General features: G+C 66.9%; 37 protein-coding genes. 34 read left to right on the plus strand and 3 right to left on the minus strand.

The genetic code is table 11. The annotated features are described in order from the left end of the window. Window positions 1-622 precede the first annotated feature (622 nt). The 18 genes from Rhe02_RS39010 to Rhe02_RS39095 all read left to right on the plus strand — a co-directional run bounded on the left by Rhe02_RS39010 (window position 623) and on the right by Rhe02_RS39095 (window position 18,089). A complete protein-coding gene (locus Rhe02_RS39010) occupies window positions 623-1,843 on the plus strand; it encodes an MFS transporter (RefSeq protein WP_203913523.1) in 1,221 nt (406 codons plus the stop codon). Next, window positions 1,782-2,651 carry a glycosyltransferase gene (locus Rhe02_RS39015; protein ID WP_203913524.1) on the plus strand — a complete coding sequence of 290 codons (870 nt, stop codon included), beginning with the start codon at window positions 1,782-1,784 and terminating at the stop codon, window positions 2,649-2,651. The genes Rhe02_RS39010 and Rhe02_RS39015 overlap by 62 nt, the downstream gene beginning before the upstream one ends. Window positions 2,652-2,982: 331 nt before the next feature. Next, window positions 2,983-4,239, plus strand: coding sequence for a nucleotide sugar dehydrogenase (locus Rhe02_RS39020; protein WP_239124331.1), 1,257 nt, complete (start codon window positions 2,983-2,985; stop codon window positions 4,237-4,239). Window positions 4,240-4,275: 36 nt separating this feature from the next. Beyond that, window positions 4,276-4,989, plus strand: a complete 714-nt coding sequence (locus tag Rhe02_RS39025) for a PIG-L deacetylase family protein (RefSeq protein WP_203913526.1) — start codon at window positions 4,276-4,278, stop codon at window positions 4,987-4,989. Between the two features lie 24 nt (window positions 4,990-5,013). Continuing rightward, window positions 5,014-6,000 carry an NAD-dependent epimerase/dehydratase family protein gene (locus Rhe02_RS39030; RefSeq protein WP_203913527.1) on the plus strand — a complete coding sequence of 329 codons (987 nt, stop codon included), beginning with the start codon at window positions 5,014-5,016 and terminating at the stop codon, window positions 5,998-6,000. Between the two features lie 166 nt (window positions 6,001-6,166). Beyond that, the gene (locus Rhe02_RS39035) at window positions 6,167-6,862 is read left to right on the plus strand and encodes a CGNR zinc finger domain-containing protein (protein WP_203913528.1); all 696 of its coding nucleotides are present in this window, start codon (window positions 6,167-6,169) and stop codon (window positions 6,860-6,862) included. 138 nt (window positions 6,863-7,000) lie between these two features. Continuing rightward, on the plus strand, window positions 7,001-7,684 hold the full coding sequence (locus tag Rhe02_RS39040; protein WP_203913529.1) for a 2OG-Fe dioxygenase family protein: 684 nt from the start codon (window positions 7,001-7,003) through the stop codon (window positions 7,682-7,684). 18 nt (window positions 7,685-7,702) lie between these two features. After that, window positions 7,703-7,888, plus strand: a complete 186-nt coding sequence (locus tag Rhe02_RS39045; RefSeq protein WP_203913530.1) for a lysine biosynthesis protein LysW — start codon at window positions 7,703-7,705, stop codon at window positions 7,886-7,888. Between the two features lies 1 nt (window position 7,889). Then, window positions 7,890-8,765 carry an ATP-grasp domain-containing protein gene (locus tag Rhe02_RS39050; protein WP_203913554.1) on the plus strand — a complete coding sequence of 292 codons (876 nt, stop codon included), beginning with the start codon at window positions 7,890-7,892 and terminating at the stop codon, window positions 8,763-8,765. Then, window positions 8,762-9,790, plus strand: coding sequence for an N-acetyl-gamma-glutamyl-phosphate reductase (gene argC / locus Rhe02_RS39055; RefSeq protein ID WP_203913531.1), 1,029 nt, complete (start codon window positions 8,762-8,764; stop codon window positions 9,788-9,790). Before Rhe02_RS39050 ends, argC begins: the two co-directional genes overlap by 4 nt. Beyond that, window positions 9,781-11,628: a M20/M25/M40 family metallo-hydrolase gene (locus Rhe02_RS39060; protein WP_239124332.1), complete on the plus strand. Its 1,848-nt coding sequence runs from the start codon at window positions 9,781-9,783 to the stop codon at window positions 11,626-11,628. The genes argC and Rhe02_RS39060 overlap by 10 nt, the downstream gene beginning before the upstream one ends. Further along, window positions 11,628-12,404 carry a thiamine pyrophosphate-binding protein gene (locus Rhe02_RS39065; RefSeq protein ID WP_203913532.1) on the plus strand — a complete coding sequence of 259 codons (777 nt, stop codon included), beginning with the start codon at window positions 11,628-11,630 and terminating at the stop codon, window positions 12,402-12,404. The genes Rhe02_RS39060 and Rhe02_RS39065 overlap by 1 nt, the downstream gene beginning before the upstream one ends. Beyond that, window positions 12,401-13,285, plus strand: coding sequence for a transketolase family protein (locus Rhe02_RS39070; protein ID WP_239124333.1), 885 nt, complete (start codon window positions 12,401-12,403; stop codon window positions 13,283-13,285). The genes Rhe02_RS39065 and Rhe02_RS39070 overlap by 4 nt, the downstream gene beginning before the upstream one ends. A gap of 12 nt (window positions 13,286-13,297) precedes the next feature. Next, the gene (locus Rhe02_RS39075; protein WP_239124334.1) at window positions 13,298-14,182 is read left to right on the plus strand and encodes a family 3 encapsulin nanocompartment shell protein; all 885 of its coding nucleotides are present in this window, start codon (window positions 13,298-13,300) and stop codon (window positions 14,180-14,182) included. Continuing rightward, complete coding sequence (locus tag Rhe02_RS39080) at window positions 14,179-15,096, plus strand: sulfotransferase (RefSeq protein ID WP_203913533.1); 918 nt, start codon at window positions 14,179-14,181, stop codon at window positions 15,094-15,096. The genes Rhe02_RS39075 and Rhe02_RS39080 overlap by 4 nt, the downstream gene beginning before the upstream one ends. Beyond that, window positions 15,081-15,872, plus strand: coding sequence for an SDR family oxidoreductase (locus Rhe02_RS39085; RefSeq protein WP_203913534.1), 792 nt, complete (start codon window positions 15,081-15,083; stop codon window positions 15,870-15,872). The genes Rhe02_RS39080 and Rhe02_RS39085 overlap by 16 nt, the downstream gene beginning before the upstream one ends. Before the next feature lie 58 nt (window positions 15,873-15,930). After that, a complete protein-coding gene (gene cysD / locus Rhe02_RS39090; protein ID WP_203913535.1) occupies window positions 15,931-16,845 on the plus strand; it encodes a sulfate adenylyltransferase subunit CysD in 915 nt (304 codons plus the stop codon). Window positions 16,846-16,847: 2 nt separating this feature from the next. Next, a complete protein-coding gene (locus Rhe02_RS39095; protein ID WP_203913536.1) occupies window positions 16,848-18,089 on the plus strand; it encodes a sulfate adenylyltransferase subunit 1 in 1,242 nt (413 codons plus the stop codon). On the opposite strand, the gene Rhe02_RS39100 is transcribed toward Rhe02_RS39095, so the two are convergent. Beyond that, window positions 18,082-20,712, minus strand: a complete 2,631-nt coding sequence (locus Rhe02_RS39100; protein WP_239124336.1) for a LuxR C-terminal-related transcriptional regulator — start codon at window positions 20,710-20,712, stop codon at window positions 18,082-18,084. The two genes, Rhe02_RS39095 and Rhe02_RS39100, sit on opposite strands and share 8 nt — an antisense overlap. 197 nt (window positions 20,713-20,909) lie before the next feature. On the opposite strand from Rhe02_RS39100, the gene Rhe02_RS39105 reads away from it, so the two are divergent. The 9 genes from Rhe02_RS39105 to Rhe02_RS39145 all read left to right on the plus strand — a co-directional run bounded on the left by Rhe02_RS39105 (window position 20,910) and on the right by Rhe02_RS39145 (window position 33,506). Further along, window positions 20,910-22,109, plus strand: a complete 1,200-nt coding sequence (locus tag Rhe02_RS39105; RefSeq protein WP_203913538.1) for a glycosyltransferase — start codon at window positions 20,910-20,912, stop codon at window positions 22,107-22,109. Window positions 22,110-22,123: 14 nt separating this feature from the next. Continuing rightward, entirely contained in the window at window positions 22,124-23,725 is a 1,602-nt protein-coding gene (locus Rhe02_RS39110; protein ID WP_203913539.1) for an AMP-binding protein, read from the plus strand. Then, the gene (locus tag Rhe02_RS39115; protein WP_203913540.1) at window positions 23,725-24,873 is read left to right on the plus strand and encodes an acyl-CoA dehydrogenase family protein; all 1,149 of its coding nucleotides are present in this window, start codon (window positions 23,725-23,727) and stop codon (window positions 24,871-24,873) included. The genes Rhe02_RS39110 and Rhe02_RS39115 overlap by 1 nt, the downstream gene beginning before the upstream one ends. Then, window positions 24,870-26,423 carry an aldehyde dehydrogenase family protein gene (locus Rhe02_RS39120; RefSeq protein ID WP_203913541.1) on the plus strand — a complete coding sequence of 518 codons (1,554 nt, stop codon included), beginning with the start codon at window positions 24,870-24,872 and terminating at the stop codon, window positions 26,421-26,423. Before Rhe02_RS39115 ends, Rhe02_RS39120 begins: the two co-directional genes overlap by 4 nt. Beyond that, on the plus strand, window positions 26,420-26,776 hold the full coding sequence (locus Rhe02_RS39125; RefSeq protein ID WP_203913542.1) for a type II toxin-antitoxin system RatA family toxin: 357 nt from the start codon (window positions 26,420-26,422) through the stop codon (window positions 26,774-26,776). The genes Rhe02_RS39120 and Rhe02_RS39125 overlap by 4 nt, the downstream gene beginning before the upstream one ends. A 582-nt stretch (window positions 26,777-27,358) precedes the next feature. Further along, complete coding sequence (locus Rhe02_RS39130) at window positions 27,359-30,295, plus strand: AfsR/SARP family transcriptional regulator (protein WP_203913543.1); 2,937 nt, start codon at window positions 27,359-27,361, stop codon at window positions 30,293-30,295. Between the two features lie 105 nt (window positions 30,296-30,400). Then, window positions 30,401-31,375, plus strand: a complete 975-nt coding sequence (locus tag Rhe02_RS39135) for a GDP-mannose 4,6-dehydratase (RefSeq protein ID WP_203913544.1) — start codon at window positions 30,401-30,403, stop codon at window positions 31,373-31,375. 5 nt (window positions 31,376-31,380) lie between these two features. Then, window positions 31,381-32,724 (plus strand): UDP-glucose dehydrogenase family protein, encoded by a 1,344-nt coding sequence (locus Rhe02_RS39140; protein WP_373320771.1) that lies wholly within the window; start codon window positions 31,381-31,383, stop codon window positions 32,722-32,724. A 113-nt stretch (window positions 32,725-32,837) separates the two neighbouring features. After that, complete coding sequence (locus Rhe02_RS39145) at window positions 32,838-33,506, plus strand: GntR family transcriptional regulator (protein ID WP_275412678.1); 669 nt, start codon at window positions 32,838-32,840, stop codon at window positions 33,504-33,506. Here Rhe02_RS39145 and Rhe02_RS39150 read toward each other — a convergent pair. Next, window positions 33,477-34,466, minus strand: coding sequence for an aldo/keto reductase (locus Rhe02_RS39150; protein WP_203913546.1), 990 nt, complete (start codon window positions 34,464-34,466; stop codon window positions 33,477-33,479). The two genes, Rhe02_RS39145 and Rhe02_RS39150, sit on opposite strands and share 30 nt — an antisense overlap. Continuing rightward, entirely contained in the window at window positions 34,466-35,170 is a 705-nt protein-coding gene (locus Rhe02_RS39155; protein ID WP_203913547.1) for a FadR/GntR family transcriptional regulator, read from the minus strand. Before Rhe02_RS39155 ends, Rhe02_RS39150 begins: the two co-directional genes overlap by 1 nt. A 256-nt stretch (window positions 35,171-35,426) precedes the next feature. On the opposite strand from Rhe02_RS39155, the gene Rhe02_RS39160 reads away from it, so the two are divergent. The 7 genes from Rhe02_RS39160 to Rhe02_RS39190 all read left to right on the plus strand — a co-directional run bounded on the left by Rhe02_RS39160 (window position 35,427) and on the right by Rhe02_RS39190 (window position 43,503). Next, window positions 35,427-36,713 carry an enolase C-terminal domain-like protein gene (locus tag Rhe02_RS39160; protein ID WP_203913548.1) on the plus strand — a complete coding sequence of 429 codons (1,287 nt, stop codon included), beginning with the start codon at window positions 35,427-35,429 and terminating at the stop codon, window positions 36,711-36,713. A gap of 60 nt (window positions 36,714-36,773) precedes the next feature. Next, on the plus strand, window positions 36,774-38,309 hold the full coding sequence (locus tag Rhe02_RS39165; RefSeq protein WP_239124335.1) for a sugar ABC transporter ATP-binding protein: 1,536 nt from the start codon (window positions 36,774-36,776) through the stop codon (window positions 38,307-38,309). Beyond that, on the plus strand, window positions 38,306-39,286 hold the full coding sequence (locus Rhe02_RS39170; protein WP_203913549.1) for an ABC transporter permease: 981 nt from the start codon (window positions 38,306-38,308) through the stop codon (window positions 39,284-39,286). The genes Rhe02_RS39165 and Rhe02_RS39170 overlap by 4 nt, the downstream gene beginning before the upstream one ends. 75 nt (window positions 39,287-39,361) lie before the next feature. Beyond that, the gene (locus Rhe02_RS39175) at window positions 39,362-40,333 is read left to right on the plus strand and encodes an ABC transporter substrate-binding protein (RefSeq protein ID WP_203913550.1); all 972 of its coding nucleotides are present in this window, start codon (window positions 39,362-39,364) and stop codon (window positions 40,331-40,333) included. Window positions 40,334-40,392: 59 nt separating this feature from the next. Further along, on the plus strand, window positions 40,393-41,703 hold the full coding sequence (locus tag Rhe02_RS39180) for an ABC transporter substrate-binding protein (RefSeq protein WP_203913551.1): 1,311 nt from the start codon (window positions 40,393-40,395) through the stop codon (window positions 41,701-41,703). After that, window positions 41,703-42,638 (plus strand): carbohydrate ABC transporter permease, encoded by a 936-nt coding sequence (locus Rhe02_RS39185; RefSeq protein WP_203913552.1) that lies wholly within the window; start codon window positions 41,703-41,705, stop codon window positions 42,636-42,638. Before Rhe02_RS39180 ends, Rhe02_RS39185 begins: the two co-directional genes overlap by 1 nt. Window positions 42,639-42,642: 4 nt before the next feature. Then, entirely contained in the window at window positions 42,643-43,503 is an 861-nt protein-coding gene (locus Rhe02_RS39190; RefSeq protein WP_203913553.1) for a carbohydrate ABC transporter permease, read from the plus strand. The last annotated feature ends 977 nt before the right edge of the window (window positions 43,504-44,480 follow it).

The following is a 44,480-nucleotide window of genomic DNA, read 5'->3' on the forward strand; positions in this document are numbered from 1 at the left end:
CGAGGCTACCCACACCCACCGACAATTCCAGATGCGTGGATCTTGCAGCCGGGAGGGCGTGGCAGGGGAGGCAATCGGATCACGGCGGCAGCCGGGCAGCGGTCGGCGATGAGGCCTGGATAGCAAGGGGCGCGACGAGGAGCGGGCCGAGGTGCGGCAGTGTGAGGCGGGCGTGGGAGGTGCAGGTCCTGGCGTGGCAGGCGGAGCCGCCGGGGGGTGGCCATGCACGGAGGTGGCGTTGCCGCCGGGAGATACGGCGAGGGACCACTTCGGACCGGCGCAATGGTGGTGGGGGATAACAAGAACTGACTGGGTCTTGTCGGTGTGGAGAGGGTGCTAGAAGGGTAGAAGGCGGCAGGGGAGAGTCCGACCGGGACGGCCGCGGCAAGATCTGTTCAGCAAAGTGCATGTTGGTGGTAGCCAAACTGCGCGATCAAGCAGGATCAGTCTGAAAATAGACTACACTGATGGATAAATGCTACCACCAAACTTCATATAGACGGTTGCATGATGTTGGGCACGGTGATTGAGTAATGGCATTGAGCTGGTCGAGTATCGAATTCCATCACACTTGGGTGACGGCCGCTTGCTACACATTGTCCAGGACTGGAGGAGGTAGTCGATGAACCCTCAACGACGCGCGACCTATGCCCTCATCGCGCTGTCTGTCGCGACTTTTTGCTACGTGACCACCGAAGTCCTTCCCATTGGGCTGCTTACCCTCATCGCACCGGACCTGGGGCGTTCGCAGTCGGTGACGGGTCTGCTGGTGACCGGGTATGCGCTGGTGGTCATGATTTTCGCGGTGCCATTGACCAGGGTTACCCGGCGGGTGCCGCGGCGGCCGCTGCTCACGGCGGCGCTGGCTTTGTTCGCGGTGACGACGACGATTTCGGCGCTGGCCACCTCTTACGAGGTGTTGCTCGCGGCGCGGCTGTTGTCGGCGGCGATCAACGGCGTTTTCTGGGCGGTGGTTTTCCCGACGGCGATTTCGATGTTCCCGTCGAACGTGCGGGGGCGGGTCGTGGCGAGGCTGTCGATCGGCAACGCGCTCGGTCCGGTCGTTGGCGTGCCGCTGTGCACGTGGCTGGGTGGGGTCGCCGGGTGGCGGTCAGCTTTCGCCTCGATGGCCCTGCTCGCCCTGGTCACGTGCATCGCGGTGGCGGTGCTCCTGCCGAACATCAAAATGCAGGAGAGTGACGGCGACACCGGGGCCATGCCCGACCGGCATCGATTCGTGGTGCTGCTCATCGCGACCATACTGGCGGTCACCGGTGCCATGGGTGCGTTTACCTACATGACTGTCTTCCTGCTCGACGTCAGCGGGTTTGTGGCGGCCTCGCTCGGCCTGTTGCTCTTTGTGCAGGGCTCTTTCGGCGTGGTGGGCACGTGGGGGGTGGGCCGAGTGCTGGACAGGTTCCCGCTCGGCGTGGTGCTCGGGCTGCTCGGGCTGAATGCCTTCGCGATGCTTGGCCTCTACGCGGTGGGCGCGAGCAAGGTGTTGACGATCCCGTTGCTCGCCATCGCGGGCATGTCGTTCAGCTCGCTGATCGCCGGGATCCAGCATCGCATCATGCTGGTCGCCCCGTCGACCACCGACATGGCGTCGGCCGGTCTGAGCGTGGCGTTCAATTTCGGTCTCGCCACCGGTTCGTTCATCGGCGCGGGCCTGCTGGCGTGGGCCGGCGTGCGGGTCATCCCGTTGTTCGGCGGGCTGCTGATAGCTGCGGCGCTCGCGTTGCTGATCTGTGACGAAATGATCCTAAAGAGAAGGAGAAGCAATGAAACTCTCCGTAGTGATCCCGACCTACAACCGCTCGGACATCTTGCGACTCACGCTTGAGTCCCTTGTCCACCAGGACCTGGATCATGACGACTACGAGGTGCTGGTGATCGACGACGGATCATCCGACGACACCGCGGAAGTGGTGAAGGAATACATGGACCGGATGAACCTGCGTTACTTCTTCCAGGAGGACGAGGGTTATCGGGCCGCGGGGGCGCGCAACGTCGGGATAGCCAATGTCAAGGCCGACATCACGGTCTTCATGGATTCGGGGGTGCTGGCCCACTCCGGATGCCTGCGCGCCCACCTTGCCAGTCACGAAGCCACGGACGGCCCCGCCGCTGTGATCGGGTATGTCTACGGCTACAGCCTCAACAACGAGAACGCCAAAGAGGTTGCGGAGTCCACCGATCTGAGCGATGTGGACGGGACCATCGAGTTGTGGCGCAAGGAAGGTCTGTACGGCGACATCCGCGAGGAGTTCTTCGAACGCGAAGGCGACGACTGCGCGACCGCGCCCGCACCCTGGCTGATGTATTGGACGTTCAACGCTTCCATCCCCACCGAGGTGCTTCGGCGAGCCGGCGGTTTCGATGACGCTTTCCGGGCATGGGGCGGCGAGGATGTCGACCTCGGCTACCGGCTGCACCGCGAAGGCGCCCGCATGTTCCTCAACCGCGAAGCGATGTGCTTGCACTGGCCGCACCCGCGGGACTGGGACGAGCTGCACGGCGACGCCGTCGCCAACTACCAATACATGGCGCGTAAATACGACACACCGATCACCCGGCTGCTCGGGGTCGTCCCGACCATCAACTTCTTTGTCATCAACGATGTCATCCGGGGCCGCCAGCTGACCCACTGACCGCGCAACGATTGACCACAGGCCCGAAGCGGTTTTCCGCCTCGGGCCTGAACCGTGTGTGGGCTCAGACCTATTAGGACACATGAGTATCGCAATGAGCGGTTCCATGAATCGTATTGAGTAGCGCGCACGATCGAGGACAGGTACCGCAGCCGGAGTACGTTGCTTTTTGTGAACGGATAGAGGAATTAGGTCGGGTCGAGATGAGGCGATCATGAGACAAGAATCGAATACTTCGGTACTGAATGCTCCTCAGCCGCATCGGTTGGTCGATCGGGAAAGCGTGATCGCTGCTTCCGTGTTGAATGGATCGACGGGGGAGAGGGTTCGCGTGTATGACGTGGCAGTGGTGGGGCTCGGCTATGTTGGCCTGCCGCTGGCGAAAGAGGCGGTGGGGGTGGGGCTTCGGGCGGTCGGAGTGGACATCGACCCCACCCGGGTCGAGATGCTCAACGGCGGGGATTCCTATGTGGACGACATTTCCAAGGACGATCTCGGGGAGATGCTCGCCGCCGGCTTTCGGGCCACCACGGATCCGGAGGCGCTTTCCCAGAGCGCAGCCATTGTCATTTGTGTACCGACTCCACTCAACGACGATTACGGTCCGGACCTGTCGGCCGTGCGAAGCGCGGCCCGCATGGTGGCCGGCTACCTGACGCCGGGCACACTGGTCGCGCTGGAGTCGACGACGTACCCGGGAACGACCGAGGACGTGGTGCGGCCGATCCTGGAGGAGTCGGGTCTCATCGCGGGACGTGACTTCAGCCTGGTGTACTCGCCCGAGCGCATCGATCCGGGCAACCACCAATTTGGATTGAAGAACACGCCGAAGGTCATTGGCGGCCTGACCGAGCGCTGCCGTGACCACGCCACCACCTTCTACGGGCAGTTCGTTTCGACGGTGGTGCCCACCACGGGGCCGCGCGAAGCCGAGATGGCCAAGCTGCTGGAAAACACCTACCGCAACGTGAACATAGCCCTCGTGAACGAGATGGCCATCTTCTGCGACGAGCTGGGCATCGATCTGTGGGAGACCATCGAGGCGGCCGCCACCAAGCCGTTCGGGTTCCACAAGTTCCTGCCCGGCCCGGGGGTGGGCGGGCACTGCATTCCGGTGGACCCCTCCTATCTGTCTTATACGGTCCGCAAATTGGGCTACGCCTTCCGGCTGGCCGAGACCGCACAGGAGATCAATGGGCGGATGCCGAAGTACGTCGTCAGCCGTCTGCAGCGGGCCCTCAATCGGGAGGGCAAGTCGGTCAAGGGCGCCCGAGTGATGCTGCTGGGGGTGACCTACAAGCCGGACATCGCCGACGATCGGGAGACCCCTGCTCTCCCGCTGGCCCGGGAGCTGCTCAAGCTCGGCGCCGAGTTGTGTTTCGCCGATCCCCACGTTCCGGTGTGGACGGTCGACGAGGTGGCCATCACCCCGATCGAGGCTCCGCTGCACGCGGTGGCCGACTGCGACGCGGTCGTGCTGCTTCAGGGGCACACCGCCTTCGACCTGGAGGCCATCGCCCAACGGTCCCGGCTGGTGCTCGACACCCGCGGCCTGCTAGGGCGGCACAAGAACGTCGAGCGCCTCTGACACGCTTGAAAACGACTCACGGAAATGGGCAACACGATGACGTTCACCTGGTCGCAGCAGCGAATTCTGGTTCTTTCGCCGCATCCCGATGACGAGATTCTCGGCTGCGGCGGGCTTCTCCACAAGGCGAAGGCCGCCGGCGCTGAGGTCTTCATCCAGTTCCTCACGGTCGGGCACACCACCGACCGCTCCTCGTGCCTGAGTTCCTCGCCGGAGGAACGGCACATCGAAATCAAGCAGGTCGCCGAATACCAGCAATGGGACGGCTGGCACATCGCCTTTCCCGGCGACGAATACCATCTGCGGCTCGATCTGATTCCGCGGGTTGAGCTTTCCAACATGGTGGAGCAGGAAAGCCCGCTGTCCATCGCCAAGCTGCGGCCCACGGTGGTGATCGCCCCGCACCGCACCAGTTACAACCAGGACCACCAGGCGGTGGCCGAGGCGGCGCACACGGCGATGCGGCCGTCCAACGCCCGGCTGCGCCACCACCCCGAGCTCGTGCTCTCCTACGAGGAGGCGGCCGACCAATGGCGATACGATGCGGCGCCCATGCCCAACCTGCTGGTCGAGCTCGCCGAGGAGGACCTCGACAGCAAACTCGGGGCACTGCAGCTTTACGCCACCCAGATCCACGAACATCCGCACACCCGCTCGGAGCAGACCCTGCGCAGCCTTGCCGTGTTGCGTGGCATGCAGGGCGGCTTCGCACTGGCCGAGGCCTATCACATCATGCGATGTGCGGCCTGATCCGGTACTACCGAAAGGGAGCCCATGAAGATTCTTGTCACCGGGGGCGCCGGGTTCATCGGCTCCCACCTATGTGAATTCCTGGTCGGCAAAGGCCATGAGGTAACCGCGCTTGACGACTTCACGACCGGCTCGGCGGCCAACCTCGCCGGCTGTCTGGACTCTGGCAACCTGCGCCTGGTGGAGGGCTCGATCCTCGACCCGGCCGCGGTGAGCGAGGGGGTCAGGGGCAAGGACGCGGTCTTCCATCTGGCCGCGGCGGTCGGCGTCCAGACCATCATCAACAGTCCCCTGCATTCGCTGCGGGTCAACCTTCAGGGCACCGAGAACGTCGTCGAAGCGGCGGTGCAGCACGGGGTTCCGTTCGCCATCGCGTCGACGAGCGAGGTGTATGGCAAGAACGACGCCGACGGGCTGCACGAGGACGCCGACCGGATCCTCGGTTCGCCTTTGCTGAGCCGATGGTCCTACGCGGCGGCTAAAGGCCTCGACGAGCTGATGGCACACATTCGTGGCACGGAGACGGGGACACCGTGCGTGAGCTATCGGCTTTTCAACGTTGTCGGGCCGCGGCAGACCGGCCGGTACGGCATGGTCCTGCCCCGGTTCGTCAAGCAGGCGCTGCGCGGCGAACCCATCACCGTGTACGGGGATGGTAACCAGCGCCGGTGTTTCGGATCGGTGTACGACGTGGTGCCCGCCATGGTGGCGCTGCTGACGACCCCGGCGGCGTTCGGAAAGGCGGTGAACCTCGGCGGCCGGGAGGAGATCTCCATCCGGGGGCTGGCGGAGAAGGTCAGACAGATCACCGGATCGGGCAGCGACATCCGTTTGGTGCCATACGACGAGGCTTACGGCGCGGGTTTCGAGGACATGCGCCGGCGGATGCCGGACCTGTCGCTGGCCCGCGAGCTCATCGGATATCAGGCCCGCTACGGCCTTGATGACATCGTGCGATCGGTTGCCGACGCACATCAGGACAGGCATCGGATAACGCAGGCGGCCGTTTGATTCAGGTGGTGCCACCACCGTCCGCCGCAATGCCGGCGCCAGCGTGCCCCGTTCCGGCCAACCCCCGTGGCCAAACGGTCTTGGCCGCTGGCGCCGCTTCGCATGCCTTCCAAAGAGGTTGACGTCGTGCAACCTTCATTGAAGGTTTAGGTGGTAGCATGGGCGGATGCAACTCGACGTCTGCCAGCTGCCGATGGTCGGTGGGCACCCCGCGCTCGATCTGGTCAACACCCTCGAAAGAGGCGAGCCGGTCGAGGGCGAGCCGCCGCCCTACGACTTCATGTGTGACACCTCCGCGTTGCTGCGCTGGACGGCCCTGGCGGGCCTGATCAGCGACGCGGAGGTCAACCGTGTTCGTCGGGTCTGGCGCGACGACCCCGCGGTGGCACACGCGGGGCTGGCCGCGGTGCGAGACATTCGCGAAGGGCTGCACCTCGTGCTGCTCGCCGCGATCTCGGCCGCGGACGGTGAGGAGCCGGGTGCCCCGGGCGACCCGGCTGCCGGCGACCCGATCGCGGCCGGAGCCGCGCTGGTGGAGCTGCACGAGCGGTGGTCCGGGGCAGTCGCCCGTGCCGCTCTGGTGCTCGACAAGGGCGATCCGCCGCGGGTGCGGCTCGCCTACGGCACCGTGGCGGCAATGCTGGTTCCGGACAGGATCGCTGAAGCCGCAATCGATGTGCTGCGCGCGGCCGACCTGACCCGGGTGCGCCGCTGTCCGATGCTCGAAGGCGGCTGCGGATGGCTGTTCCTCGACCAGAGCCGCAACGGATCCCGCCGCTGGTGCCGCATGGCCGACTGCGGCAGCACGGTCAAGGCGCGCCGCCTCACCGAGCGCCGCCGCGCCGCACGCGGCAACCACTGAGAGGGCAACCGCTGCGCAATAGGTGCGTATAGCGAAGGCATTGAGTAATGCGCGGCCAGACACCGGAGTACCTCCTCGCTTGTAGCTTCATGCAAGGGCGAGAAGGGAGGTACGGCAATGCGCATAGAGAATGCAATCTTGCCGCGTCCGGAGGATGTCGCGGAAAAGGGCTGGAGCTACGGGCAACTACCGGTATCGACGAATACTGATTGGCAGGAATTCGCGAATGCCTGGGACGATCTGCCGATCGACCCGTATGTCAAACCAGGCCACCGCACATCTCGATATCGTCGGCTGGGACATCTGCTGGCGCGCGGTGACGGTTCGCTGGAACGCCTGCCAAATAAGGCGTTCGTCCAAGACAAGGACGTGAATCGGGTTTACGGCGGCCAGGTTCGGGTGTTCGAGCCGATCCTGGGAAAAACGTATGACAATGCATGCTTCCAGGCCACCATCGCGTTCGACCTCAACCTGATCCGGCAGCTGGAACCCGGCCAAGCCGATTGGCTGATCACCGTCCACGCGATTCGTGTGCTGGCCACCGGTGACACCACTTCGGCACCGGCGCCGGAGGGGCGGCACAGCGACGGCCACGACTACGTGATCATGCATCTCATCGGCCGGGAGAATTGTGCCGGCGGCCTTAGCCGGCTGTTCGGCAAGGGCGAAAGCGAACCATCGCTGGAACACACCCTGTTGCTGCCGATGGAATCCCTGGTGGTCAACGACCAAACGATGGAACACGAGGTTACCCCGATCAGCCCGGACGATGCGACGACCGCGATCCGGGACATGATGATTGTCGATTTCGAGCGGGCTTGAGAAATCCGGAGGACTCCCATGGCGAATGTGACGACGGCACCCGTCTGCCTTGAATGTGATACCGACATCCTCGTGCCGACCGAGACCGAACTGGGCGACATCCTGTCCTGCCGCGGCTGCGGGCAGGAGCACGAGGTCACCGAGGTGACCCCGAACATTCAGCTCGATCGCGCACCCGAGATCGAGGAGGACTGGGGTGAATGAGATGACCGAGGTGCTGGTCTCGGTCACCATGGTGCGTCCGGAGGAGCGATTGCTCCTGCGGGCGCTCCAGGCGACCGGGCTCACGGCGCGGACGGTGACGCCCAGGCACACCGCGGCCTTCCTCAACGACACCGCGCCGCGACCGCGATTTGTGTTGCTGCGCAACGTTTCCCACCGCGAGCTGGCCACCATGTCGGACCGCTTCGAACAGGCCGGCATCGAGACGCTCAACACGCCGGGGGCGGTGCGCCTGTGCCTGAACAAGGACCTGCAGGCGATCGCGTTCAAGCGGGCAGGCGTCGCGCATCCGGTGACCCACATCGCGTTCTCCGTCGAGCAGGTCCGCGAGTACGTGGCGCTGCTCGGCGGGGACGCGGTGCTCAAGCCGATCAGCGGATCGTGGGGACGCGGCGTGGTGCGCGTCGCCGATGAGGCCCAGCTCGACGCGTGGGCCGGTGGCCGGGAGGCACTGGACCCGCTGGGCAAAGGATTCCCGGTGGTGGTGCAGCAGTATGTGCCCAAGCCCGGGTTCAACGAGCGCGTTCACGTGGTCGGCTACCGGCCGGTGGTGGCGTACAGGCAGATCAGTCCGGGATTGGTGACCAACACTCATCAGGGCGGCCGGGTGGAACCCATCCCGGTGTCGGACATATCGCGCGAGCTGTGCAAGCGCGTCGTCGACTGTTTCGGTCCCGGGTTCTACGGCATCGATCTGGTGGAGTCGGTGGAGACCGGCGAGAAGTTCGTGCTGGAGGTCAACACCAATCCCGAATTCGCCCGGTCCTCGGAGATCCATGGCGTCGACATCGCGGGGCACGTTGCCGCGTACGTGCGGGATCGGGTGCTCGCGACGATAGCGAGCGAGGTCCCGGTATGACTGAGCGGATCACCGTGGCCGTCCTGGGCGGCAGCGGGTTCATCGGGGCCGAGCTGATCCGGCTGCTGGCCGGGCACCCGCAGGTGGAGCTGAAGTTCATCTCCTCCGCGCGGCACGCCGGCCAGCGCGTCGGGCAGGTGGTGCCAGGGCTGCGCAACTCGGCCGCGGGCGAGCGCCGAATGCGCTCGATCGACGAGCTGTCCAAAGTGGATGTGGCGGTGGCGTGTCTGCCCAACGGGACGCTGCCGGGCATCCTGGAAGAGGTGTCGGGCAAGGCCGATCTGGTGGTCAACGTGGCCGGGGATTTCCGGCTGCGCGAGCCCGGCGAGGTGGCCAAGCACTATCCCGAGTCGGCCGGCGGCTGGCGGCATCCGATCCCTTACTGGGTTCCGGAGTTCTGTGGCAAGCCGATCGAGCCGGTGCTGAACCTGCCCGGCTGCATGGCGGCGGCGACTCTCTACGCGCTGTATCCGCTGTTCCGCGACGGTCTGGCCGCGCCGCAAGTGGTGGTGGACGCCAAGACCGGATCCAGCGGTAGCGGGAGCGGCAGCGTCGAGCATCCCGCGGTGCGCGAGGGAAACGTGCGCGTACACAAGCTGCACGGGCACCGGCACGCGCCCGAGGTGCGCCAGGCGCTCACCGACCTGACCGGGCACACACCCGACCTCCAGTTCTCCACGTTCAGCCTGCCCGTCGCGCGGGGTGTCATGGTCGCCGCGTATGGGCGGCTCCTGCCCGGCGCCGAAGATGGCGATGTGCGGCGGGCTTACGCGAAGGCTTATGCGGACACACCTTTCGTCCGGGTGGCCAACGGGCGTACCCCGATGTCGATGCCGATGCTCAAGACGGTGGTGGGTTCCAACGTCGCCGAGGTCGGCGTCGCTGTCGACGAAGACCGGTGGGTCGCGGTGTCCACACTGGACAACCTCATCAAGGGTGGCGCGGGTCAGGCGGTACAGGCCCTCAACCGCGTCTACGGCTTGGACGAACGACTTGGACTTGCGGAGGCAAGCGGATGGCCGTGATGAATAACGCCGGTCTGGCGAGCGTCTCCCCCTATTCGCCGCTGTATGTGGTGAAGGTGGGCAGTGCGAGCCTGCGCTATCCGGCGGTCTACGACGAACTAGCCGTTCTGCGGCATAGCGGTGCCCGGATTCTTCTGGTCACCGGCGGCGCGGCCGACATCGCCGACCACTACGCGAGCATCGACCGTCCAATGCGGACATTACAGCTGACAAGTGGCGACGAGGTCAGGTATTGCCCGCCCGAAGAGATGCCGCACATCGTGGCGGCGTATGAGCGGCTGACCCTGACGCGGGTGAGCGACGAGCTTGGGCAGCGTGGCCTGACCGTCTACGCGGCGACCGCGAGCACCGAATCTTTGGTGACCGGTACGCCGAACCGCCCGCTGCGGGTTGTCGAGGACGGCCGGCAGCGGCTGGTGCGCGATCACCGGGCCGGGGTGGTGAGCCAGGTGGCGGTGTCGCGTCTGGACAAGCTGCTGTCGGTCTTCGACGTGGTGTGCGTGTCGCCGCCGGTCGCCGCCGACGACGAAGGTGCGCCACTGAACGTGGACGCCGACGTGCTCGCCGCCGAAATCGCTCGCGCCCTGGACGCCGACCACCTGCGCCTGGTGACCGGGACGCCGGGATTGCTGGCCGATCCGCAAGATCGGCGCAGCACCCTGCCGCACGTGCGCCTAGGCGACGGCATGGCCTACGCCCGGGGGCGGATGCGGCAGAAGGTGCGCGCCGCCGAGCTGGCCCTGGCCGGGACGGGCGACGTGGCCATCACCGGGCCGCATACCGTCAACACGTATGGGGGCACCCGTTTCTGGCGGGCGCCCGCGCCGGAGCCGGACCTCGATCTGCTCGCCCGGATGGTGGAGATCTCCTCGGTGTCCGGCAATGAACGCGAACTCGCGCTGTTTCTGCTGGAATGGCTCACCGGCCGGGGCGTGTCGGCGAGCGTCGATGCGGCCGGCAACCTGGTGGCCACTCGCGGCTGCGGCCCGCGCACGTTGCTGCTGCTCGGCCACATGGACACTGTCCCGTACAGGTGGCCGGTGGCTTGGGAAGGCGACGTGCTCACCGGGCGCGGCTGCGTGGACGCCAAGGCGAGTCTGGCGGTCTTCCTGGAAACGTTGGTGGAGATGGACATCCCCGACGGTGTGACGGTACGGGTCGTCGGCACGGTCGAGGAGGAACGCACCGCGGCCGGGGCGCTCTGTGCCCGCGACCTGTACCGGGCGGACGCGGTCATCGTCGGGGAACCAAGCGGATCCGGCGCGCTCACCATCGGGTACCACGGAGTCTGCAAAGCGCGGATCCGGGTGGTGCAGTCGGCCGGGCACACAGCGGGCCTTGGCAGGCGCACGGCCGCAAGCCAGCTGGTCGACACCATCACCGAGGTACAGACCCAGATCGGCAAATGCAGCCCGGAAGCCCTGTTCGCGGTCATCGATCTGGACGCGGGCGGCTCGGGAGCGACCCAGACCGCGTCCGCGGTGCTCGACGTGCGGGTGCCGCCGGAGGTCGATGTGGACGAACTGCTCCTCGCCTTCGGCGACGCCGAGCTGCTGCTGGCCACCCCCGCGGTCAGCACGCCGCGGACCGACCCGCTGGTGAGGGCGTTCACCCGGGCTCTGCGCGCGGTCACCGGCGGGGCGCCGCGGCTGCTGGCCAAGAAGGGCAGCAGTGACATGAACACGCTCGCCACCACCTGGCGAGGGGTGCCGATGGTGGCCTACGGGCCGGGTGACGCCAAGCTCGACCACACTCCGGACGAGCGGATCTCGGCCGGTGAATATCGGCAGGCGAAAGCCGTGCTGGCCGCAGCTGTACGGGATTGGTGTGTGCACTGATGAACGAGACAGATCTGCTGCACGACCAGGCGGCACAGGCCCGCCGCCTGGTCGTCGACATGGCCGCCAGCGAGGTCGGCTGTCACCTCGGCGGGAGCCTGTCCGTGCTGGACATCCTGGTCGCTGCCTACGCGGTGGCCAGGTCCCGGCCGGGCACCGAGGTGGTGCTGAGCAAAGGGCACGCCGCCGCCGCGCTTTACGCGGTGCTGCATGTCAACGGGGTCATCGCGGAGAACCCGGCGCCGCTCTATGGGCGCGCCGGTTCGCCTTACACCGGTCACCCCAGCCCCAAAGTCCCCGGCGTGCGGTTCCCCACCGGAAGTCTCGGCCACGGTCTGGCCTATGCGGTCGGATGGGCTCTTTCGCGGCGGCTGCTCGGGCAGCCCGGTGGCGCCATCGCCGTGGTCGGCGACGGCGAGCTGCAGGAAGGCCTGGTCTGGGAAGCGCTTCAGGTCGCCCAGGCGAAGCGCATCGGCGGGCTGACCGTGGTGGTGGACTGCAACGGTGGCCAGAACGACGGCTACGTCGCGGACATCTCCCCGCTGACCGATCTGCCCGCGCGGCTGGCCGCCTTCGGGTTCGAAGTGTCCGAAGTGGATGGACATGACATCGAAAAGCTGATGATGGCCATCGTTCCCGGCGACCAGCCGAAGGCCGTGCTGGCCACCACCGTCAAGGGCAAGGGCGTGCCGGCCACCGAGGGCAAGGCCGCCTCCCACTACGTGAAGGTGAGCCCGGCCCGGGCCAAACAGTGGAAGGCGGCGATCCAATCATGATTTCGGCACGAGAGGCATATCGGGCCGAGCTGACCGAGCTGGCCGCCGCCGATCCGCGGATCGTGTGTCTGGAGGCCGATCTCGGCGGCGCCTCGCACCCCTTCCGGGACAGCATTCCGGACCGATTCCTCAACCTGGGCATCGCCGAGGCGTCCGCTGTGGACATCGCCGTCGGCTTGGCCTCCGCCGGGCTGCGCCCATTTGTCAGCACCTTCGCCACCTTCGCCACGTTCCGGGCGGCGGAAAGCGTCAAGCTCGGGCTCGGCTACCTTGGTGCGCCGGTGGTCTTGGTCTGCCCCTACGGCGGGGTGTCCGGCGCCTGGTTCGGGCCCACCCACCACTGCCTGGAGGACCTGGCCGTGGTGCAGAGCCTGCCGGGCTTGCGGATTGCCGTCCCGGCCGGGGAAGCCGAGACCCGCGAGGTGATCCGGACAGCGGCCACCGGTGACCGGCCGTGCTACGTAAGGCTGGCCCGCAACGACGTTTTCGACATCCCGTTCACCCCGGCCGGCCGTGGAGAGGTCAGCTGGCTCAACCCGCTCGGCGGCGACACGTGTCTGGTGTCCATCGGTGAGAAGCCGACCGAATTGTGCGCCGCAGCAACGAAACAGCGACCCGAGCTGGGCCACGCCCACCTGTGCTGGGTCGACGCCGAAAGCCTCGCCGAGGTCCTGCCGCAGCTGACCGGCGTGCGCCGGCTGGTCGTGGTGGAGGAGCATCGCGCGGCCGGCAGCGTCGCTGCCACGCTGGCGCTGATGCTGCCCTTGCAAGAAGTGCGCGGTGTCAACGCCGGCACCGACTGGCCGTCCGAGGGCGGCAGCCACGACGAAACGCTGGCCGCGCTGGGACTGACCGTATCCGCGGTTCTCCAAGCCGTCTAAGGAGAGATGCAAATGGCTACAACCATGCAACCGACCGCCAGCGCGCTGGAAGTCACCCGGCAGACGCTGGCCGACCCCACCCTCACCCGGCGCAGCCCCGGCGAGGAGTTCGCCTGGGCGGTCGCCCAATACCGGGAAAGCCCGGACGTCGTCGTGCCGATCCGGGCACACCTGACCGCCGCCTTCCCGTTGTTTGCGACCCGGCCTCGGTACACGGTCCGGCACCTGTTGAAGGTGGCCTCCGTGTCCGATCGCACGCTCGCCTTCGTCCGGGAGGCGCCGAAGTCCGACTACGGTGTGGCCGGGACGACTTACGCCACTACGCCGGAGTCGGGCTTCGTACCCAGCGTGGAGTTCGCGGAGCTGACCGAGCTGAGCATCGCGGTGCCGGTTCCGGCCGACCTGCGCCACGACCCCGCCCTTCTGGCCGCGTTTGTCGATTATCGGGTACTGGTCCGCCTCGGCGTGGTGGAGAACCAGGCCCTGCTGCACGGAACGGCCGACCGCCGGATCGAAGGGCTGCTGAACCTGCCCGAGATCCGCCGGGAGCCGGCCAGCTTCGACAACCTGGGTGAGGCGCTGACCGAGGCGGCGGGCGCGGTCGAGGAGACCGGCGGCTCGTGCGACGGCATCGTCATGCATCCCACCCTCTACTGGCGATTGGTCCAGGGCGGTCACCTAGGGCGGCTGGCCGAAGCGGGCATCAAGGTGGCCCGGACCCGAATGATGCCCCGCGGGCAGGCTCTGCTCGGCGACTTCCGGGCCGCGGTCACCCTGCTCGACCCGAGCGTGTCGTCGCTGGCCCTCACCGGCGACGTCATCGAGGCCCGCACCTCCGTCGGCCTGGCTGTCCATCTGCCACAGCACTTCCTTCTGCTGGGAGGCGATCGCCAGTGAAGGTCATCTACATCACCGGGTGGCTTCGCAGCGGCAGCACCATTCTCGGCAACGTGCTCAATGAGCTGCCAGGCGTGCTGCACGCGGGCGAGGTGCACTACCTGTGGAAGAACGGCGTGCTTCGGCACGGCACCAACTCGCTGTGCGGCTGCGGTGAGCAGGTGCGCCAATGCCCGCTATGGTCGTCGGTGGTGTCCACTCTGGACACGCCGGATCTGGGCCGGCTCGCCACTCAGATGATGACGTGGCAGCGACGTGCCCTGCGCACCCGGCACACCCGGGCCCGGCTGGCGCACACGCCCGACGAGGTGCGTGCCGCCGTGGATCGGACGGTCGCGCTCTACCGCGCGCTCGCCGAGCGCGGCGCTGAGCGGGCGATCGTGGACAGCTCCAAATATCCGGCGGAGGCGGCGGCCCTGCTCCAACGCTCCGATGTGGACTTGCGGGTGGTGCACATCGTTCGCGATCCGCGCGCCACCGCCTACTCCTACCTTCGGGCCAAGCGGTACATCGATCCGATGAGCCCGGCGGCGAGCACCTCGAACTGGGTCGGCTTCAACGTGGCCTCAGAACTGGTGGGCAACGCCGCCAATGGGCGATACCTGCGGGTGCGCCACGAGGATCTGACCCGGGAGCCGAAACGGATAGTCGCCGAGGTTCTGCGCTTCGCCGGGCTCGACGACGAGTCGCCGGTCGGCGACGACGGCAAGGTGACGCTGGGCGTCAACCACACCGTCACCGGCAACCCGGACAGGCTGAGCCAGGGCGTGGTGGCGATCCGGCCCGACGAGCGCTGGCGCACCGAGTTGCCGCTTGGGCATTCCGCGGTGAGCACGGCTCTCGCGCTGCCCCTGCTGCGCCGCTACCGGTACCCGCTGCTGGCGAGGGGAGAGCCGTCATGGACCTCGGTCTGACCGGCCGGGTGTGTCTGGTCGCGGGCGCGTCCAGCGGGCTGGGCCTAGCGGTCGCGCGTGCGCTGGCCGCCGAAGGGGCGCACGTCTCGATGGCGGCCCGCGACCCGGACAGGCTGGCCCGCGCGCGTCAGGAAGTCGACCGCGCGGGCCCCGGGCGGGTGCTGAGCTCCACCGTGGACGTCACCGATGAGGCGGCGGTGCGGCGCTGGGTCGACCAAACCGTCGCCGAATTCGGTGCGCTGCACGTGGTGGTCACCAACTCGCCCGGCGTCCCGCACGGCATGGCCGACACTTTCGCCGTGGACGATTACCGCCGCGCCTTCGACGGCTCCACGCTGCCCCACGTCGCCATCACCCTGGCTGCCCTGCCCCATCTGCGGCGGGCCGGCTGGGGAAGGATACTGATGATCACTTCGGAGGCGGTGCGCCAGCCGTTGCCGGGCACCGCCATGTCCGCGGTGGCCAGGCTCGGCGTGCTCGGCTTCGCCAAGGGCGTCATGCACACCCTGGGCGCAAGCGGTGTCACGGTGAACGTGCTCGCCCCGGGCGTGCATCAGACGCCCGCGTTCGAAGGTTTCGTCGCGGCACGGTCCACCGCTTCGGGCGTGGATCCGCAGACAGCGCTTAAAGAAATCGCCGCCGAGGTACCGCTGGGCCAGATCGGCCAGCCCGAGGACTTCGGCGCGCTCGCAGCCTTCCTCGCCAGCCGCCACGCAAACTTCGTCACCGGCACCGTGCTTTTGGTCGACGGCGGCAACACTCGGGGGATCACATGAGCGCACGCTTGCGGGAGCGAATCATGAGATTGGGATTCGCTCATGCGGACCGTCAGGCATGGCCGACGAAGGAGGCTATGGCATGAGCATCGAAGTTTTGGAAGCTGAGGCCATCCACATCATGCGGGAGGTGGCGGCGGAGTTCCAGCGGCCGGTGCTGCTGTTCTCCGGCGGCAAGGACTCGATCGTCCTGCTTCGCCTGGCGCAGAAGGCTTTCCGGCCGGCCCCGATCCCCTTCCCGTTGATGCATGTGGACACCGGACACAACTTTCCCGAGGTGTTGCAGTACCGGGACAAGCGGGTCGCCGAGCTGGGGCTGAGGCTGATCGTCGCGTCCGTCCAGGACTCGATCGACACCGGCCGGGTGGCCGAGGAGACCGGACCGCGGGCTAGCCGCAACCGGCTGCAGACCACCACGCTGCTGGACGCCATCGACAAGAACGGCTTCGATGCCGCTTTCGGTGGCGCCCGCCGCGATGAGGAAAAGGCCCGCGCCAAGGAAAGGATCTTCTCTTTCCGCGACGAGTTCGGCCAGTGGGACCCGAAGATCCAGCGACCCGAGCTTTGGAACCTGTTCAACGCCCGGATCCGCAACGGCGAACACATTCGCGTGTTCCCGCTGTCGAACTGGACCGAGCTGGACGTGTGGCGCTACATCGACCGCGACGAGATCGAGGTGCCGTCCATCTACTTCGCTCACCGGCGGCGGGTCTTCGCCCGCGATGGCATGCTGCTGGCCGAAAACCCTTACCAGCCAACCGGAGCGGGCGCGGAGGTCTATGAAGCGACCGTCCGTTACCGCACGGTCGGCGACATGACCTGTACCGGCGCCGTCCTCTCCGGCGCACGCACCGTCACCGATATCGTCAAAGAGGTCGCGTCCACACGGATCACGGAGCGAGGGGCCACCCGGGCTGATGACCGGGTCAGCGATGCCGCTATGGAAGACCGCAAACGGGAAGGGTATTTCTGACCGTGGACATCCTCAGGTTCGCCACCGCCGGCTCGGTCGACGACGGCAAGAGCACGCTGATCGGCCGTCTGCTCTACGACTCCAAATCCACCTTCACCGACCAGCTGGCGGCGGTGGAACGGGCCAGCCGCGATCGCGGCGACGAATACACCAACCTCGCCCTGCTCACCGACGGCCTGCGGGCCGAGCGGGAGCAGGGCATCACCATCGATGTGGCGTACGGCTACTTCGCCACGCCCAAGCGAAAGTTCATCATCGCGGACACCCCGGGGCACGCCCAGTACACAAGAAATATGGTGACCGGAGCTTCCACGGCGGACCTGGCCATCATTCTGGTCGACGCGACCAAGGGGCTTGTCGAGCAGAGCCGCCGGCATGCCTTCCTCGTCAGCCTGCTGGGCGTGCCGCATCTGATGGTCTGCGTGAACAAAATGGACCTCGTCGGCTACGACGAGGCCGTGTTCGAGCGGATCCGCCACGAGTTCACGGCCTTCACCACCAAGCTTTCCACGCGCGACGTCACCTTCGTGCCCATCTCCGCCCTTCGCGGCGACAACGTTGTCAACCGCTCCTACGACATGGGCTGGTACGGCGGCTCGCCCCTGTTGCACCATCTGGAAAACGTGCACATCGCCTCGGACCGTAACCTCGTCGACGCCCGGTTCCCGGTGCAGTATGTGATCCGGCCGCAGTCGCACGCCTACCGCGACTACCGCGGTTACGCCGGCCAGGTCGCCGGCGGCGTGCTGCGCCCCGGCGACGAGGTCATGCACCTGCCGTCCGGCTTGACGACGCGGATCGCCGCCATCGACGGACCGGACGGCCCGGTCGACGAGGCCGCTCCGCCGATGTCGGTGGTGTTGCGCCTCACCGACGAGCTGGACGTGTCCCGCGGCGACATGATCTGCCGGGCGCACAACGCGCCGATGGCGACCCAGGATCTGGACGCGATGGTGGTCTGGATGGCCGACCGTCCCCTGCAGACCCGTTCGACGCTGATTCTGAAGCACACCACCAAGTCGGCACGCGCCATGGTCCGGGACCTTCAATACCGGCTCGACGTCAACACCCTGCACCGCGACGAGAGCGCTGACCAGTTGCGCTGCAACGAGATCGGCCGGTTGCGTCTGCGGGTCACGCAGTCCATCTTCTGCGACCCGTATTCACGCAACCGGCTCACTGGCGCATTCATTCTGATCGACGAGGCGACCAACCTGACGGTCGGCGCCGGGGTCATCAACTGACGGTTTCGGTAAGCAGTACCCGCAAGGCGCCTAGCTCCGCGCGGGTACTGATACCGAGCTTGCGGTAAACGCTGTGCAGGTGGTTTTCCACGGTGCGAACCGAGAGCATCAAGCGGCGCCCGATCTCCTTGCTGGACATGCCACGCGCCGCGAGCTCCGCTATCTCACCCTGCCGGGGCGTGATCTGTGGCGCCTCCAGGATGGAAAGCGCGGGGGAGCACGGGGTGTCCTCGCAGTGGCGGATCAGGGTGAGCGCGCGGGCGGTGGCAGCGGACGCCTGAGCCAGCCGGCCATCGTCGCGGTGCTGGTTGGATTCCTCGGCGGCGGCCTCGGCCGCCAGCAGCGGGCTGCCCAGTTCCGCGAAACCGGCGGACACCTCGGCCAGTGCGGCGGCGTTGCTGTCGGCCACCGCGCGGGCATGCGCCGCGTAAAGGTCGGCGAGGCGATGGCCGGATTCGCCCGCCAGTGCTGACAGCCGATCGATGGCCAATTCCGGTGCGCCCAGCCGCACCATGTCGTGCAGGGCGAGAGCTTCGAAGCCGGTCGAGCCGCCTTGGCGTGCCGCCCGCGCGGCCTGCTGCGCGAGCGGGACGGCGTCGCCTCGCAGCGCGGCGGTGACCCAGGTGCGGGCCAGCTGCGTCCATCCGGTGAGCACCCGCATCGAGTCGGCGGCGAGCCGGTCCGCCTCGGCCAAGGTCTGGCTGGCAAGGTGCGTCTCACCGGTCAGCGCTTGACCGTGGGCCATCAAAGCGAGCAGGACGGCCAGCACGCCGCTGGGGCCGTGCTCACGGCCGATCGAGATGCCCTCACGGCACCAGCGGATCTCCTCGCGCAGCCGTCCCTGCATCCGCGCGACGACGCCGCGCAGTAAGCACGCCACGGCCAGCCCGAAGGGCCAGCTGCTCGCCATCGCCCGGTCGTAGCTGTCCAGGGCCCGCTGTTGCGCCGCCTCGAAACGGCCGGTCCACAGCAGACCGTGCACCACCCCGAGGTCGGCTAGGACCGTCAGCCACGGCGCGTCGGCCGGCCACGGACCTTCCAGCGCCGCGACGCCTTCGTGCGCTCGGCTGGCGAAGACCATGGCAAGCCCTGCCGCGACGCGGGATTCGGGCTCGCCCGGCGCCATCGCGGCAAGCTCCAATGTGGACTCGGGGGAACCGGCGAGCGCGCGCAGCAAGGCCTGCCGCGCGATCAGCCGCCGCCGCGCGACGTCGTTGGTCAGCGCGGCGGCGGTGCTACGCAGCAGGGCCTCGGCCTGTGCCGGGCGGTCCAACCCGAAGAAGAGGTTGAAGGCGCGCACCGCGGCCACCCGGGCGCGGTCATCGTCGCTGTCCAGGTTTCCCAGCTGGCTCAGCACGGCTTCGGCTTCGGCGCTCTGGCCGGTGAACAGCAGGCTGTACCCGAGCGGCTCGGCGACGGTCGCGCCTTTGCCCGCGGCGAGCGCGCGCCTTCCCAGTACCTCGGCCATTTTCAGGTCCATCGCCGACCAGGCGCCCCACGCTGCCGTCACCATGCTGCGGCCGTTTTCCGGCCCGGGTGGCCGGCCGCTTTCCATCCGCCACCGGGCGGCCCGGGCCAGATCCACCGGATGATGACTGGTCGCTTCGACGATGCTCGCGCATCCGTCGAGCCACCGCTGCGCGCGCAGCCGTGGCGTGACAGCGCGCAGCACCTCGCCGTAGATCGGGTAGGCCAGCCGTGCTCTGTCCTGGCCATCGCGGCGCTCGATCTGCACCACACCGCACGCCTCGGCAATCTCCAGCGCATCAGCGGAGACCAGCTCGCCTAGCACGAAGGGGTTTATCGGCTCGGTGAAAGCCAGCAGCTCCAACGCCGGCCGGCATTCGGCGGGCGCGGCGGTGAGCCGCTCGTCGATCAGGCCCGCCAGCCAGGACGGGATGGCGAAATCACCGATCAGCCGCCACATTCCGGCATCGGCGTCTTCGACCACTCGGCCGGCCGCCAGCTGCGCCGTGAGCAATTCCCTTATCAGCAGCGCGTTGCCCGCGGTGGCTTCCCAGAAGCGTTGCACCAGCGCCCCGTCCACCTGGCCGCAGAGCGCCTCGGTGAGGATCTGGTGGACGTCGTCACGGGTCAGCTCGCCGATTTCGATCCACTCGGCCAGCCCATCGGTCCACAGATCGACGATCGGGTGCGGCAGCCGGTGACCTTTGCGTGCGGTGGTGAGCAGGAAAAGCTCGCCGCGCCTTGCCATCCGCACCGCCAGCGCGGCCGAGGCCTCGTCGAGCAGATGGGCGTCGTCGGCGACCAGCACCAGGCGGCGCTTGCCGGCGTGCTTTTGCAAAGCCTCGGCGGCCACCCGCAGCGAGTCGCCGGTGAGCGGCGCGCTGAGCAGCATCGAAGGCAGATGTTCGGCGAGCGCGCCGAACGGAACGTTGGCCATGGCGGCCGAGGTGGTGGCTTGGATGATTCGGTAGGTGGCCGGGCTGGCGCCACGCGCCGCCTCGGTCTGCAGCCGGCTCTTGCCGACTCCCTCGGCACCGATCAGTGCCACGCCGGCGGAGTCTTGGTGAGCCATCGCTGCCGCGATCCGCTCCCGTTCGGAGATCCGGCCGGCGAAGACCTGCCGCAGGCGGTCCCGCATGGTGGTGTCACTGTTCATCACTGAGTCAGCGTCTGAGCTGCGGCTATCGATCCGCTGTCGATCGGCCAGCTGGGTAGCGATAGCCGAAGTGTTTGAGTAGCAGCGGGTCGGCATCGAGTAGCCGTGGGCCTGCCACCACCGCAGTGGTTTGCCCATATCGTCGCCAGTGCCGGCAAGCCACCCAACATTTCGAGCTCTCGTGAACAGGGGCGCTGATGTCGTACTTGATGCCTACCGATCCCGCCGTACTGGCGGCTGCGGTCACCGACAACCTCGTCGTCGCGGTCGACCCGGACGCGCCGGCCTCCGGCCTCTACTACTGGGAAATCTCCCGGCCCTGGCGCGACAAGGTCGTCGACGCTGTCCGCAAATGTGACGACGACACTATCCGCAAGCTGGGCGAGGATCTGCTGGACGATCCCACGGACCACCACCGCTATTGGGCCATGCACGCTGCGCTCGTCGAGCGGCACGGGCAGATCTCCTCGGTGGACGAGATCCTGTATCTCGGCTGGCGTGCCGAATGCAATTCGAAGCTGGGCCACGTACTGGCCGAGAACTACGACCGCGACGCCGTCCCGGTGACCGTGGAGGAGATGAAGGCCTTCGATCCGGGGCAGCCACTGCCGGCGGGCGCGAAGCCCGAGGTGCTGATCGTCATCCCGTTCCACAGCAAGCTCGAGGGCGGTGGAGACCGGCTGCGTAACCTGCTGGCCTGCCTGCGTTCGCTGCGCGACCAGTCCTTCCCCCGCGAGCACTACCAGGTGACCGTGGTGGAAAGCGACGAGCGGTCACGGTGGCGCGAGGTGATCAGCCCGTTCGTCGACAATTTCATCTTCGCCCGCAAGCAGGGTGTGTTCAACAAGTCGTGGGCGATGAACGCCGGTGTCACGAACAGCCCCGGGCATACCGAGCTGATCTGCCACATGGACGCCGATGTGCTCGCCGACCGAGACTTCCTGACCCGCAACGTGAACCGGCTGATCGGGCCGGGCACGATGGGACACCTGCCCTACCGCGACATGCTGGCGATGGACTACCCGTCCACCTGGCGGGCCATCCGCGAACGGCTGCACGGCGGGGCCGCGTCGGCCGACATGAGCAAGGTGCGCGGATTCACCCTGCGCCGCGGGCCGGGCCTGTGTTTCTTCGCCCGCGCCGAGCTGTACCACCGCGTCGGCGGCATGGACGAGCGATTCCAAGGCTGGGGCGGCGAGGACATCGAGTTCAACTACCGCTTCGGCTTCGACGCCGCCTTCGACGCTTTCGAGGAGCCACTGCTGCACATGCGCCACCCGTCCTACTCGCAGCTGCGCGAAGATGGTCAGCTCATCAACGCCCATCTCGTGCCGGGAACATGGCGCCCGGAACGCCCGATCGGTCAGCTGGACCAGTTCACCCCGGTTGGGGTCTAGCTCGGGAGGGCATCGTGTCCATAGTGGAAAGCTCGGCACCCATTCTGCGGGACGGCCGGACCGTACTCGAACACCTGCGGGAGAACGCGGACCGGCACCCGAACCGGCCGGCCGTGATCTGTTGGCACACAGACGGCAGGCAACCCGAGCGGCTGAGCTACGCCGAGTTGGCCGCTACGGTCGAGCGCCTGGCCGCCGGGCTGGTGCGGCTGGGCGTTCGGCGGGGCGACGTGGTGACCGTGCAACTGCCGAACTGCTGGCAGTTGGTCGCGGTCAGCCTCGCCTGCGCCCGGGTCGGTGCCGCCGCAGGTCCGGTGGCACCGATCATGCGGCGTCGCGAGCTGGAGTTCATGACCCGGCTCACCGAGAGCCCGGTGTATATAGGCATGGCGACGCACCGGGGCCACTCCTACGACGAGATGAGCGCGGAGGTGGCGCGGGCGGTACCCACCCTGCGTCACCGGATCCTGATCGGCGCCGCGAGCACGCCCGGCGCGCTCGACTTCGACGCCGATCTGCTGGGCCCGGCCGGTTCAGACGAATTTCAAGAGGCGGGGCCGGACGATCTGGCACAGGTGATGTTCACCTCGGGCACGACCGGTGAGCCGAAGGGGGTCATGCACAGTCATCGCACCCTCTATGCCATCAACCGCCGCCAGATCGAAGTGCTCGGGCTGAGCGCGGACGAGGTCACCGCGATGGGGTCACCGACGACCCTCCAAGGTGGATACACCTGGAACTTCATCATGCCGATCCTGATGGGGGCGTGCGCTGTTCAGGTCGACGCCTGGGATCCGGCGCTGATGCTGCGGATCTTCGAGGAGGAACGGGTCACGTTCTTCTACGGCGCGCCGACCTTCCTCGCGGATCTGATCCGCGAGCAGCAGCGCGAGCCGCGCGACATCAGCGCCCTGCGGGCGTTCGGCACTGGCAGCGCGCCCGTTCCGCCGGTGTTGGTGGAGCAGGCCCGCGACGTCCTGGGCTGCCGGGTGTACGCGGTCTGGGGCATGACCGAGAACGGCTGCGTCACCGTCACCCGCCCGGAGGATCCGCTGATGCGGGCGGCGCAAAGTGACGGCACACCGGTGCCCGGGATGCGCATCCGCATCGTGAATCAGCAGACCGGCGAGCCGGTCACCGGCGAGGCGGTGGGCCTGCTCCAGGTGCGTGGTGAAAACCAGTGCCTGGGCTACTACCGGCGGCCGGAGCTGTATCAGCAATCCATGACCCTGGATGGCTGGTTCGACACCGGCGATCTGGCCCGCGACGACGGATACGGGGGAATCCGCATCGTGGGGCGGGTCAAGGACATCATCGCCCGCGGCGCCGAGAAGGTGCCGGTGGTCGAGGTGGAGGCGGCGCTGCTGCGCCACCCGGCGATCCGCGACGTGGCGGTCGTCGGCTACCCCGACCCTCGGCTGGGTGAGCGCGCGTGCGCGGTCATCGTCGCCGACGGGACCCCACCGACCCTGGGCGACCTGCGCGCACACCTGATCGGGCTGGGCATGGCCAAGCCCTATTGGCCGGAGCGGATCAGCATCCTGGACGAACTGCCCAAGACGCCGTCCGGCAAGGTGCAAAAGTTCATCCTCCGTGAACGGCTAAGGACTTCGTGATGGAATTCTTGCTGACCGACAAGCAACACGCGCTCGGCGAAAAGGTGCGGGCGTTCACCAAGGAGCGGATCACTCCGTACTACCAGGACAGCGACCGGCAGGGCAGGCTCAGAGCCGCTCTCATCCCCGAGCTGGCCGCGGAAGGGCTCTTCGCTCTTCGCGTCCCGGAGGAGTACGGCGGGCTCGGGCTGGATGCGGTCAGCACCGGCGTAGTGCTGGAGGAGCTGGCCAGGGGTGACCTGACGGCTTGCTATCCGGTGCTCAACGCCGCTTTGGTGGCCGGCATCCTCACCGCCAACGGCAGCCCCGAGCAGCGCGAGCGATGGCTGCCCGCGATCGCCCGCGGCGACGCGGTGGTGGCGTTCTGCATGACCGAGCCGGGGCACGGCACCGACGCGGCCGCGGTCGAGCTGCGAGCCCATCCCCGTGGCGGCGGCTGGCGGCTGACCGGCGAGAAGACCTCCATCATGCTCGGCGCGTATGCGACGCACGGGATGATCTTCGCGCGGACCAGCGACGAGCCGCGGGCACGCGGGGTGACCGCGTTCTATACCCGGCTCGACGATCGCTATCTGGCCCGATCCACCCTGCGCGACCTGGGCAGCCGGTCCGGTGGCCGGGCAACCCTGATCTTCGACGGCCTGCCCGTGACACCGTCCGATGTGGTGGGTGGCCCCGGGCTCGGGTTCGCCCAGGGCATGCGCGGCTTCGACTATTCGCGGGCGCTGATCGCACTCATGTGCGTCAGCGTGGCGAGCCTGTCGCTGTCGGACGCCCTGTCGCACGCCCGGCATCGGGAGGCCTTCGATCAGCCGCTGGGCCGGTTCCAGGGCATCTCCTTCCCGCTCACCGAACACGCCACCTACCTGCACGCGGCCCGGCTGTTGGCCTACGAGGCGTTGTGGCGCAACGATGTCGGGCTGGAGCATCGGGTCGAGGCGAACATGGCCAAGTGGTGGGCGCCGAAGGCGGCCGTCGAGGCGGCGCATCAGGCGCTGCTGACGCTGGGCCACTTCGGGTACTCGGAGGAGCGCCCGCTGGCGCAACGGCTTCGCGATCTCATCGGCACGCAGCTGGCCGATGGCACCGCGAACGCCACCAAGCTGGTTGTCGCGCGGGAGCTGCTGGGCCGGGAGTTCGCGCCATGAGGAGCTATCCGTCCTATGTGGCAGGAAAGGATGTCGACTCCGACCGGTACGTCTACGGGATCACCGCCCGCGCGGTGCTGGAGGACACCTTTGACAGTCTGCGCCTCAAGCGCAGTCTGGAGTCGGGTCAGGGTGGGGCGCAGGACGATCCGCGGATCGCCGGCCGCTGCGCCCTGGCCGACGAACAGACGATGCAGCAGGCGCTGGCCGCGGCAGCGGGCGCGGCCGCGGAATGGGGCCGCACGCCGCTTCACACTCGGCTGCGCCTCGGCGAGGCTATTCGACGGCGGTTGATCGAGACCCGCGAGGAGTTCGTCAGCATCATGGTGGCCGAGGGCCGGCCGCGTTCGCCGGCCAGCGGCGAGGTCGATGGGCTGCTGGACATCTTCAGCGAGCAGACCCTGTCCTGGTGCGGCGAGCTGCTGCACCGCGAGTTCGAGCACGGCGGCAAACGGCTCATCCTGCGCCGCCGCCCCGACGGCGTGGTGTGCGTGGCCCCGCCGCAGAACGCGCCGCACTCCAATGCCATCTACGGCGCGGCGAGTCTGCTGTCGGGCAACGCGGTGGTGGTCCGAGCGCCGCGCAGCCTTCCGCTCGGCGTCATGTACGCGATCCGGGAGATCGTCGCACCCGCCCTGGACGAGATCGGCGCCCCACCGGGCACGGTGAATGTCGTTTGTGGACCTCCCATGCTCTCCGACTGGCTGGACAGCCCGCACGTCAATGACGTCATCTACTTCGGCGGCAGCGCCAAGGGTCTGGCCTTTCAGAACGAGTGCGTGGCCGCGGGCAAGAAGCCCATTCTGGAGCTGGCCGGCAACGATTGCGCGGTCGTCTGGCGCGACGCCGACCTCGACGTGGTGGTCGCCGCGCTGACCGAGGCGTTCAACGCTTCCGGGCAGATCTGCAACGTGCCCAACCAGGTGGTGGTCCATCCGGCGATCGCTGATGAGTTGCTTGACCGGTTGCGGGCCGCTGCCGCGCTGATCCGGCCCGGCTTTCCCGACTCCGACGGGGTGGAGCTGACCCCGGTTCTGGCCGCCGAGGCGTTCTTCGCCACCCTCGACGACGCGCTGGGCAAGGGAGCGCGGTTGGTGTGCGGCGGTCGCCGCCTGGAGGTGGACGGTTCCCCCTCGGACAGCGGCTACTTCCTGGAGCCGACCGTGGTACGCGTGGACGGGCTGGCGCGCAGCCGTGAGCTGGCCGCTGTTCGCGAGGAGACCTTCTTCCCGCTGCTGCCGGTCGTGGTGGCCGAATCGGGCCGCTCCGACAGCGCCTTGCTGGAACAAGTCATCGACTTTGTCAACAGCAACCCTTACGGGCTGCGCAACTCGTTCTGGTCGGCCGATACCGCGGTGGTGGACCGATTCCTCAATGGAGTGACAAACGGCGGAGTCATAAAGATCAATGACGAGTCGCATTGCGGGTTCTTCCCCTATCTGCCCTCGCACGGTGGTACCGGCCTGACCGGAGGGGTCTTCGGTGAGGCTAGTTACATGGCGGTGCGGACCACGCACCTGCAGGCGGTCGCGATGAAGGAGCTGCGATGAGGACCATCCGGGTAACGGCCCACGCCGCGGCCAGTTCCGACGAGGCTTTCGACGCGATAGCCGCGCTCGGCGATCATTGGCGGGTAGCGTTCCGGGGCCGCGAGATCCGTTGGGCGCAGCGCTGCGAGCCGGCGCCGGACCGGCGCGCGATCACCTTCACGCAGACCGACGGCGGCGACTTTCGCGACCTCACCGGGACGTGGCAGATCTCGCCCGCCACGGGCGGTTGCGAGGTGCGGTTCGAGGCCACCTTTGACGTCGGAGTCCCCATCTACGACCGGATCCTCGACCCGATCGTCGAGAAGGTGTTGGCCGACCACGTTCGAGACATCATAGGCAGGTTTGGATCTTAGTCTGTCGGCTGTCCACATTCGATCGTCCTTTCCCTACAAAGAGGGCGTCCCTCAACATCTTTGATGTTGAGGGACGCGGCGGCGGCTGTGTGTGGTGGACTAGCCCCAATTCGTGTCCTGCCCCATGATCCTCACCCTTTCAGCTGGCGTTTTGTTTGGCGTGAGGTCAGTTCATCGATTTCCGCTGTCGGTCCACCTTTCGGCCGCAGTCGCTTTTTGTTGCTGGACCCATGGCGGTTCGATAACGGATCGACAGCGGCTGGTATCGGTAATTTCCCGAAACTGGGGTTCGTAATTGATCTCAGCGAAGATCGGCGACGGGATGCCAAAAACCGGCCAGTCTGGACAAGATGTGCCGTCACGTCGGCGGGCGTGAGCCGGTGAGTCCCGCGGAGCGAACGCAACTTTACTGCAAAAACACATTATCGTATATTGATTCTTGCACGCATTCATGGCTGGCGGACCATGAGCCACTTGGATACGATGTCGCTACGTCCGATGCGGGGCGTCGACGATCATTCTGACCAGCTGGCGATGTGCGCGGCCTGGTTCGGCGTATCGCTACGGGGAGGAAGTGTGCATGTGCATATCTTTCGCGTCCTGGGACCCCTGCATGTAGTAGATGCCCGCATTACCGCCTCCCGTCAGCAGATCGTGCTCGCGGTGCTGTTGCTGGAGGCCAACCATGTGGTTCCGGTCGGCCGGCTCGTCGACGCGGTCTGGGAGGATGCCCCGCCGGCCACGGCCAAGAGCCAGATACAGATCTGCATCTCGACCATCCGGCGTGCCCTTAGCCATGCCGGTCTGGGGGATCGGATCGACACCAGCCCGGCCGGGTACCAGATCCGCGTCGCCGATGGCGAGCTGGATCTGCGCACCTTCAACGATTTGGTCAGCGAAGGCCGCACAGCCGTTCGCGAGCACCGGCTGGAGGCGGCCGCCTCCGCGTTCCGGCGAGCCCTGGCGCTGCATCCGGGCTCGCCACTGGTCGGTTTGGACAGTCGCGTGGTGCGGGCGGCCGCGGCCCGGCTCGCCGAGCGGCGGCTGACCGCGGCCGAGGAATATCTCGAAGTGGAGCTGCGCCTGGGCCGCCATCGTGAGCTCATCGACGAGCTGATGGCGCTGGTGACCGAGCACCCGCTGCGGGAAAGGCTGTGGCACCAGCTGATGACCGCGCTCTACCGGTCCGGCCGGCAGGCCGAAGCACTGGCGGCGTACCAGTCCGCGCGGCAAGCCTCGGTCGACGATCTCGGCCTGGAGCCAAGCGAGCCGCTGCGCTCGCTGGAACGCGCGATCCTGACCGGCAACGCCGAGCCCGCGCTCATGGCGGAGCTGGAGCCGGATCCGCCGGACTCCGAGGAGAGCTTGATTCCGGTGCCGCGGATGACTCCGGCGGCGGTGCCCGACTTCACCGGCCACCGCGATCTCGTCGACGAGCTGTGCGGGTTTCTTCGTGGGCGCACCAAAAGGCCGGACAGCGACTCGGTTCCGGTCGCCGCGATCACCGGCCGGGGCGGGATAGGCAAGACAACCCTCGCGGTGCACCTGGCCCATCAGCTCGCCGTAGACTTCCCCGACGGCCAGCTCTTCGTCCACATGGGCGGACATGCCAACGGCGACAAGCTGGCCCACATTCTGGACCGCTTTCTGCGCGCGCTGGGCATCTCGGGCTCAGCGGTGCCGGACGGGCTGGAGGCGCGCGCGGCGACCTTTCGCAGCCGGGTCGCCGGTGCCCGGGTGCTTGTTGTCCTGGACGACGCAGTCGACGAGCGCGAGGTGCGCACGTTGCTGCCCGGCTCGCCGAGTTGTGGGGTGATCGTCACCAGCCGCCAGCGGCTGGCCGGTATACCCGGCTGCCGGCTGGTCGAGGTCGGCGTCCTCGATCAGCGCAATGCTGTCGAATTGCTCGCCCGGATGGTGGGCGAGGAAAGGGTCGGCACCGAGCCGTCCGAAGCGCTGCAACTGGTCCAGCTGTGTGGCCGGTTGCCGTTGGCGATGCGGATAGCGGCGGCCCGGCTGATCGCCCGTCCACATTGGAAGATCTCCCAGCTGACCAGCCGGCTGGCCGATGAGAGCCGGCGTCTCGACGAGCTGGCCCACGGCGGCCTCGATGTGCGCACCAGCATCACGTTCAGCTACGAGGCACTGGACGATGGCGCGCAGCGCCTGTTGCGCAGGCTCGGTCTGCTTGACGCCCAAGACTTCCAGAGCTGGGCCGCGGCGCCGTTGCTCGACGCGGACATGACGACCGCCACCGACACCTTGGACACTCTGGTCGACGCCCGGCTGGTCGACGTCGTCGGCGGTTCCGGCGCCGCGACCCGATATCGCCTCCATGACCTGGTTCGGGTTTATGCCCGTGAGCGGCTCAACGCCGATGAGAGCGCCGGGGAGCGGCACGGCGGGATGACCCGTTTCCTGGGGGCGTGGCTGTTCCTCATGGAGTGTGTGCATCGCACGCTCTACGGCGGCGACTACACCGTCATCCACGGCGCCGCCCCCAGATGGGAGCTTCCCGAGTACCTAGTCCAGGAGCTGCTCCAGGATCCGTTGATGTGGTTCGAGAATGAGCGCGCGGCGGCGGTCGCGGCGGTCGGCCTGGCCTCGCGCGCCGGCGTCCCCGACTACTGCTGGGACCTGGCCATCACCATGGTGGCGCTCTTCGAGAGCCGCAGCTACCTTGACGATTGGCGCAGCACCCACGAGCTCGCGCTGCTCACCGCGCAACAGGCGGGCGACAGCCGGGGCGAGGCGGTGATGCTGTATTCCCTTGGCGCGCTGAACATCGTGGAGCAGCGCTTCAGCGAAGCTTCCTCGCGCCTCATGCTGGCGCTGACCATGTTCGAGCAGATCGGTGAGCCGCTCGGGCGCTCGCTTGCCTTGCGGCACCTCGCCTTCCTCGACCGGGTCCACGGCGACCTCGACACCGCCTGGTGCCGGTACGAGGACGCGCTGTCGGTGTTGCAGCCACTCGGCGACCCGGCCGCGGAGGCCCACATTCTCACCGGAATGGCCAGCATCAAGCTGGAGCAGGGCGACCGGGACAGGGCCGCGGAAATGCTGGAACAGGCGCTGCACACGGCCACCGCCGCCAATAGCGCGCGGGTGCACGCGATGGTGCTGCACCGCCTTGGCGAGCTGCATCTGGAAGACGGCGACCTGGCACAGGCCGAAGAGGAGCTGACCAAGGCGCTCAAACTGGTGCGGGAGGGGCGCGACCGGCCCGGCGAAGCGCATGTGCTGCACGGGCTCGGCATGCTCCGGCTGCGTCAGGGCTTGCATCAGCACGCGGCCGGCACGCTCAACCACGGGTACACGGTCGCGCGCCGCAACGGCGATCGCCTGGCCACCGCCCGGTTCTGTCTCGCGCTTGCCCGGCTGCATCGGGCGCAGCGCCAGTACCCGTCGGCGATGGAATGGGCCGCGCAGGCCATCACGCTCTTCGACGAGCTTCAGGCCTCATCGGGCCGCTTGGTCGCCCATGAGCTGCTTGAGCAAATCCGCCAAGAGGCGACCTGAGCTCAGTTAGGTAGGCCGCGACGCCGGATCGAGTGGTTGCTGGCCGGGAAAACGAGTACCTCCACCAGAGTACGTTTCTGCACAGCTGGGAAACGGAGGTTCCACATGTCAACAAACAGTCGGTTCCATCGGGCCGTGGTCACCGGAGGTGGTGGCTTTCTCGGCTCCTATGTCTGCGAGCAGTTGCTGGATTCCGGCGTAGAGGTCGTCTGTGTCGACAACTTCTCAACCGGGCACCGCAGCTACATCTCCCATCTCGTGGGCGATTCCCGCTTCTCGTTGCTGGAAGCGGATGTCAGCCAAGGGTTCGAGGTAACCGGGTCGGTCGACTTGGTGCTCCACATGGCTTCGCCCGCTTCGATTCCCGAGTTCTACCGGCTGCCGATCGAGACGATGCTCGTCGGCGGCCCCGGAACGTACCACTGTCTGCAGCTGGCTCATCGCCAAGGCGCCCGCTTCGTGCTCGCGTCCACATCGGAGGTTTACGGCGATCCGCTCAAACACCCACAGGACGAGGAGTACTGGGGCAACGTCAACCCGATCGGCCCGCGATCGGTCTACGACGAGGCGAAGCGTTACGCGGAGGCGCTGACCATCGCCTACGGCAAGCAGCACGGGGTGAGCGTGGGCATCGCCCGCATCTTCAACAGCTACGGCCCGCGGATGCGCCCGGACGGCCGGGTCATCTCGGGATTCATCGCGCAGGCGCTCGACGGGCTGCCCCTGGAGATCCACGGCGATGGTGAGCAGACCCGGTCGCCCTGCTACGGCGAGGACACCGCGCGCGGCATCCTCGCGATCGCGCACAGCGACTACGGGTTGCCGGTCAACATCGGCAACACCCAGGAGGTCAGCATCAAGGACCTCGCGCTGATGGTGTGCGAGGTGGCCGGCGTCGACGCGGAACTGAAGTACATCGAGGCGGACGCGGACGATCCTCGCCAGCGCCGCCCCGACATCACCCGGGCTAAGCGGGAATTGGGCTGGGCGCCCCGGATCTCGCTGCGGGAAGGGCTGCGCCGCACGGTGGAATCCGCCAGGCGGGAACGACAGGCGAGCGATCGCGAGGAGGAGCAATGAGCACGATCTCGGTACTGGGCTGCGGATACCTGGGTGTCACCCACGCGGCGGGCATGGCGGAGCTGGGTCACCAGGTCATCGGCGTCGATGTCGACATCGCGAAGATCGCCGCTCTGGCCGGTGGCCGGTCGCCGTTCTTCGAGCCCGGCCTCGACGAGCTGATCAGCCGGAACATCGCCGCCGGCAGGCTGAGCTTCACCACGTCCTACGAGGAGGCGGCTGCGGCAGACGTGCATTTCCTCTGCGTCGGCACCCCGCAGCGCGACGGCGGCGCGGCCGACATGAGTTACCTGGACGCCGTCGTGGAGACGCTGGCGCCTTTCCTGGTGAAGGAATGTCTCATCGTCGGCAAGTCAACGGTTCCGGTGGGCACAGCGGCGCGGATAACCTCGATGCTGCGCGTCCTGGCCCCGGCCGGCGAGGCCGTGTCGGTGGCATGGAACCCGGAGTTCCTGTGCGAGGGCAAGGCGGTGTCCGACACGCTGCACCCGGACCGGCTCGTGCTCGGAGTTCCGGACGAGCGGGCGGAGAAGGTGCTGCGGGAGGTCTATGCCCCGATCATCGATGCCGGGGTGCCGGTGGTGGTGGCCGACCTGCCCACCGCCGAGGTCATCAAGACCGCGGCCAACTCCTTCACCGCCACCAAGATTTCCTTCATCAACGCGATCGCCGAGTTCTGCGAAGCGAGCGGTGCCGACGTCACCGTCGTCTCCGAAGCCCTCGGCTACGACGCCCGGATCGGCCGGCAGTTCCTCAATTCGGGGCTCGGCTTCGGTGGCGGCTGCCTGCCCAAGGACATCCGCGCGTTCCAGGCTCGCGCCTATGAGCTGGGTGTCGGTCAGGCGCTTGCCTTCCTGGCCGAGGTCGACGCGGTGAACCTGCGCTGCCGTGAGCGGGTGGTCGAGTATCTGCGCAAGCAATGCGGCGGAGCATTCACCGGCCGCCGCATCGCCGTGCTCGGCGCCGCGTTCAAAGGTGGCACAGACGACATCCGGGACTCGCCGGCGTTGCACGTCGCGAACATCGTCAGCGCGCAGGAGGGCGAGGTCGCGGTCTACGATCCCCAGGCGATGAGCAACGCCCGTCGGGCATTTCCCCATCTGGTGTACGAAAACAGTGTGCTGGAAGCGGTGCGCGGCGCCGACGCGGTCGCGGTGCTCACCGACTGGCCGGAGTTCGTCACCCTCAACCCCTACACGCTGGGCGACGAGGCCCGCAGCCGCAACATCGTGGACGCGCGCCACGCGCTCGACCCGACGCAGTGGCTGCGCGCGGGATGGAACTACATCGCGCCCGGCCGCCCCGCGCTTCAGGCATCGCTCAATGAGCCCGTGGACAGTCTCGTGTAGGAACGGTTCGGCCCCTCCTCGTTGCCAGGTGCGGCAGCGAGGAGGCGGCAACCAAGAGTTGACCATATAAGATGTTCGGCACGGACAAAACCGCAAGTCGGAAGGTTCTCGGCGTGGACGTTCCGCGGTCGCGTCGCTCGATGCTGAGCGAGGACGTTTATGGGGCTCTCATTGCCTTGATCATGGATCATGCCCTGGAACCCGGTGCGCGCCTCAATATCGACGCGCTCGCCCGAGATCTTGACGTGTCACCGACGCCGTTGCGGGAGGCCCTGGCCCGGCTGGAATCGGAGGGTCTGGTGCGCCGGCGGCCTCTCCTCGGGTACACCGTCGGCCCGTTGCTGAGCAGACAAGAGTTCATGAACATGTTCGAAATGCGGCTGGTTCTCGAGTGCGCCGCGGCGCGCTGGGCGGCGCAGCGGGCCACCGCCGACGACCGCCAAGCGTTGCTGGAGGCGGCAAAGGCGGCTCCAGCGGTGACCGATGCGTCGTGGCGGTCGCACGCGGAATTCGCCAGCAGCGACGCCCGATATCACGATCGGATAGCGGAGACGGCGGGCAACTCGCTGCTGCGTGAGGCGATTACGCGTTTGCACGCCCACCTGCACATCCACCGGCTGTTCTTCCCTTACGGCGTAGCCAACTCCGCCATGGAGGAACATCTGCGGATAGCCCAGGCGATTGACGCGGGCCAGCCCGATCTCGCCGAGTCGGCCATGCGCGAGCATCTGATCCAGGCCCGGGATAGGCATCTAGCTGTGCCCCGGGACGGCGACGTCTAACGGCAGCAGGCCTTCGGCGCGCAGGTCCTGCCACAGCTGCGGTGGAATGTCCACGGCACACATGGCGACGGCGTCTTCGACTTCGGCCGGGGTGCGGGCTCCAATCACGACGCTGGTGACCGCGCGGTGCCCGAACGGGAATTGGATGGCGGCCGCGCGCAGCGGTATCTCGTACCTGTCGCAAATGTCTTTAATGGCAAGTGCTTTGGCTAAAAGCGCGGCAGATGCCGGACCGTAGTTGTAGCGTGCGCCGGGTTGCGGATCGGCGAGCAGCCCGGAGTTGTAGACCCCCGCGGCCAAGACGCCGATGCCGCGTTGCGCGCAGACCGGCAGCAGCTCGTCGAGGCCGCTGTGGTCGAGCAGGGTGTAGCGCCCGGCCAGCATGACACAGTCCAGCGGCAGCTCGCGGGCGAAGCGGGCGAGCATGGCGCCCTGGTTCATGCCGACCGAGATGGCGCCGATGGTTCCGGCGGCCCGCAGCTGAGCCAGGACGTCGAAGGCGCCGCCGGCGGCTTCCTCGTAGTGATCGTCGGGGTCGTGCAGGTGCACAATGTCGATGCGTTCCAAGCCCAGCCGGTCGAGACTGTCCTGAAAGGACTGCCGGATCGCGGCGGGGGAGAAGTCCAGACGGGGGGCGACGCCCGGTGGCGGGTCGGCCCAGATGTCCTGGGTGTTGTCGCCGCCGGGCTCCAAAACCCGGCCCACTTTGGTCGACAGGGTGTACCAGTCCCGCGGATGCGGTGCGAGTGCTTTCCCGGCAAGGGTTTCCGACCGGCCGTAGCCGTAAAGCGGTGCCGTGTCGAAAAGGCGGATGCCCTTCTGGAAGGCCATGTCGATGGTGGCGATCGCCTGCTGCGGTGGCACCGCCGTGTAAAGGCCCCCGATCGGGGCCAGGCCGAGGCCGAGTCTGGTGACGGGAAGGTCGCTGCGGCCCAAACGCACGCGTTCGGCTGGGTGCATCAGTGTTTCTCCTCGCGGCGGATCCATTGCTCCACCGACGCGATGTGCACGGCGGCGGCAATGCGGGCGTCTTCTGGCTCGCGGGCGGCGAGCGCCTGGTAGATCTGGTCGTGTTCGGCGAGGGTCCGTGAGATCGCCCCGTCCTGATGCCTTCCGCGCCATATCCGCATGCGAAGGGTGCGGCTGCTGAGCCCGCCGAGGATGGCGGTGAGGACGGGGTTGCCGGCGGCCTCGTTGATGATGCGGTGGAACTCCTGGTCGTGTCCGACGAATTCCTCGGCGCTGCTGGCTTGCGCCATGGCGTTCATCAGCTCGCGCAGCCGAGCCAGGTCGACCTCGCCGAGGCGGGCGGCGGCGGTGGCGGTGGCGGCCGGTTCGAGGATCTTTCGCACCCGCACCAGGTCGATGACGGTGACGCCCTGCGACACCTCGGCGAAAACGCCGAAGGATTCGAGCAGGTCCTTCGGCCCGAGCTGGGTGACGTAGACACCGGCGCCGTGACGCGCTTCGAGCACGCCGAGCACGGTCAGCGCGCGGATCGCCTCCCGCAGCGAGTTACGGGAGATGCCTATCGCGCTGGCGAGATCCTTCTCCACGGGCAGTCGCTGCCCGGGCTCCAGCTCGCCGGTGGCGATCATCTCCTTGATCCGCGCGAGGGCGCGATCCGTAACGGTGGTGCGCGCAGCCGTGGCGCCTTCGGTCATGGAAACGATTCTGACCTAAGCCAATTGATCGGACCAGTTTCTGGTTCATAACGAAATGGCAACAGGGTATTGCGCCAAGATTGCAGGTGAATACATTTGTGTGACGGTCAGGTCATCGGATGACCTGATAATTGATCGGAACACTCGCCCAGATTGAGGCTGCGCTCGTGAAGCTGCTCCACGTGGGACCCGAAGGCGCCGAAAGATCGGCGCTGGACGATGGCGGCCGGCAACGGCGAAGCGTCAGGCAGGCCCGATGAAACTAACGATCACCGAGCTGCGAGTCCACGACATCCGGTTCCCGACCTCGCGGGAGCTGCACGGTTCGGACGCGATGAACCTCGACCCGGACTACTCGGCCGCCTACGTGGTGCTGTCGTCCGATGTGGGGGTTGACGGGCACGGCTTCACCTTCACCATCGGGCGCGGCAACGAGGTCTGCGCGGCGGCGATCAGCGCCTACGTGCCGCTCGTCGTGGGCCGCACTCTCGACCTCGACGATCTGGGGGAGTTCTCCCGGCGTCTGGTCAACGACTCCCAGCTGCGCTGGCTCGGCCCGGAAAAAGGCGTGGCACACATGGCGTTGGCCGCCCTCGTCAACGCGGCGTTCGACCTCGCCGGGCGGGTCGCCGGCAAACCGGTCTGGAAGCTGCTCTCCGATTACACCCCCGAGCAGATCGTCGATCTGGTCGACTGGCGCTACCTCACCGACGCGCTGACCCCCTCCGCGGCGCTGGACCTGCTCAAGGATCGGGTGAGCGGCAAGCCAGGCCGCGAGCTGCAGTTGCAACGGGAGGGCTATCCCGCTTATACGACAACGCCGGGCTGGCTGGGATACAGCGACGACCTGCTGGTCCAGCTGGCCCGCGAAGCGGTCGCCGACGGCTTCGGGCAGATCAAGCTCAAGGTCGGGTCCGATCTGGCCGCCGACATCCGCCGCATGCGGCTGGCCCGGGAAGCCGTAGGGCCCCAGGTGCGGATAGCGGTGGACGCCAACCAGAGGTGGGACGTGGAGCAGGCCATCGACTGGATGGGCCACCTGACCGCTTACGACCCATGGTGGATCGAGGAGCCGACCTCACCGGACGACATCCTTGGACATGCCGCGATCCGGCGGGCCGTGGCGCCGGTGAAGGTCGCCACCGGCGAGCACACCCACAACCGGGTCATGTTCAAGCAACTGCTTGCGGCGCAAGCGATTGATGTGCTGCAGCTGGACGCGTGCCGGGTCGGCGGGGTCACCGAGAACGTGGCGATTCTGTTGCTGGCGGCCGCTTTCGAGGTACCGGTCTGCCCCCACGCCGGCGGCGTCGGCCTGTGTGAGCTGGTGCAGCACCTGGCAATGTTCGACTTTGTGGCCGTGTCCGGCAGCACCGAAGGCCGGGTCATCGAATACGTCGACCACCTGCACGAGCATTTCACCGATCCGGTACGGATCGAGCGCGGGCACTACCTGGCGCCGACCGCGCCCGGGATGTCGGCTCGCATGCAGGAACAGACGCTCGCCGACTACGCGTATCCGGCCGGAAGGATCTGGCGATGAGCGACTTCACCGCATCGGCCGGCCGCGGCACAACGAAGCCCTGAGACAAAGGAGTCTGATGTGGTCAGCGACAGCTTGATCGGCGCTGCGCTCCTGGAGGTCCGCGGTGCCAGCAAGAGTTACCCGGGCGTGCAGGCGCTCGACGCGATGCACCTGGACCTGCGCCACGGCGAGGTGCATGCCGTGGTGGGGGAGAACGGCGCGGGCAAGTCCACCCTGATGAAACTGCTGTCGGGCATCGACCGGCCGGACTCGGGCGAATTCTTCCTCGACGGACAGCCTTATACCCCAACGAATCCCCGGCACGCCCTGGAACTTGGCATCTCCATCATCCACCAAGAGCTCAACCTGATGCCCGACCTCACCGTGGCGCAGAACATCTTCATCGGACGCGAGCCCAGGGCCGCCGGGATCTTCCTTTCCGATCGCGAGCTCAACCGGCGCACCCGCGAGCTGCTGGAGCGCCTCGGGCTGCCCCTGAAGCCAGACGACCTGGTCGGTGACCTCACCGTCGCCCGCCAGCAGATGGTGGAGATCGCGAAGGCGCTCAGCTACAACGCCCGGGTGCTCATCATGGACGAGCCGACCGCCGCCTTGAACGAAACCGAAGTCCAGACCCTGTTCGGGCTGATCCGCCGGTTCGTCACGCCGGACACCGGGGTCATCTACATTTCCCATCGCATGCACGAACTGTCGCAGATCAGCGACCGGGTCACCATCCTGCGCGACGGGCGTTACATCGACACCCTGGACACCGCGTCGAGCACCATCGCACAGGTGATCTCGCTGATGGTCGGCCGCGCCATCAACGCCGACCAGCGGCCACGCGCGGCCACCGGATCCGGCGATCCCGTCCTGTCGGTGAAGGGCTTGAACACCAAGGCCCTCGTGCGTGAGGTCAGTTTCGAGGTACGCAAAGGCGAGATCCTCGGATTCGCCGGCCTCATGGGCGCCGGGCGGACGGAGGTGGCGCGGGCGCTGGTCGGCGCCGATCGCAAGAACGGCGGCACGGTTGCCGTACACGGCCGTGAGGTGTCCATCTCGAATCCGGCCGACGCCGCCAAGGCCGGCATCGGCTACCTGTCGGAGGACCGCAAGAGATACGGGATCCTGTTGGGGCGCAGCGTCCGCGACAACGTCGTGCTGGCCTCCCTGCCGAAGTTCGCCAACAGCTTGGGCTTCATGCAGGACAACAACGTCGGCCGGGCGGCCCGTGACTTCGTGTCCAAGCTTCGGATCCGCACCCCCTCGGCCGGCCAGCTGGTGCAGAACCTGTCCGGCGGAAATCAGCAAAAGACGGTGGTAGCCAAATGGCTCATCCGTGACTGCGACATCCTCATCTTCGACGAACCGACCCGGGGCATCGATGTCGGTGCCAAGGATGAGATTTACGCGTTGCTCGACGAGCTGGCCGCCGAGGGCAAGGCGATCATCATGATCTCCTCCGACCTGCCCGAGATTTTGCGGATGTCGCACCGGATCGCCGTGATGTGCCAGGGCCGGCTCACCGCGATCCTCGATAACGCCGACGCCACACAGGAAAACATCATGCATCACGCCACGCGCTTTAGCGCCGAAGGAACGGTGACCACGTGACTACGATTTCGCTGAAGAACCGGATCCCCGCGAAGATCAGCGGATCGCTCCAGCAGCTGTTTGCCTTCGGCAGCCTGATCGTGATCCTGGTGTTCTTCTCGTTCGCCAGCCCCTATTTCTTCACCACCAGCAACCTCGTCGGCATCCTGATGGCCGCCACGGTGACCGGCATCCTCGCCCTGGGCACAACTTTCGTCATCATCGCCGGCGGGATAGACCTGTCCATCGGCACCGGCATGATTCTGTGCGGGGTGATGACCGGGGTGTTCCAAACCTATTGGGGCTGGCCGGTGTGGGCCGGGGTGCTGGGCGCGGTGTTGTTCGGCGGCCTGATCGGATTCGTCAACGGGTTCAACATTTCCGTGCTGGGCATTCCACCCTTCATCGCGACTTTGGGCATGATGCTCGTCGCCTCCGGGCTGTCGCTGGTGATCTCCGGAACGAAACCGATTTACTTCAAGGAACATCCGGAATTCCAGCTGCTGATGAACTACTCGGTGATCCCGGGCATGCGATTCCCGCTCGGGGTCCTGATCTTCCTGATCCTCATCGTCGTTGCCGCCGTGATTCTCGCCAAGACCATCCTCGGCCGGTACGCGTATTCGATCGGCAGCAACGAAGCGGCGACCGAGCTGTCCGGAGTCAACGTCGCCAAATGGAAGATCATAATTTATTCGATGGCGGGGCTGTTCGTCGGCATCGCTGGCGTGCTCGCCGCCTCACGGCTCAGTTCCGCTCAGCCCGTCGGGGGAATGGGACTGGAACTCGAGGCCATCGCCGCAGTGGTGATCGGCGGTACCTCGTTGCAAGGCGGCAAAGGCTCGATCGTCGGCACGATGATCGGGGCGCTCATCGTCGCCGTTCTCACCAATGGCCTGCGGGTAACCGCAGTACCCCAGGAATGGCAGTCCGTCGTGGTCGGTTGCGTCATCCTCGTCGCCGTCTACATGGACATCCTGCGCAGAAAACGCGCATAGCAATCGCAACTCCAACACCGCATACGCCGACACGCAGGTCGGCATCTCTCCCCCCGAGAAATAGGAGTTGGCAACATGAACAAGCACATAGTCAGAGCCGTCAGCGCGGTGGCCATCGCAGCCACCGTCGCGGCCGGCAGCGTGGGCTGCTCGTCGAAGGACGAGACCCCGGGCAACACCAAGCCGTACATCGCACTGATCTCGAAGGGTTTCAAGCACCAGTTCTGGCAGTCGGTGAAGGCCGGCGCGGAGCAGGCCGCCAAGGACTTCGACGTGACCGTCACCTTCGAGGGCGCGCAGGAGGAAGGCAACGTCGAGCAGCAGATTCAGTTGCTGCAGACCGTTCTGGACAAGAAGCCGAGCGCTGTGGGCTTCGCCGCGATCGACAGCCAGGCCGCGGGACCGCTCATGCAGCAGGCGAAGAACGACAAGATCCCCGTGATCGCCTTCGACTCCGGTGTCGACAGCGACGTGCCGGTGTGCACGGCGTCGACCGACAACCTCGCCGCCGCCGCGGAAGCCGCCAAGCACATGGCCGAACTCATCGGCCATGAAGGCAAGATCGCCATGATCGTGCACGACCAGACCAGCGTGACCGGTGTGCAGCGCCGTGATGGCTTCAAGGCCTACATGGAGAAGAACGAGCCGAAGATCAAGATCGTCGACATCCAGTACCAGGGTGACCCGCTGAAGGCCACCGACGTGGCCAAGGCGATCATCGCGGCCAACCCCGACCTGAAGGGCCTCTACGGCTCCAACGAGGGCGCGGCAATCGGCGTCGTTCACGCCGTCCAGGAACTCGGCATCACCGGCAAACTCAAGATCGTCGGCTTTGACTCCGGCAAGGACCAGATCGACGCGATCAAGAGTGGCCTCATGTCCGGCGCCATCACCCAGAACCCTTACGGCATCGGCTACGAGACGGTGAAGGCCGCTGTGGCCATCACCAAGGGCCAGAGTGTCGCGAAGAACATCGACACCGGATTCTTCTGGTACGACAAGACAAACATCGACGACCCGAAGATCTCCAAGTTGCTTTACCAGTAAGAAACGTGGATGCACGGCACGGGCCGCACCGTGCCGTGCATCCCGCCTGAGGAGGGCGCATGAGCCGGTTCAGGGTCGCCTTCGCCGTCGTGACCATCTGCTTGCTCGCAAGCGGATGCAATTCGGTCGAGGGAGCGGGTACAGCACAGGACGCCACCGATTCCGGCGGGCGCATCACGGTGTGGGTCGATCCGCCCCGGGTGCCCGCGGTCAACGCCTTCCAGAAGGCCTTCCCGCACATCCCGGTCGAGGTGACCACCATCAATGGCAACGTCGGCAGCACCGAGTTGCAGCAGAAGTTCGTTCTGTTCAACCAGGCCGACAAGGGCTGGCCCGATGCTATCTTCTTTCCGTCCAATGACGACATCGCCTGGGCCACCAGCTCGAAAATCAACTACGCCCGCGACCTCAGCGTCGACCTGGCCGACATCATCTCCGGTTATCCGGGTGGCGTCATCGAACAGTGCAAGATAGGCGGGCAGTATCGCTGTCTGCGCAACGACGCCGCGCCCGACGTGTTCTGGTACGACAAGGTGTTGCTCGCCCAGTGGGGATATGAACCACCGGCCACCTGGGAGCAGTACGAGAGCCTCAGTCTTCGCATCGCCGCCGAACATCCCGGCTACCTCACCGGCTTCCTCGGTGACGCCTACGCACCGGACCGATACCTTTGGGCCTCGGGATGTCCCACCAACGACACCTCGAGCGAAAAGCACGTGCGCATCAATCTCGCCGACCGCCAATGCGCACGGGTGCGGGACCTGCTCGCCCGGCTGCTGTCGGCCGGCGCCCTGTCCTCGACCGGCATCTTCTCGCCGGACGCGGCCGCGCTCGGCCGGCGTCTCGTGATGAGCCCGGGCGCGGTGTGGTGGGGCAACTTCCTTTTCCGCGACACGTGGAAGGTACCGGCGGGACGCATCACCGCGGCCAAACCGCTGCGCTGGTCCTCCGACGGCGAGCCCTCGACAAGCTCCGAGGGCGGGGGTCTGTGGGGATTCTCCCGGCACATCAAGGGAACCCAGCTGGCGAACATCTACACCTTCGCACGCTTCGTCGCCTCCGACCCGCGCTGGCAGGTCGAGCTTTCCGTCGGGCTGCCGGCCTTCAAACCGTTGCAGCAGCCGTGGCTGGACAAGCAACGCCAGGAGCGATACCTGGCCGACTTCGACCATGCGGCGGCGGCTTTCGTCTACGCCACCACCATCGTGCGGCCCGGCCGCGACTACACCCGATACAACACCGGCACGGTCTGGACCTACACCGTCACCCCGGCGCTGACTTCGGGCAAGCCCTTCGCCACCGCCTGGCGGGCCTTCAGCGATCGGCTGAGCCGTGAGGCACGTTCCTTCGGCTACACCGTGGAGCCGTGATGACACAGCTGCGCATTCCCGTCCAGCACCGGGTTCGGCCGCGTCTCGTGGTGGCGCAAGCAGCGCCGCGCAGGCGGCCGCGTCCGGCCGCCGCAGTCCTCGTCGCGCCCTACGTGTTGCTCCTGCTCGTGGGCGGGATCATCCCCACCGGGTACGCAGTGGTGAAAAGCCTTCAGAACGAATCGGAGACGGGCTTCGGCGGGCTGAGCAGCTTCATCCGCGTCGCCGGCGATTTTCGGTTCCTCGAAACCTTCGCCAACGTCGCGCTGGTGCTGTGTATCTGGCTGCCCATCATGCTCACCATCGTCGTCGTGCTGGCACTGTTGATCGACGCGAGCCCCAAGAGGTTCGGCGCCTCAATGCGTTTCGTCTACTACCTTCCGGGCGCTCTGGCCGGAATAGCAAACTTCATGCTGTGGCTGTTCCTGCTCAACCCGGGCCAGAGCCCGGTGGACTTTCTCTGGCGCGGCTTCGGCTACACCAGTCTCAGCGAGGTGGCACAGCCGGCGAACCTGCCCTTCATCCTCGCCGCGATGCTGATGTTTCAGGGCACCGGAACCTGGGTCGTCGTGCTGTGCGGCGGCCTCAACGGCATACCTGACGCTCTGCTCGAAGCCGCAAGAATGGACGGTGCCACCGCCTGGGCCATCGTCTGGAACGTGAAGCTGCCCATGCTGCGGCCGTGGCTCGGCTACATGGCCCTGCTCAACCTCGCCTACGGCTTCCAAATGTTCCTCGAACCGCAGGTGCTCAGCCAGGTCACGCACGGCCTCATCTCTCCACAATGGACACCCAACCAGCTGAGCTTCACGTATGCCTACCAGATCCTCGATACCCCGGCCGCCGCGGCGATGTCGGTGATCCTGCTCCTGGTCACCCTTGGCCTCGGCCTGCTGGTCGTCCAGCGCAGCCGCCTCTTCCAGGACGAGCGTTGATGCCATGTCTAGTTCCGTTGGCCGCATCGGCCGGATCGCCACTCTCCTTCTTTTCGCAGTCGTTTTCGGGTACCCACTGCTGGCATTTTTGTCTGTTGCCTTCTACCGAGACACAGGCAGCGGCTCAACCGGCCCGGCGCTCGGCAACGCCACGGCCAACTGGAAAGCTGTCCTCGCCTTCAACGACGGCGCCTTCCTCGGCTGGCTCACCAATTCGGTAATCGTCGCCTCAGTCGGCTCCCTCATCGCCGTCATCGCCGCCCTGCCCGCCGGCTATGCCATCGCCAGGCTGCGCTTCCGTGGACGGCGTCTGCTGCGCTTCCTGACCCTGCTCACGATGGTCATCCCCAACACCGTGCTGGTGATCCCGATCTACCTCGAGGTGAGCGCCGTCGGCGCCGTCAACAACCTGTGGGTCGTCGGGCTGCTCATGGGCTTCTTCCCGTTCGGCGTCTACCTTGCCTACATCCACTTCAAAACGACGCTGCCCTCCCAAATCCTGGAGTCCGCCCGCCTCGACGGCCTAACCGACATCCAGACCTTCTTCAAGATCGCGCTGCCGATCTCCAAACAGGCGGTGGCCCTGGTTGCCTTCTTCAGCTTCGTGGCAAACTGGACCAACTTCTTCCTCCCCCTGGTACTGCTTCCACTGTCGACGAGCACGACCGTTTCGGTTGGACTACAACAGCTTGTGTCATCCAGCCCCCTCTTCGACCCCACCACCGCCGCCGGCCTCGACGTCCGCCTCTACGCGCCGCACCTGGCACTAGCCACCCTAGTGACCACTCTGCCCGTCCTCATCGTGTTCGTTCTCGCGCAGCGTTACCTGGTCCGCGGCCAGACCCTCGGCGCCGTAAAGGGCTAGCTCCCGCTCTCGCTCTCGCCAGAGGCGTCGTCTCTCGACGACGCGGGTTCGGCGGGCCAACGTCGTCGGTGCTGCCACCCGCCGTTCCGGCCGCGCCTCACCCCGCGACGGCTCGGCCGACTGCTTCCCCGCAGCCATTCAATCCGCTGCATCGGCGCACGCGCCAGCAGCAATGCCGTTGCTACGCCGAGACTCCGGGCAGCAGCGACACCAGGCCGCTGCCCGAGCCCGCACGCGGTAGCGGCAAAGCTGGTGCCGCACCCAAACTTCGGCCGAGGGCGCCATGATGCTGGATCACGGATGCTTCAGCGCCTGCTCGAGGTCGCCAGCCGGGCGCTGCTTTCGCCGTTCCTACATCTCTGCGTTAGGGGAGTGAGGCAGAGATGTAGAGCGGCCCCGAGGCCCAGAAGCCCCACAGCACCACGAGCGGCAGAAGGGCCACGGCACCTACATCTCTGCCTCACCCCCGTAACGCAGAGATGCAGGTGCCACGAGAGCAGAAGACCGAGGGGAGGGGGCAAAGCAGCGCTGCGGGTGCGAGCGTCGGCGGCGGCCAGGACATCTCGCGGCACCTACATCCCTGCCTCACCCCCGTAACGCAGAGATGCAGGTGCCACGAGAGCAGAAGACCGTGGGGAGGGGGCAAAGCAGCGCTGCGGGTGCGAGCGTCGGCGGCGGCCAGGACATCTCGCGGCACCTACATCTCTGCCTCACCTCCCTAACGCAGAGATGTAGGTGCCGTGGACGTAGTAGGCAGGGGCGGTAGGAGCAGCGGCGGGCGGTGAGCGTCGGCGGCGACAGGGAGATCTCACGGCACCTGTGGGCTGAAGCGCTGTCGGTGGTTCTTGCCGCCGAGGGGTTGGCGTTGGCGTGCCAGGGGTGGACATGGCGAAGCGCCGTCGGGGTAAGGGTTCTCGACGGCGTGGCTGATCGCGATCGGGGGTGGGCCTTCCGCACCCGGGCGGCCTTGGCTTAGT

The organism is Rhizocola hellebori (assembly GCF_016862955.1).
Taxonomy (GTDB): Bacteria; Actinomycetota; Actinomycetes; order Mycobacteriales; family Micromonosporaceae; genus Rhizocola; species Rhizocola hellebori.

Bases quoted from the DNA above. Each gene is read 5' to 3' on its own strand.
- Rhe02_RS39045 (WP_203913530.1), top strand. From the start codon at position 7,703: ATGGCGAATGTGACGACGGCACCCGTCTGCCTTGAATGTGATACCGAC.
- Rhe02_RS39085 (WP_203913534.1), top strand. From the start codon at position 15,081: ATGGACCTCGGTCTGACCGGCCGGGTGTGTCTGGTCGCGGGCGCGTCC.
- Rhe02_RS39015 (WP_203913524.1), top strand. From the start codon at position 1,782: ATGAAACTCTCCGTAGTGATCCCGACCTACAACCGCTCGGACATCTTG.
- Rhe02_RS39115 (WP_203913540.1), top strand. From the start codon at position 23,725: ATGGAATTCTTGCTGACCGACAAGCAACACGCGCTCGGCGAAAAGGTG.
- cysD (WP_203913535.1), top strand. From the start codon at position 15,931: ATGGCCGACGAAGGAGGCTATGGCATGAGCATCGAAGTTTTGGAAGCT.
- Rhe02_RS39185 (WP_203913552.1), top strand. From the start codon at position 41,703: ATGACACAGCTGCGCATTCCCGTCCAGCACCGGGTTCGGCCGCGTCTC.
- Rhe02_RS39150 (WP_203913546.1), bottom strand. From the start codon at position 34,466: ATGCACCCAGCCGAACGCGTGCGTTTGGGCCGCAGCGACCTTCCCGTC.
- Rhe02_RS39050 (WP_203913554.1), top strand. From the start codon at position 7,890: ATGACCGAGGTGCTGGTCTCGGTCACCATGGTGCGTCCGGAGGAGCGA.
- Rhe02_RS39100 (WP_239124336.1), bottom strand. From the start codon at position 20,712: ATGAACAGTGACACCACCATGCGGGACCGCCTGCGGCAGGTCTTCGCC.
- Rhe02_RS39070 (WP_239124333.1), top strand. From the start codon at position 12,401: ATGATTTCGGCACGAGAGGCATATCGGGCCGAGCTGACCGAGCTGGCC.
- Rhe02_RS39190 (WP_203913553.1), top strand. From the start codon at position 42,643: ATGTCTAGTTCCGTTGGCCGCATCGGCCGGATCGCCACTCTCCTTCTT.
- Rhe02_RS39135 (WP_203913544.1), top strand. From the start codon at position 30,401: ATGTCAACAAACAGTCGGTTCCATCGGGCCGTGGTCACCGGAGGTGGT.
- Rhe02_RS39175 (WP_203913550.1), top strand. From the start codon at position 39,362: ATGAACAAGCACATAGTCAGAGCCGTCAGCGCGGTGGCCATCGCAGCC.
- Rhe02_RS39155 (WP_203913547.1), bottom strand. From the start codon at position 35,170: ATGACCGAAGGCGCCACGGCTGCGCGCACCACCGTTACGGATCGCGCC.
- Rhe02_RS39010 (WP_203913523.1), top strand. From the start codon at position 623: ATGAACCCTCAACGACGCGCGACCTATGCCCTCATCGCGCTGTCTGTC.
- Rhe02_RS39035 (WP_203913528.1), top strand. From the start codon at position 6,167: ATGCAACTCGACGTCTGCCAGCTGCCGATGGTCGGTGGGCACCCCGCG.
- Rhe02_RS39125 (WP_203913542.1), top strand. From the start codon at position 26,420: ATGAGGACCATCCGGGTAACGGCCCACGCCGCGGCCAGTTCCGACGAG.
- Rhe02_RS39025 (WP_203913526.1), top strand. From the start codon at position 4,276: ATGACGTTCACCTGGTCGCAGCAGCGAATTCTGGTTCTTTCGCCGCAT.
- Rhe02_RS39160 (WP_203913548.1), top strand. From the start codon at position 35,427: ATGAAACTAACGATCACCGAGCTGCGAGTCCACGACATCCGGTTCCCG.
- Rhe02_RS39060 (WP_239124332.1), top strand. From the start codon at position 9,781: ATGGCCGTGATGAATAACGCCGGTCTGGCGAGCGTCTCCCCCTATTCG.
- argC (WP_203913531.1), top strand. From the start codon at position 8,762: ATGACTGAGCGGATCACCGTGGCCGTCCTGGGCGGCAGCGGGTTCATC.
- Rhe02_RS39105 (WP_203913538.1), top strand. From the start codon at position 20,910: ATGTCGTACTTGATGCCTACCGATCCCGCCGTACTGGCGGCTGCGGTC.
- Rhe02_RS39180 (WP_203913551.1), top strand. From the start codon at position 40,393: ATGAGCCGGTTCAGGGTCGCCTTCGCCGTCGTGACCATCTGCTTGCTC.
- Rhe02_RS39065 (WP_203913532.1), top strand. From the start codon at position 11,628: ATGAACGAGACAGATCTGCTGCACGACCAGGCGGCACAGGCCCGCCGC.
- Rhe02_RS39075 (WP_239124334.1), top strand. From the start codon at position 13,298: ATGGCTACAACCATGCAACCGACCGCCAGCGCGCTGGAAGTCACCCGG.
- Rhe02_RS39120 (WP_203913541.1), top strand. From the start codon at position 24,870: ATGAGGAGCTATCCGTCCTATGTGGCAGGAAAGGATGTCGACTCCGAC.
- Rhe02_RS39030 (WP_203913527.1), top strand. From the start codon at position 5,014: ATGAAGATTCTTGTCACCGGGGGCGCCGGGTTCATCGGCTCCCACCTA.